Source organism: Methylomicrobium lacus (assembly GCF_041897535.1).
Lineage (GTDB): Bacteria > Pseudomonadota > Gammaproteobacteria > Methylococcales > Methylomonadaceae > Methylomicrobium > Methylomicrobium lacus_A.
The window spans coordinates 1680001-1736958 of sequence record NZ_CP169217.1 but is presented as its reverse complement, the minus strand read 5'-3'; the positions used below and the strand labels follow the sequence as shown (position 1 = coordinate 1736958).

Here is a 56958-nt window from a genome sequence, read left to right as displayed (position 1 = left end):
ATCCGGCTCGGCGACGTCCTGTCCTTCCATCTCAATTACGCGGCGCTGCTGGCGGCGATGACCTCGCCTTATGTCGAAAAGCGTTGTTTCAGCGGCCGCCTGTTCGATCACCGCATCATGTATGCCTAGCCGCAGGATGCGGCCTTGCCACGTAGCAGGTTAGAGCCAATATTTTCTCAGCCAGTGGGAGAGGATTGAAAATACCGCCACGGCAATCGAAATATAAAGCCAGCTATGAAGCGATATCACGGCCCAGATCGTATCCGCCAAATACAAGGGGCCGATAAATGCGATTTTATGCATAAAATGAGGTTTCTGCCTGAATGAAAGCCTTGGAACGTTTCAATTATTCACCTCAGACATTGCGATTGAAAGAAATGCTCATTGACAAGCCTTGATGCTGGCAGGGATTGCCGTCATCCTGGATGACTGGACATGGTGTGCTGGGTATCCATAAGGCTGATTCTGTAAGTTATTCTGTTTTTGCTTCCGATGGCCGAGAAGCGAACCTTGACCCCGGCAGTAGGGCAAGTGGCGCGCTTCCGCCAGGGTATGGCGATATTTTAATATAACGATAAAATTCAAGCGCCCGGTCTCTTCCTCAATAGGCGAAGGGAAAACCGCAGAGATTCAGTTATTTCATCTCGATTCGTATTGGCTCGATCGCCGTTTATCATAACGGCCTTTTGGCCAACCGAAACATGGAGTCTATCGAGTGAAAATCACGAACCTGAGTGCGATCATTGCGTCTTTGACAATATCGCTGATCGCTTGCGCAACGGCGCCGACGACAGCTCAAATCATGCGGCCTACGGCGATTCCTGCGATGGGGTCATTCCGGGGCGGTATCGGCGCCGGGGGAAATCTCCAGCAGTTGGACTACGAGGGCTTTACCGTTTGGCTGGATTGCGAGCGGAGAGGCCCTGTCAAGTTTAGGTACAACCCTCAGCGCGACAGCGGGAATAAGGCCAGGGCCTCTTCCTTCCGGATCGATCCGGAGGTACCGAAAGATTGTCAGCAGGTGAGTGCCAAGGCCTACGGTAACAACTATGACCGAGGCCATCTGGTGCCCGCCAATCATCTGGATTATTCGGAGACGGCGATCCGGCAGAGCAACTACATGACGAATATCCTGCCCCAGGCCGCGAACATGAATCGCGGCGCCTGGCTTCTGACCGAGGAAATCGTCGAATGCTACCGCGACATCGACGAACTCTTGGTGGTCGGCGGCGTGATCTGGGGCAACAATCCGGAGGATGACTATTTTATTCAGTCGCACGGCGTGGCGACGCCGGATGCCTTCTGGAAGGTGATTATTCGCGGGTCCGGACAAAACGAGCAGGCCATTGCCTGGGTGATGCCGAATTCGCCGGAGGCGACGAAGCGGAATCTGGACACTTATCTGGTGAGCATCGATGAAGTGGAGCGGCTGACCGGCGAGGTCATACCAGTGGCGGACTACGCGAAGCATGACAAACCGGTTTCATCCTGGGTGCTTCCGCGCGGCTGCGATAAAAGTTAAGCAAAAAAACGGAGTGAGACGTCATCTCACTCCGTTACCCTCGTATCGGCGCCGGCGCACATCCCTGAAATGCTGGTGATCCTGTCAACAACAGCGCTTGATGCCGTTCCATTTCTGCTCCTGCCATTGTTTGAAAAACTCGGCCCGGCTCAATGGGCCGGTGCATTGATGGTCCTCACTGTGCGCATGACGGCAAGCATAGTGTTCAAGATAGCGTTCGTAGGCGTCGTCGCCGCTGAGGCGGCGAACGGCTTTCCAGACGGTTTTCAGGTACTTGGTCATCAGTCCCGCGCCCAGTTTTCGACCAATTGGCTTGGGATATGCGGCGCTTCGGACAGTGGAAGCACCGGTTTGCCGGCCAGATGGCGGTAGATGACTCGAAGCATGTCCAGCACGATCAGCCAGAGCAGGATCACGAAGAACAGCGTGATCACCGCGTCCAGATGCAGATTGAAGATCAATTGCGGTGCAACTTGGGCCTTCTCGGGCGGCAACAGGCCGCCTTCCAGTTTGGCGCTCAAATCATTCGCGGCGGCGAAAAAGCCGATGCGGATATCCGCGCTGACGAGCTTTTCCCAGGCCGCCGTGCTGGTGATCGTGACCAGCCAGGCGAGCGGTACGCCGCTGATCCAGGCATAGTGGAGTTTGTTCGACTTGACCAGGATGCCGGTCGCGACCGAGAGCGCGATCGCGGCGAGCATCTGGTTCGCGATGCCGAACAAAGGCCAGAGGATGTTCACGCCGCCGTTCGGATCGATCACGCCGATGTATAAAAAGTATCCCCAGCCGGCGACGACGATGGCGCTGGTCAGAAGCACCGACGGCGTCCAGGAGGTTTCGCCGAGTTTCGGCCAGAAATTGCCGAGCATGTCCTGCAGCATGAAGCGGCCGACGCGGGTGCCGGCATCCAGCGTGGTCAGGATGAAGATCGCCTCGAACATGATCGCGAAGTGGTACCACAAGGCCAAGAGGCCGTCACCGAACGCGCTGCCGAAAATGCTGGCCATGCCGACCGCCAGTGACGGCGCGCCGCCGGTGCGCGCAAACAACGTCGTCTCGCCCATTTGCGCGGCCAAGGCCTGCATCTGCTCGACCGTGACCGGAAAACCCCAGGATGAAATCTTCGCGACCGCGGCGGCGGCCTCCGCGCCGACCACGCCGGCCGGGCTATTCACCGCGAAAAACACGCCGGGCTCAAGCACGGTCGCGGCGACCATCGCCATCATCGCAACGAACGATTCGAGCAGCATGCCGCCGTAGCCGATCATCCGGATATCGCGTTCGTTGGTCAAAAGTTTCGGGGTGGTGCCGGAGGAGATCAGCGCATGAAAGCCCGAGATCGCCCCGCAGGCGATCGTGATGAACACGAACGGAAACAGCTTGCCGCCGAAGATCGGGCCCGAGCCATCGATGAACGGGGTTAGCGCGGGCATCCTGACGTCCGGGCGCAGAATCACGATCGCGGTCGCCAGCAAGGTGATCGTGCCGAGTTTGACGAAGGTCGACAGATAATCGCGCGGCGCGAGCAGCAGCCAGACCGGCAGGACCGCGGCCGCGAAACCGTAGCCGATCACCCACCAGGCCAGGGTCAGGCCGTCGTGATCGAACACGACGCGCCAAGTTTCGCTGCGATCGACAAAGCCGCCGTAAACGACCGAGGCGAGTAACAGTGCCACGCCGAAGATGGAGGCTTCGAGCACGCGGCCGGGGCGGATGCTGCGCATGTAGAGCCCTATGATCATCGCGATCGGAATCGTCGCGGCGACGGTCGAGGTCGCCCAGGGGCTGTGTTTCATCGCATTCACGACGACCAGGCCGAGCACCGCGATCAGGATGATCATGATCGCGAAGGTGGCGATCAAGGCGGCTGTGCCGCCCAGGACGCCGAGTTCGTCGCGTGCCATTTGGCCGAGGCTGCGCGCATTGCGCCGGGTCGAGAAAAACAGGGTCACCATGTCCTGCACGCAGCCGCCGAGCACCGCGCCGATCAGGATCCACAGCGTGCCGGGCAGATAGCCGAATTGCGCCGCGAGCGTCGGCCCGACCAGGGGGCCGGGGCCTGCGATCGCCGCGAAGTGATGGCCGAACACGATCCATTTGTTGGTCGGCACGAAGTCGCGGCCGTTGTCGAGGCGTTCGGCCGGGGTTGCGCGAGTGGGGTCGATGGCCAGGACCTTGGCCGCAATCCAGGCCGCATAGAAGCGGTAGGCCAGCGCGTAAACGCAGAGCGCGGCGACGATGAACCAGAGCGAATTGATCGTTTCGCCGCGCTGCAGGGCGATGCCGCCGACGGCGGCGGCACCGAGGCCCCCGATCAGTATCCAGATGACAGTTTTAAGCATGAGATGCTCCGAATGGAATTGAAAATGACATTGTGCCGGCGCTCGGCGCCTACGCTGGAGTTATACGCTAAAAATCGGTGGCTCATGCCGAGGTCGGCTAAAAAGCCTGTTTCATTGCATGAACGCCATGATAAGCGGGATAAAATCGACAGATCGGCGCAGGGATAATCCAGAATACGACCAGCAATGTTCAGATTGCCGGACGGGATATACATCCCGTCCGTAATGGTTGACGGCCGTAGGGATGAAAAGTAGGTTTTTCTGCGCGTCGCACCGACCTTTTGCCGCAGCCATGGTGGGTTACGACGCGCGGAAAAGGTCAGAGACACATTAAAATTTGTTCATAAGCGCGTCGTAACCCACCCTAAGGTCCTGGCCGAAAATTACTGCCGGCTATACTGCACGATCAGATTTTGCAGCGCATCGGTATTCAATTGCCGTTTATCGACCTTCAGATAGGCCACCGTCTCTTTCGGGTGGAGGGTGACTTCCTCGACGCCGGCGATTTCCAGGATGTTTTTTTCAAACTCGTCGATTTTTTGCAACTCGATCTGGTCCAGAGACAACAGCATATTGGCCCAGTGGCGGGGCGCTTTCATGCCGAACGCCAGCAGCAGCCAGCTGCACGCCAGCGCCGCGCAGGCCATGAACACGCCGCTCGCGCCATAATGCCCGAAACACCAGCCGCCGGCCGCGCCGCCGATGCCGGCACCCATGAATTGGCAGGTCGAATAGACGCCCATCGCGGTACCGCGCAGATCGCCGGGGGCGGTCTTCGAAACCAGCGAGGGCAGGGTCGCTTCGAGCAGATTGAAACCGCTGAAAAACAATAGCAACAGGGCGACGATCTGTATTAGTACGCCATGGAGCAGCATCAGCCCGAGAAAGGCCAGGATCAATACCGCAATCGCGCCGATGAATACCGGCTTCATCTTCTGCTTCTTCTCGGCCAGGATGATAAACGGAATCATGAATGCGAGGGACAGCACGAAAACCGGCAGATACACCATCCAGTGCTGCGCCGGCATCAGTCCCGCATCGCGCATCAGGAGCGGCACGACCACGAAACTCGCGGTCATCACCAGATGCAGGATAAAAATGCCGTAGTTGAGCCTTAACAGTTCGACATTGGTCAGCGCGTCGCTGAAATGGCCGGGGATCACCTCCGCTTCGCGGTGTTTTTTCGGCTGCCTTGGATTCGGTACGAGCAGCAGGATGATCAGGATCGCCACCAGGGCCAGCGCCGAAATCAGCCAGAAAATGCCGTGTACGCCGATGTACGACGCAATCAGCGGGCCTGTCGTAATCGCGACGCCGAAGGAAACGCCGATGCTGGCGCCGATCAGGGCCATCGCCTTGGTGCGGTGCACTTCCTGGGTCAGGTCGGCGACCAGCGCCATTACCGCCGCGGCGATCGCGCCGGACCCCTGGATCGCCCGGCCGATGATGATGCCGTAAATGTTCGTCGAGAGCGCGGCAACCACGCTGCCGGCAAAAAACAGCAATAAACCGGCAACGATCACTTTCTTGCGGCCGAGGCGGTCGGAGATCAGGCCGAACGGGATTTGCAGCAGCGATTGCATGATCCCGTAAATGCCGATCGCCAGGCCGATCAACGCGGGCGTGGCGCCGTCGAGTTGTTCGGAAAACAGGGAAAGGACGGGCATGATCAAAAACAGGCCGAGCATCCGGAAGGCGTAAATGCTGGCCAGCGACCAGGTGGCGCGTTTTTCGGGCCGCGTCATCGGGCTGGCGATATCCTGTATTGGGGTCACAACCGAAATCTCCTATGCAATGATGATGTCTATGTTTGATGCCGGGCGTAATGTCTCGCCGCGGCTAAAATCGCCTTTGCGCCGAGGACCGCATCATGAATCGTCAACGCGGTCCGCCAGGGCGCTGAGTGTTTTCAGTTTGGCGGACAATTGCTCCTGCGATTCCGCCCGCAGCGTCGCATGCGCGACCTTGCGGCCTTTGCGCGGCGCCTTGTCATACAGATGCAGGTGCGCATGCTCGATCGCGAGCACCTCGGCCGTTTCCGGCAGGCCGCCGATGAAATTGACCATCGCGGCATGGCCGACAGGCTTTGTCGAGCCCAACGGTAGCGACAGAATCGCGCGCAAATGATTTTCGAACTGGCTGGTTTCCGCGCCTTCGATCGTCCAGTGGCCGGAATTGTGCACGCGCGGCGCAAATTCGTTCGCGACCAACTGGCCGTTCACCTGGAACAGTTCGAGCGCCAGCACGCCGACATAATCCAGCGCTTCGAGCAGGCGGGTCACATAGTCTTCCGCCTGTTGCTGCATCGGATCGCCGTCCAGGCATTCGGACACCCGCAGGATGCCGCCTTTGTGCAGATTTTCGGACAGCGGATAAAAAGCGATTTCGCCTTGCGGGTTGCGCGCCGCGATGATCGATACTTCGCGGTCGAACGGCACGAACGCTTCGACGACCGCAGGGACTCCGGCCATCGCTTCCCAGGCTCTCGGCAAATCGTCAGGCGTTCTGACCAAGGCTTGACCTTTGCCGTCATAGCCCATCCGCCGGCTCTTGACGATCGCGGGCCAGCCGATGGATTCCATCGCTTGGGTCAAGTCGGCCAGGCTGTCGATCGGCGCGAACTCGGGCGTCGGAATACCGACCGAATGGAAATAATTTTTTTCGACCAGACGGTCCTGTGCGACGGCGAGCGCATTCGGAGACGGATGCACTTCGGTATGCGTCGCCAGGAAGTGCGCGACATCGGCCGGCACGTTTTCGAATTCGTAGGTGACCACATCCGACAGCTCGGCGAGTCGGGCCAGCAAGGCCGGATCGTCATAAGCACCGTGCAGATGCGTGCCGAGCTTGTTCGCGCAGGCATCCTGGGCCGGATCGAGAAAGATGAAGTCGACGCCCAGCGGATAACCCGCCAAGGCGATCATGCGGGCCAGTTGTCCCGCGCCGAGCACACCGACCTTCATAACAGCCCGCCTTCGCCGCTGCCGCGCGGGTCCGATCCGGCCAGAACCGAGTCGGTTTGTTTTTGCCGGTAGCCGTTCAAGGCGGTGCGGTAGGACTCATGCTTGTTGCCGACGATCGAGGCGGCCAGCAGGGCGGCATTGATCGCGCCGGCCTTGCCGATCGCCAGGGTGCCGACCGGAATGCCGGCCGGCATTTGCACGATCGACAGCAACGAATCGAGACCATTCAGCGTTTTCGACTGCACCGGCACGCCCAGCACCGGGAGTGCGGTTTTCGCAGCGGTCATGCCCGGCAAATGCGCCGCGCCGCCTGCTCCCGCGATGATCACCTCCAGGCCCTTGGTCGCGGCGGTTTCAGCATAATGGAACAGTTTGTCCGGCGTTCTGTGCGCCGAGACCACCTCGACTTCGTGTGGAATGCCCAGCTCCTGCAGCGTTTCCGCGGCATAGCGCATCGTTTCCCAGTCAGAGGTCGAGCCCATTATGATGCCAACCAGTGCTGTCATGTTGTACTCCTAAAGATAAAAAACGGGCTGCGATCAACACACCCGGTGCGAGCGAAAATTTAAGGGGGAAAATTATCGCATAAATAGCCAAGCGATGTTTTGTTAAAGTGAAAAAGTCCGAGCGGTCGGAGCTCAAGAGAGTTCGGCGTTATCGCCGGGCAAGGCTGGCGTCCCCGGGGTGATTCGAACACCCAGTCGCCTTCTTAGGAGGAAGGTGCATTATCCAGCTTATGCTACGGGGACAGTAGAGCCATTCTAACAAGACTGACTCGATTAGAACAAGTGCTGGCTCCCGGAGCCGCCGGAAAAAGGCTGGGTTCTGCCATCGCGGTATAGGGAATGTTGATACTCGATAAGCCCCTTCGTTAATCCTGGTCGGGAAGGAAAGCGGCATGAACGCGCTCAAAAATGCGAAGGGGCACACTTCACTCAGTGCTATATTTATTTAAGATTTCCTTAAACATTTTGGATCGGTTGTGGTCTCAGTAATCATCCAACGGGAAGTGAGTTTTAAATTTTTGCAACTCATGCCGGGAAAAGGTCATCGTTTGAGCAAATAATGAGTGAGGCGGCGAGGTGAAGGCTGAGGGTAGACTGATCATGACTGGCGCAGAAAGCGAAGAGTTAGACCGAATCAAGATGGCAGCGCAAGCGATTTTAAAGAGCGAATCGCTGAATTTACAGCTAATGCCGGCAATCGCAGTCAAGCTGGTCAATTTGACCCGCGATGAGACTGTGCGTCTCGACGCATTGGCGAAAATCATCGAAACCGATCCTGCGCTGGCCATCAAGGTGCTACAAACGGTCAATTCCGCCGCCTATTGCCTGCCGAACAAGGTGACTTCGATTCGGCGCGCGGTGCATCTTTTAGGCACCGACGAAGTTCGCCGGCTGGCTTTGTCCATGCTGCTGTTCAGCCGCATGATTCGGCGCGAGTCGAAGGGCTTCGATTTTTTATTCTTTTGGCAACACTGTTTGTTTGTCGCCGAATTAAGCCGACAGGTCGCGATCGCCTTAAACCATGCCGATCCTGAAATGGTTTATACGGCAGGCTTACTGCATGACATCGGCAAGCTGGCGCTGGAAACCCACGGCAAGATGACCTACAGCCAATTTATCGCTTCCCTGCCTGACAGCGAGCATCCGTTGCTTGAGGAAGAAAGGCGTTTCTTCGGCATCACTCATGACGAAATGGGGTGGGTGTTGTGTCGGGAATGGCAACTACCTGCGCCGATTGTCGCGGTTGCTGCGTGCCATCATGCGCTGCCCGATTCCGGTTCGCCTTATTATCCGTGCCGAACGGAAATCGCGATTGTCGCGTTTGCGAATTATACCGCCTGGCTGCAGGGCATTTCCTCGATCAGCCATGCAGGACCGCCGCAATTGTCGCCTCTGGTGTTTGAGCTGCTGCCGATCGATGTGCTGGAGTTGGAGCTGGAGAGCCTGCTGCTGGAAACCGATAAAGCGATGCAGGCGGCGCGGGAGTTCTATAGCATCGCATTTCCGGACGTCAACAGTCTCAGGGCCAGATTGTTGCAGGCAAGCATTACGATGAGCCGGATTCACCATCACGCTGGCGAGTTCGGCTCCAGGTCGACGCGCAACATATCGGCCAGTCTGACCGCGCCGCACCAGAGCCTGGACCCTGCGTATTTTGTGCCTTGGACTTTGGAGATGATCATGCAGGATTTTGAATTCGACCGCGTGATCCTGTTTAGCGTCAATCCGCAGCGCCGCAGTCTGGCCGCTGCGCATGCTTACCCGGAAATTCACGAAAGGGCATTGGAAATCGATATCGGCTGCCTATCGGGCAAGTTATTGGACTGCCTGCGTGAAAAGAAAGCCGTGCTGATCGATGCCGCGCTCGAACCGAAAAACCCGCTGCTCCAAAAATTCAATACCGCGGAATTTATCGCGGTGCCGGTGCTGCGTCACCGCCGTCTGGCCGGCATGATTTATGCCGATTATGCGATCAAGCAAAAATCGATGGCCGGGCGTATCCTCGAAGAGATCGTGGCGGTGGCCGAGCAGTTAGGCATCGCGCTGATGAATGCGAAACATTACGAAATGCAGCGGCAGCAGGCGCAGTTGGACTCGCTGACGCAGCTCTATAACCGGCGGATGCTCGAGTGCTCGTTGAGCCAAATTTTTCAACGGCCCGCGTACGAACTGAAAGGCATCGCGCTGGGTTTTGTCGATATCGACCATTTCAAGTCCTTCAACGATCAGTGCGGGCATCAGAAAGGCGATGAAATCATCCGTTTGGTCGCGGACATGTTGAAGCGCCTGACCCGTCCGGGCGATCTGATCGGTCGTTTTGGCGGCGAAGAATTTTTATTTGTGCTGATGAATACCGACGAGGATGATGTGCGGGCTTACGCCGAACGTATCCGCCTCGAAATCGAGCGGCGCGGCGAGGTCTTGAAGCCCAGGTTTCAACAGCTGGGGTTGACGGTCAGCATCGGCGTGGCGTTGTACCAGTCGGATTTCGGGCACTACACCGATCTGATCGAAGCGGCTGATCAGACGATGTATCGCGCGAAGATGGCCGGCCGCAACCGTGTCATTTTATTCAGCGATCTGCCGCCCGGCTGCAAAACTTCTGCGCTCGGGCGGAATATCGGGAACTAGGCCGGCTAATCGGCGCTACTCTGCGCAGAGAGTGGCGGCCGCTCAAGCCGTCTCTATCGCCATGCAGGCTCTGTTAAAGCCTGTTTGATGCGCGCCACGGCTTCGGGGGCCACGCTCGCTGTTCTGGTATGCTGAAGGCATAAGGCGCCTCTGAAGCCGAGATAATCCGGCCGATAGCGTAACAGGGCAGGGATATCATTCAATCGCAGCGAGCCGGCGAGGCCGCAGAGCAGATTGTGGCTTTTGGCCGTATCGACGAAGCGTTCGATTGTCGTGAGCGGCATGACCTGCGTCAAGGAGCCCCGGCTTTTGTCCATCGTATCCAGCATCACGCCTTTAAATCCGGCTTCATGCAGGGTAAGGACGAAAGCCGGATCGGGCTGTGTATCCGCGAACAATACCGCAATCAAGGCGTACTCATTGTGCGTAAACCCTTCTAATTTCTGCACGACGCCGGGCCAGTCGCCGCCCGGAAAAAAGCCGATCTTGATGTAATCGACGCCGGTTGCGGCCATCGCCCGCACCGCAGCGCCGACCAACTCCGGTTGCATCGGCAGATCGCCGACCGTGGCGCTGACCGGGATTTTTCCCGCGCACCAGGCGCGGATCTTTGCGACCTCTTCCAGCGGCAGCGCGCCGAGCGCGCCCTCGGCCGGTTGTTTCAGGTCGATGATGTCGACGCCCGCCTGATAGACCAGTTGGGCTTCCTCTAGGCTGTTCACGCTGGCCAGCATCCGGGTCATGCGCGCTCTCCTTTCTTAAAAGCTTCGATGTGCGCGATCAGCCAGCCCCAGGCTTCCAGTTCCCTGGGACCTGCGGTTTTTTCGATGCCGATTCGCAAATAGGCCAACTCCCGGTCAATCCGTTCGATCGGCAGCCTGCTCAGGCGGCTGACCAGAATCGCGGCTTCGAGTACCGAATATTGGGCACGGTTGAAGCCCTTGAACGGAGCGTGATTGACCTCGTGCAGCGGGCGACAGAAAAATTTCGGTCGGACCGGGTCTTCTTCAATCCGTACGACTTCGACTTCGCTGTGCGCAAGCGCCGAAGCCAGCACATGGCCGGCAATCTTTTCGGCCGGCTTGAGCGGCCAGTCGCGCCGCCCGGTCAGGCAGCCCGCAAACACGCGCACGTCGTCGCAGTAGTTGATCACCGCGGTTCGGGTCGCGGCCAGGTTGTCGAGGGTGGCGGAAGGGTGAAAAGGCAGGATGACCAGTTCTTCGTCGTGGGAGTGAATGCCCATCGGGGCGATATGGGGACGTCCCGCGGAGTTTTGGGTGGTAACGATCGTTTCCAGAATCATGAAGTAAAAAAACGGTAAATGTCCGAATATCCTAGAGCAAGATGCGCTCCGAGTCATTTAAAATACGGCAAAAGCGCGCGGCATTCAGGCGAGTTGGCGTTGAATATCGTCCAACGCCTGCCGCAGCAGGCCGGATTGGCCGGTGTGATAGCGTAGCGCGTCGGTTTCCCGGCGCAGCCAGGTAAACTGGCGTTTGGCTAGCTGCCGGGTCGCGATGATGCCTCTTTCGATCATCGTGTCATAGTCGTACTCGCCGGCCAGATAGGCCCAGACCTGGCGGTAGCCGACCGCGCGGATGGCCGGTGTTTTTTCGCTCAGATCGCCGCGCCGGTACAGCGCGTCGACTTCCTCGATCAGACCGGCATTGAGCATTTGCCGGAAGCGCTCGGCGATGATCAGATGCAGCGTGGCGCGCTCTTCCGGGGCGATGATCAGCTTGATCAGGCGGCAGGGCAGCGCCGGCTCCTGCGTTCCGCCGAAAAAGGACGACAACGGCTTGCCGCTGACTTCGAAAACCTCCAGTGCGCGCTGGATGCGCTGCGGGTCGTTCGGATGAATTCTGGCGGCAGCATCGGGATCGACCGCTTGCAGGCGTTGATGCAGGGCGGCCGAACCGAGTCGGTGCAGGTCATGGTCAAGCCGGGCCCGGATGTCCGGATCGGCTTCCGGCAAGGTCGCGAGTCCTTGGGCCAAGGCATTGAAATACAACATCGTGCCGCCGGCCAATATCGGCAGTTTTCCCCGCCGGTTGATCGCATCGATCAGGTCCAGCGCCTGCGTTCTGAATTGGCCGGTCGAAAAGGATTCGGCCGGGTCGAGAATGTCGATCAGGTGGTGCGGAATGCCGCCGCGCTCCTCCAGGCTCGGCTTGGCGGTGCCGATATCCATGCCCCGGAATACCAGTGCCGAATCGACGCTGATGATTTCGCCGTTGAGCGCCGTTGCCAGCTGCACGGCGAGCGCGGATTTTCCCGAAGCGGTAGGGCCCATCAATGCTATCGCGGGCGGTAGGGATAAACAGTCTGACATCGGTGGTTTGCGTTTATTCGGGGAAAGGCGACGGAAAAAAGCGAAGACTGATTATTTAGGATCGGCTTGCAAATGATGCGGGAACGGGACGAGGCTTGCACACCGTCCGTTCAAGTCAGCTTCATGGCTTCAATAGACGTGCTGCGGGGGGATTTACAAAACCGCCCGGGCGTTGTTGAAAAAACGCTGTGCCGAGCGTCAGTAATGGGGCAGATAGGGGAAAGGGAGCGACCTCTCGCCCAACGGTCTGGTAAAAGTATACTCGGCCGGGGCGTTGACCAGAATATCAAACGCTTGCGGAAACGCATCATGGGGTCTGGGTATTGACGCTAGCCCGATTAAGGGCGACAGGCCCACGACCAGTCCCGCGCCGGCGATGGTCGTGGCCAGGCCGATCGGACGGTAAATTATAATGTCTAGCAGGGTAAAAAGCGGGTCCGTCTTAAAAGGTCGCGGCACGTAATTGGGCGGCGGAGGCGGCAAATAGCGGTGGGTTGGCGCGTAGTAGGGACCATAGAATTGACTTGGCGCGGACGGCGTGTAATAGGGAGTGGCGGATTGATTCGTCGCGGGTGGGGCGGCGTAAGGCGTAGCGATTTGATTCGTCGCCGGCGTCGTGTAGTAGTAAGGGTCTACGTTTTGATCCGCTGCGGGTGGCGGATAGCTTTTATTTGCTGTCTCATCGGCGCGGAGAGAGGTGCTAATTGCCAATGACATAACAAAAATAGCGCCATATAGAGGTTTCATAATGTTCCGGGCTCCGTCTTGCATCATGGCGTCGAAATTAGCCGAGTTCGGAGTCAAAGTCAAGCTCACCGTTCAGAGTCTTTTAATGTTGCAGGGACCGGTTGAAAAAATTCGCGCTGCGCCAGTTAAATTTTTATCGGCTGCTATACTTGGCGTATCAATCAGCCTATAACCATATAGTTACTATGGATTATGATGGGCTTGAGGCGGAGTCGGTTGCCGCCGGGTGTAGTGGACGCCGAGCGGCAAGCAAAGGCTGTAGAAGTCGGGCGCTTGCTATCGCCAATTTTTCAAACGAAAGTCGTGGTTGGAAAAAACATGATCAATGATATGAAGCCGGAAGATATTGTCGGCGAATTTAAGGAAGCCACGCTGAATTTGTTCGGCGGCATGCAGCGTAAAGTGTTATATACCGAGATCGAAACCCCCTATCCCGACGGCAAGCTGATCGTGTCGACGACCGATCCGAACGGCGTCATCACGCATGTGAATCAGTCTTTCATCGACATGTCCGGCTATACCGAGGCGGAATTGATCGGGGCGCCGCATTCGATATTGCGCCACCCCGACATGCCGTCCGCCGCCTTCAAGGACTTGTGGGATACGGTCAAGAAGGGCGAAAAATGGCAGGGCTTCGTCAAAAACCTGCGCAAGGACGGCGGCTACTATTGGGTCAAGGCGACCGTGATTCCGAATATCCGCAAAGGCGTGGTCGTCGGTTATACCTCGGTGCGCCGGAAACCCTCCCGCACGAAGGTGGAAGAATGCCGCAAGCTCTATCCGACATTATTTTGATCAGGAAAATTCATGTCCTTTCTGTTTACCGTTAGTCCCGATTTTACGCCGGATCATCTGTCCGGCTGGTATATCTTCAATACCTGGCTGCAGAAGCAGACCGGCGTGCCGATTCATCTGGAAATGTACAACGATTTCAACGCGCAACGCGAGGCGATCAGTCAAGACAAGGTTAACCTGATCTATGCGAACCCCTATGATGCGGCGATGCTGGTCAGGGAAAAAGGTTTTCTGCCGCTGGTCAAGCCGGTCGGCGTGGCCGACGAGGCGATCATCGCGGTCGGCGCGGCCAATCCGGTCGAGGATGTGGCGGAATTGTCGCCGGGCATCAAGCTGGCGTTTACCGACGATCCGGATGTCAAAATGATGGGCATGATCATGCTCGAACCGGGCGATCTGGATGCGAAAAACATGCAAAGCCTGCCGTGCGACACCTATGTGCAGGTCGCCAAGCATTTGCTGCGCGGCGATGCGGATGTCGGCATCTTCCTGGCCGAAGCCTACGACGGTCTCTCCGAGATGATCAAAAAGCAGCTCAAAATTTTGGTGCGCAGCCAGATCAGCGTGATCCATCATTCGTTGATGATCGGACCCGGATTGCTCGACAAGCGCGAGCAGTTTCAACAATGCCTGATCGGAATGGCGGGCGACGAGAAAGGCGCGGGCGTTTTGGAAAGCCTGAGGTTCAAGTCCTGGGAAAAGGTCGATGACGAAGAAATGGAATTCATGATCGATCTGATGGATACCTTGACTGTTTAATTTTCTGCTACGCGTTCCGGGCGCCTTTCTGTATTGAATTTCAATGCAAACCGGCAAGCGGTCTGCGTACCCCTGTAAAATGCTTGCGCCAGTAAGGATTGTTCAGACTCGAAACCAAAACCTTGCCGGTCCGGCTGCTGGAGGCGTGCACGAAGCGGTCGCCGTTCACGAACAGGCCGACATGCGAAAACGCGCCGCCGCCGGTGTTGAAAAACACCAGATCGCCCGAACGTAAATCATCCGCCGGAGGCAGGGCGCCGGCCATTTCCCATGCGGTGCGCGGCAACAGAATGCCCTGCCGCTGATAGACGTGCCGCACGAAGCCGCTGCAATCGAAGCCCTCTTCCCGCGACGCCGAGCCGTAGCGGTACGGCGCGCCGACCAGACTCAACGCATAATGAGTGACCGGCGGCAGGTGGGTTTGCACTTGCTGCGGTTGTATGGGCGTCATTTTCGGCGCGCTCGAACAGCCGGCCAAGAGGGCGATGATCGCCGCTGTTGCCAGCCGTGAAAAAACAGTCGGCCTATTACTTTTAATCAGAGATTTCAATGCATTGGCCTGGATTGTTGATAATATGGCTAAATCATAATCCAAAGCCGGGCCGTTTGTGAAGCTCGCCGCAACAAAAAGACGCTTTCTTTAGGCGGACGACTGCGCCAGTTCGGTGATTTTCTTCTGGATGTAGTTGATTTTGTTGTCGACGATTTTGATGGCGCCTTTCCGGCACAGTTCATCGAGTAGTTTTTCCGCATCGATTCCCGCGCCGTTGAATTTGCTTTTGATGTGGTTAAGTAAGGTTTCTTTTTTAACCGGACGATTCTTTTGATGCGTATTCAGATGCAAGCAGTATTCCTGTGCGGAGGACTGTGGATTAATCGCTGTAGGCGCCGCATCGTTTTGCTTTTTGGTGCGGATTCTTTTCGCACTGCGTTGCTGATCATTCAGTAAACTGACGACATGATCCAGGTCGGCATCGTCAGACACGATATCGAAATGCGCATCGGTATCCGTTTGTGCCATCAAAAGCCCTGCCCAGAAGGCAATGCCAAAGTCTGCCGCATTCTTGCCGCCGTTCGGCATCTTGACGATTTTCAAGCGACCCTGATTGACGACGGTTGTCAGCGGAATCAGCCAGTCCAACGGAACTCCGGTTCCGCTTTGCGCGTAACACACTACAACCTGGGCATATTGCTCCAAATTATTCATCAATTGCCGAATCTGATGGGGGCAATTTTCGAGATCGATCATTAAAATCCTGTAGGCAGTTTTTTCATCTTTGATCGGAAAGGCAGTGCTTGGCTCAGGCATATTTTGACGCATAAGAAATGAAGGTTTTGGGGCTCGATGAGCTAAATGTAGCTTTGAATAGAATAAATGCAAAGGTTAGGCTGTGCATTCGCTACTGCCTTCAGAAATCAGCGACGGGGTCGGCTCAAGATGGGGATATCAGTGTGGGGCTCAAATGCGGCGAGCTGTAGCCTATCTTTGCGGCTGGACTGATGACTTTGCCCGCTTAACTCTCAACGGCTAGCTAAGGGTAAAGGGGGCGGGACGTAATGGATTGAACGCTTGCTAGATTGGCTGAGGATGCCCGCTCCAGGCGGGTATGGCAGCATTAGGCCAGGAAGACGCAGCGCAAGAAGCCTTGCGCTGCTCATAAAGCGGATTGGCGAGTAGCCCGGTTTTACTTGACGGAGGCAGCTACGTTGGTGACTACGCCGAGTGTATTGCCGAGCAGATTTCCTGCCAGACCTTGACCGCCGGCCACTGTGCCGAGCGTATTGCCGACCAGGTTGCCTACTAGGCCTTGGCTGCCGGTCACAGTGCCGAGTGTATTGCCGAGCAGGTTTCCTACTACGCCTTGGCTGCCAGTTACAGAGCCGACCAGGTTTCCAACCAAGCCTTGGCCGCCGAGGAGAGGCGCGAGCGTGTTGCCAAGCAGGTTTCCTACCAGGCCTTGGCTGCCGGTCACAGTGCCGAGCGTGTTGCCGAGCAGATTGCCTACCAAGCCTTGAGGGCCGACTACGGTGCCGAGCAGGTTGCCTACCAGACCTTGACCTCCGAGTGTATTGCCGAGCAGGTTGCCCACCAAGCCTTGGCTGCCGGCTACGGCGCCGAGCGTATTGCCGAGCAGGTTGCCTACGAGGCCTTGTTGACCGGCTAACGCGCCGAGTCCATTGTTGCCAAGCAGTGGGATAGAGCCTATCACGATGCCAACCGTGCCGATGGGATTGACCAGTGCGCTGTTAACGTTGGCCAGAACATTGTGAACCGTGGTGCCAGCTGAGAGGGTAGTGTCTTCGGTCACGGCAAAAACGCCGGCCACTTGGGCGTTCAGTCCGTTGGTAACGGTAGGTACGAGGGTATTGACGGCATTGTTGGCATTGTTCGTTACGGTAGGTACGAGCGTATTGACCGCGCCGTTTACATTTTGGATCAGGTTGGGGATAAGGGGGGCGGTCGGCAATGTCACCACGGGTTGCGCAGACACGGAGGCTGTGGCGGTTACCGCGGCGTCGGCAGAAGCTGCTGTGCCGCTGTAGGCGACAGCGGAAGAAGCTAAAATGACCGTGGCTAGCAAACTCTTTTTATGTTGAGACAGCATGGTATTCTCCAATCGATTAAGATTAATATAAGTTATTGTAATTCTATGACGTTTTTCAGCCAGTAACCTTGTTGGCCGAAGACTCGATTGTAAGGGATAGGATCTTAAAAAGGAGTTAAATTGTCTCGATGGGGGTATGCCAATTAAGAGCATCCCGACGAATAATTTAATGCCTTGCTCTTCTTGTTTGCGGTCTTGTGTTTATAAGATTATGAAATAAAAGAAAAAACGATTGATTTTGTTATCGGCTGGCACGATGAGATGCGAAAATGATTTGGATAAAATTGTGATCTATTTCTCAGTAATTTTAGGCATTCAGTGATAATTGATTGCGGTGATTGGAGGGCAAGGCATGCTCTGGTATCCGTGTGATGGTAGAGGGTAGGTCTTGCCGTCATTTTCTGAACAATTCAATCAACAACGGGCGGATTTTGTTTTGGGTTCTGCCGATTGCTGCCGGGCCCAAGCCCGCCGTATAGGAGGCCATGCCGATCTGCTGATTGTTTTTGGTAACCGAAAATTCAGCTAGAGAAAGATAGACGCTGAAAGTCCAGAACCAGTCCCAAGACCATTGCGCATCATAGCTCATGACATATTCGCAGACGGCGTTGGGGGTAAGCAGTTCGGTTTTGATATTGCGTTCTTCGATTTGCTTGCGCACTTCGGGCAAAAAGTCATCCATGAACACTTTCGTATTCTCTTTGATGCAAATTTGTGAAATGTTTTCAGTGGCGGGAACGGGTTCAATGCGCGTTAACGGCGACGCGCAAGCGCCCAGCAACAAGGCTGAGGTTAATGCGGCTGTTTTTTTCATTGTCGGACTCCTTGCTGGAACACTAGAGCGATTAGGCTCTAGCATAATTCATTTTTTGACGGCCATCATCAACCTCTTCGGTTTAACCAAAAATTTCCTCCAAGAAGTTCTTCATCGCAATCCACGACCGCCGATCCGCATCGGCCTGATAGACATTGCCGACGCCCGGATTATTCGCAATCGGATTCGTGAATGCATGCATCGTGTTGCCGTAGACGTGCACCTGCCAGTCCGCGCCGGCCTTCGTCATTTCCTGCTCGAAGGCGAGAACTTGTTCCGGCGGCCCCAGCGGGTCGTCGTGGCCGTGTAGAGCCAGCACTTTCGCCTTGATCGGCTTGCCTTCGGTATTGCCGGGCGCGCCCAAAATACCGTGAAAGCTGACCACGCCCTTGATATCCACGCCGGTTCGGGCCAGATCGAGCACGCACAGGCCGCCGAAGCAGAAGCCGATCGCCGCACATTTTTTGTCATCGACCCAGGGCAGCAGTTTGACCGTGGCCAGCGCCGCGCCGATTCTTCTTTGCAGCAGCGCGCGGTCGTCGATGAACGGCTGCATCAGCTTCGCATTTTCCTCGGGGCCCGAGCCGAGCACGCCTTTGCCGTACATGTCGAGCGCAAAGCCGACATAGCCGAGTTCCGCGAGCTTGATCGCCTTGTTTGCGACAAAGTCGTCGCGTCCGCCCCAGGTGTGATTGATCAGCACGGCCGGCCGGCGGCCTACGATCGCGTCGTCGTAGGCGAAAAAGGCTTCCAATACGGTATCGCCGTCCACGTAGTTGACGGTGTTTGAGATGATCGCCATCACGTTCTCCTATGAGCCATTGCTTTGATCTTGCCCGTTTCGAGCAAGGCGTTCAAAAAGCCTTCGGAGGCTTCTTCGACCATGTCCAAGACCCGCTCGAAACCGTAGGAGCCGCCGTAATAAGGGTCCGGCACTTCGCGTTTGCCAAGATGCGGCGCATAGTCGAGGAAATAGTTGATTTTATGCCGATGGGAAGCCGGGCAGGCCGAGGACAGGATTGCGTAATTTTCGTCGTCCATCGCCAGGATGTAATCGTAATCTTCGAAATCGCCGAGCACGACTTTGCGGGCGCGCAAATGCGAAATGTCGACGCCGCGTTCGCCGGCCGCCTTTTCCGCGCGCAGGTCCGGCGGATTGCCGACGTGATAGGCATGGGTGCCGGCCGAGTCGATCTGGAAATGCGGCGCCAGATTGCGGTCATTCACCAATTTGGTGAACACGCCTTCCGCCGTCGGCGAGCGGCAGATGTTGCCCATGCAGACGAACAGAACTTTGATTTTTTCCATAAACGCTTGATGTTGTGAATTAAGTTGAGGGTATTGTAATGCGAAGCGGGGGAGTGGGGAAAGGTAAGGAGTACAAGACAAACCTTGCTTGGTGCGTTTTTGCTTGACAGGTCAAGACGACCGGTCGTATTATTTTTCGCATGAACACTAAATCGCAAAAGCAGTTCAACCGCGAGAATCTGTTAAGCCAGGGTGTGGCCTTGCTGATGCAGCAGGGTTATCACGGCACCGGGCTGAAGGAGATTCTCGATGCGGTGCAGATTCCAAAGGGGTCTTTTTACAATTATTTCGGCAGCAAGGAGCGTTTCGCGGCCGAAGTGATCCAACATTACATCGAGCCGTTCATCCGGCAACTGGACGGTCATTTGCAAAACCAGGAGGACGACGCGCTGGCCGCGATCAAGCGTTATTTCGACGAACTGATCGCCGCGCTCGAACAGGCCAATTTCCAAGGCGGCTGCCTGCTTGGCAATCTGATGGGCGAGGTCGGCGACACCAGCGACCTGTGCCGGGCGTCGCTGCAAGAGGCCGTGCACCGCTACCGTGATTTGTTGATGCGGGGGCTGTTGAACGCGCAGCGGCAGGGCACGGTCAGAACCGATAAATCGGCCGAAGCGATGGCCGACCTGTTGGTCAATGCCTGGCAGGGCGCTTTATTGCGCATGAAAATCGAACAGTCGTCCGAGCCGTTGCAGCAGTGCTGCAACGATTTGCTCGGCGATTATTTCAAGACCTGATCTTCCCGGCGTCAAACCGCCGGTCATCCACAACCACAAGGGGAATAGCAATGCCAAAATACATCATCGAACGCGACATTCCGAACGCCGGCGCCTTAACGGCCGAGCAACTGCAAGGCATCTCGCAAAAGTCGTGCAGCGTCTTGCAGGCGATGGGGCCCAAAATCCAGTGGCTGCAAAGCTATGTGACCGGCGACAAGGTGTATTGCGTGTATATCGCGCCCGACGAGGCCAGCATCAAGGAACATGCGGAGAAAGGCGGCTTTCCGGCGAATCGGATTTCCGAGGTCAAGACCATCATCGATCCGACCACGGCCGAAAGCCATTAATAAAATAAGAATAAAAGAGGCCAATCATGAAAAAGCATAAACACCCGCTGCGCGCCCTGGTTCGGGCCTGCGCCTTTGCGGCATCCACCCTTGCCCTGGCGGGTCTTGGCAGCCAAAGCGTCATTGCCGATGAAACCTGCCAGTCGCCGTACATGGCCAAGATCGTCGGCCAGGAAGATTTCGTCTATGTCTGGACGCTCGGCGCGGAAGGCGTCGGCGACGAACAGGACAAGCTGGTCACGGTCGATGTGAATCCGAAATCCAAGAATTACGGCAAGGTCGTCAGCACGCTGTCGGTCGGCGGCCGCAACGAGGCGCATCACTCCGGCTTTACCGACGATCGTCAGTTTTTATGGGCCGCATCGCTCGACACCAGCAAGATGTTCATCTTCGACGTGCACACCGATCCCGCCAAGCCGAAGCTGGTCAAGACGATCACCGATTTCGTCGCGAAAAGCGGCGGCGTGGTCGGCCCCCATACCACCTATGCGCTGCCGGGCCGGATGATCATCACCGGCCTGTCGAACAACAAGGACCACGGCGGCCGCACCGGCATCGTCGAATACACCAATGACGGCGACTACGTCACCACGCACTGGACTCCGACCGACAGCGATCTTCAAGGCGCGGTCAAGACCGGCAAATACGCGGACGGCTACGGCTACGACCTGCGCGTGCTGCCGCGGCGCAACCTGATGCTGACCTCGTCGTTTACCGGCTGGTCCAATTACATGATGGATTTCGGCAAGATGCTGAACGATCCGGAAGCGATGAAACGCTTCGGCAATACGGTCGTGCAGTGGAACCTGCACAGCAAGCAGCCGAAGAAAATCTTCGACGTGCCGGGCGCGCCGCTTGAAATCCGCTGCGCCTGGGGCGAGAACCACAATTACTGCTTCACCAGCACCGCCTTGACTTCCAAAATCTGGCTGATCTTCGAGGACGACAAGGGCGAATGGCAGGCGAAGGAAGTCGCCGATGTCGGCGATCCGGCCAAGGTGCCGCTGCCGGTCGACATCTCGATTTCGAGCGACGACAAGACGCTCTGGGTCAATACCTTCATGGACGGCAAGACGCGCGCGTTCGACATCAGCGATCCGTTCAAGCCGAAACAGGTTTTCGAGCAAAAGATCGGCGCGCAGGTGAACATGGTGTCGTCGAGCTGGGACGGCAAGCGCGTGTATTTTACCTCATCGCTCTTGGCAAACTGGGACAAGAAAGGCGCGGACAACGAGCAGTTTTTGAAAGGCTATACCTGGGACGGCAAGCAATTGACCGAGAAATTCGCGATCGACTTTACCAAGGAAAAGCTTGGGCGGGCGCATCAGATGGTGTTCAATGCTTATTCCTTGTATAGCGCGAATAAGCCGGATGCCGTTGAAAAATTGTTGGCGAAAAAGTAGCCGCAAAATAAAGCGCGTTCGCGGGAGCGACGCCTGCGTCGCGACTGGAAGGTATAATCGCGACGAGGGCGTCGCTCCCGCGGCGTTTCTGTCGATTTTTACGGTCATGCCGGCGACGGAGGCCGCGGAAACGGGAAGACGGGAAAAATGCTAAAATTGGCTTCCGATAAACCTTTTTAATTTAGGATACACATGCCGCAAATTACGATTGAACATAACCCGAGCGAAGAACGCCTGCAAGAACTGGGCGTTGCGGATTGGGCGATTTGGGAAAAAGAAGTCTCGAAGTTCCCGATCGACTTCGACGAGACCGAAACCGCGTACATTCTGGAAGGCGAGATTCTGGTCACGCCGGAAGGCGGCGAGCCGGTGCGCATCCTGCCGGGCGACCTGGTGGTTTTCCCGGAAGGCCTGAACAGCCATTGGGAAGTCGTCAAGCCTCTGCGCAAGCATTACAGCTACGATTAAGCGGGTTGAAAAAGGCATCTTCGGATGCCTTTTTTTTGGGCTTCTGGTTCCCGCTCGCGGCGGGACGTGGCGTAGCGCGTCTTAACGGCATTCCCACGGAGCCTGTGGGAACGAGAATATGGGAGATTGCGATGATCACTAGACGAGATTTTCTCAAACGCATTGCGGGTGGAGTTACCGCCTGTGCCGGTGGAGCTTTGGTTCCTCGTATCGTTCTAGCCGGCGCCGCCTCGAAAGGATTGCCCGAATTGCCTGCGGCGGTTCTGGAAGCCTTGCCCGGCAAGCAGGCGCTGATCAAAAGATCCTATCGGCCGCCAAACTTCGAGACGCCAGTCACCTACTTCAACACGCAGTTCACGCCGAATGATGCCTTCTTCGTGCGCTACCATCTGGCCAATATTCCGGAAGTGAATGTGCAGGATTGGAAGCTTCGGATCGGCGGCGAGTCTGTCGAAAAACCGCTCGAATTCACGCTTGAACAACTCAAAAGCCGATTTGAAGCGGTCGAAATCGCCGCCGTCTGTCAATGCGCCGGAAATCGCCGCGGCATGGTTCGGCCCCAGGTTCCCGGCATTCAGTGGGGGCATGGCGCGATGGGCAATGCGCGCTGGAAAGGTGTCAGGCTCAAGGATGTGCTGAACCGGGCCGGACTCAAAAAAGGCGTCTTGGAGGTCGTCTTCAATGCGGCCGATTCCGGAATGGTTGCCCAGACGCCTGATTTCGCCAAAAGCCTGCCGCTAGCGAAAGCGCTCGATGAAAACACGCTGATTGCGTTCGAGATGAACGGCGAACCCTTGCCTCATTGGAACGGTTTCCCGGCCCGCCTGGTCGTGCCGGGATGGACGGCGACTTACTGGGTCAAGCATCTGACTTCGATCGACGCGATCGCCAAGCCCTTCGAAGGCTATTGGGTAAAAACCGCCTATCGCCTGCCGAAGGAAGCGTTTCCGATGCAGGAAAGATTCCTGTCGCAGGAAAATCAGATGAATACGCCGATCACCGAAATGATGGTCAATTCATTGATCACGAATATCGAGAGCGGACAACGCTTCAGGCTGAGTCAATCGATTGATCTAAAAGGGATCGCCTGGGATGGCGGCTATGGGATTCAGCAGGTTGAGGTATCGATCGACGAAGGAAAGTCATGGCGGGAGGCCGTGATCGGAAATGATCATGGCCGCTTTTCCTGGCGACAATGGCATTTCCGCTTCAAGCCGCACAAAAAAGGAAGCTACCGCCTGATGGTCAAGGCGACGAACCGTAGCGGTGTGACGCAGCCTCTTCAGCTGATTCAAAACCCGGCGGGTTATCACCATAATCTGGTGCAGACCATCGATCTGCAAGTCATTTGACGGGAGGCGGCTATGAAAACAGGGTTTCTGTTCGTCAACATCTTATTGATGGCGTCAGCCGCGCTTGCCGATGAAAGCGAAAGCGGCATTCAATTGAAAGAAGGGCAGGGGAAGGCGCTGGTAGCAGCCAATTGCACGATGTGCCACAGTCTCGATTATATCCAGATGAATGGGGGGTTACTGGATAAGTCAGGCTGGCAAAAGACAGTCGATAAAATGATCAAGGTGATGGGCGCCCCGATCAAGCCTGAAGACGTAGACCCGATCGTGGCTTATCTGGCGAAGAATTACGGAAAGTAAGCGGAAATAGTGATGCAGGCCGGGTTGGCGCTTTGCAAAAACCCAGCGTCCCCTTTTTTCATTCGATAGGCTGAGTTGCGTTCCTAACAATATAAAACATCTATTAGACGCATCTTAGCGTATAGTGGTCACACTGACCTAAGCGATGGTAAACCAATATGTTATTTACTGCGCTTAGGTAAAGCAATTGACAAGCCTTCAACTATCCGAATCAGGAGTTGTTATGATTTCCTTCCCCAGACTTGAATCCTGGAATAATTTGACAAAAATGGCTACCGTTGTAGCGCAAGTTGATAGAAAACGGGTGCTCTGCCGTATCTCGTATGAGAGTCTGAGAGCTAAATTTGGCGCTTCGGATGATAAGTTCATGCAGTCGGTAGCCCAACATCGCACGGATATACAAGAGGCAGCGAGAAGGCTGATAGAGCAGGATGACTATGAGGCAGACGGTTCCGTTCTTATCCAAACTAGCGACCTCCAGTAGCAACTAAAACTGCCCCGCATCGATAAGCATGGTTGCGGGATACATGCTGTGGTGCTTTATTCGCTTTAAACTCTTTCTATGCACTCATCCCAAGACATAATTAATCAAACCAAAAAATGGATCGATGATGTCGTGGTGGCTTGTCATTTTTGTCCTTTTGCCGCTCAGGTAGTCAAGCAGAAAAAAGTCCATTACCAAGTTGAAACCAGTACAGATTCGGATGCCTGCATGGATGCCGTGTTACGTGAACTCATCCGGCTGGACAATGATGCCGACATTGAAACCAGTTTTCTGATATTTCCGCACACATTCACCCAATTTGATGATTTCCTTGACCTAGTAGCGCTTGCAGAGGCACTATTAAAACGAAACGGCTACGCCGGTATCTATCAATTGGCCAGCTTTCATCCCTTGTATCAGTTCTCCAACGCACCGGAAAATGATCCGGCAAATTATACCAACCGGTCCGTTTACCCGATGCTGCATTTGTTACGGGAAGCTGGCATTGACAGGGTTTTGGAAAATTATAAAAACCCGGAAAACATTCCGTCCGACAATATCAAGTTTTCCCGGAGAAAAGGGTTATCTTTCATGGAGAAACTAAGAGATACCTGTTTTTAGGGCTGGATTGCTCCGTTCTGGAGGGCGACCTGGTGTGGCTATCCGGATGGCCTAAATGGTCGTCAAGCCATTGCGCAAGCTTTGAACAGAGTATCTACGGGCTACATGGCTAAGGGGTCGTAAATCGGAAATAGTTAGCATCCGGAATCAATCTTTCTGAACATGAAATTGCTCCGGGTTTGCGTGAATAAGACCAGTTCGTTATCCTTTGCTGACCGTTCAACTTAAATCTGGCTCTCACGGTCCAAAAATAACGGTTTGAGGAAATCAAAGGTTGCTCAAGTTTGTGAAAGGGTGTCGATAACTTGCTTTTTTCATAGACTAAGTCCCCTGGGGAGTCAGTGATGACTGACCAAATCTGTAGGTCATATGTAACCTCACTAATTGGATTGGAGAAGCTTTTTATATCTATTTCACGAGGAAATGATTCCCATTTTAACGTAGGTTGTAAGGAGTCAATGGGATAATATTCCGGACCAGTTTCCAAGAGGCCGAATCCAAATTCTGGGTAAAGTGGACGAAGCATGCAATGATCGTCTGCAGACCACATTGGAGCAGGCAAATCAACTAATAGAAATGAATTTTCAAGGGTTTCTGTAGCGAACCTGTGGTAGCCCTCATCAAATTCGTTTTGTATCTGTTGAGAATCATTTGCAAGCCATTCGGATAACTTGTGCTTGGAGCTTATGTACGAAAGCGTTTTTGTAGACAACTCCGAATTATCTGCTAGATAGAGCAATCGATAATGCCCTTTCATTAAAAAAGCAATTGATGGATTGCCGCCTTCTCCCCCATCGAACCCAATCTCATCGATAGCCAATTCCAGTATCGAATCGAAGCCCTCTAGTTTCAGATTTTTATAAGACTGATTTTTTTCAGCTTCCGAGAATTTAGAATTCAAGAGTTCTAAATGATAGCCAGATAAATTGTTTACGCTCGTCTTGATAACATGGTTTGCAAAACTTTCTTGAACATTAAGCTTGCTTAAGATATTTGGAATGGCCTGCTCAATTTTTTTCGACTCTTTTTCTGGTACGGCTTTCATTGCCCCGAGTATAGGTGATGCCGGCAAATAGAGTGCACCATAGGTCATACCCAGAAGCGTTCCTAATCCGGCTGTTCCTCCTACGATATCTACCCCTAATCCTATTGCCGGTGCACCAACTAAAGTTTTAAGGCCTTTAAGTATCCCTCTGCCTGCTCCAGCCATACGTCCTTTTGCAAACGTATTGAAACTTGTTTTTGGAAGAAAATCAGACGGAATAACGGCCGTTTTAGTTAAACGTAACGATGAATTTTTATATGGCGATTCAAGTGGTAACGGGGGAGTAGTAGCACAGCCAAATTGGAGCCCGATTAAGATGAGAACGCAAAATATAATCAAGTGAATTGTCTTTATTTTCTGGAAACAATTCGGAAAAGCCGCCCGAAATAAATCCCGCGCTAGGCCGTTACCCAAAATCTGAGCCCGCCGCTCTGTGACCACGGTGAAAAAGTAGGAACCTCCAGGAACATAGTACCGCCGGTAATTCGACATGATTCCCCCGGGTGCGCACCGCGCACCATTTCAGAACGATAGGTAATCTAGATATTTTAAAGCATTCCGGCAGTCAGTCTATCCCGCTTGCCAAGGGTTCTGGCGTGGTTTGACATTGAAAAGCGGCGCAGTGCGCCCCCAAGGCTCTATCGAATTGCTGGGTTTCGTACCTCAATCCAGCATACGGGCTAGTTATTTATTTTTTGTGTGAATTAAAAATGGAATCAACCAGCCTACTACCTGCGCCAATTAACTTCGCTAATACAAGAATTTGATCTCTACATACTTCCATATCTGTCTTCTCTGGATAGTTAATAGCATGATCAACTTCTCCCCATATTTCTTCGAAGAGAGTTCTAATTTGTATTTCACAGCATATGTCAGATTTATCAAATTGTTTAACTAAATAATGAACACTTGTATAAAAACTATCTTTTTTATGAGTATCTAAGCCTAAACATTTAAAATAGTTTTCTGCTTCAGGATCCCATGTATACGCCTTCGGTGGTTCGACCAATATCCATTCACCTTTTTCAATTCTGCAGTCAATGGCTTCTTTGATTCCATCAAATTGCTTTTGATGTAGGAGCAGCACCCTGACACCTGCTAAATCAGTAATTTTTGAATATAAATTATCTACTGATATAGTATTTTCATTTTTCCATTTACGAACAATTTTTTCTGCCAAATGATTTGGATCCTTTAACCGTGACTTAACAGTGTGAACATATGGTTCGGCTTTAGGATGTAGAGTAAAGTAGTCGACAATGTGGCGACGTAAGAGATCAAAATCCTGATAATCAGATTGATATTTTTCAATCAAGAGTTGAAAGTCATTTATTTCGCTCATAAAAACTACTCACCAACTCTGCTTAAGAAGTCTTTTGCAAATTGCATATATTTAGAGCGAGTTAATTCATAAACTGTTCTATTTCCGGCGATTGTTGAAATGTCATCTGTCTCAAGAGAAGGATAAGTAGGAACTTTCCAAATCGGCACATGATATTTTTGAGCCATATTTGGGAGAGTATTATGAGTATGCATAACAGCCGTTCCGCCAATGGGCTGAGTAAGGGTTTCGTGAGCTACTTTATCCCAAATTTCCTGATCTATGTATTTCTCAATAGTTGAGGGTATTTTGGCGGCATAATTGTAATGCGAGACTGCTAAATCCCAAGTATTATTTTTGCCAGAATATTTTTTTGCATTGTATATGGTGTAGCCAAATAAATTAACATAATTAACTGGAAATAAAGATCGCTTTTCTGGAGTTAATACTTTATACAAAATATCAAACTCTCCTTTCCATTTTTTTAAAGAGTTACCGATATTTCTAATACCATAAAGTGAAAACATGTCTGGCATGCAAGGTATTACAAATCCATCAGTGGTTGAAATAATTAATTTATTCAATATCCCAAGGCTTGGGGATGTGTCAAATATTACAATGTCATAGCCGAACTTGTCTGCATACTGGGTTGCCAATGCTCGTATTTTTGTGAGCGTGCGAATGGCTAATGGAGCTCCTTTATAAGCATCTGACCACCTGTTTGAAATTGTTTCTTCGTACATGTGAAGTGTCAGCCTTCCTGGAATCAAATCCAGATTTTCGGCTAATTTATAGGGAGTGCTTATAGCTGAAAACTCAGAGACACCATCCTCGGTTGGTTTCAGAAGAAAGTGAATGGAGCGTGTATCATTAATTATTTTTTCAAAACTTGCAGATGAAACATTATTTTTTGCTGATTCGAAATCAGTAATAAAATTGTCTTCAATTTCCCATATTTTATGTAATTCCTCAGGATCCATGCTTAGTATGGTTAAATTGCATTGGGGATCCAAGTCAATGATTAGAGTTCTTTTTCCGACCTCCGAAAGCGCATATGCCAAATGAAATGTTAAAGTAGTTTTTCCAACTCCACCTTTGTTATTAAATATTGATATTGTTTTCACTTGTCTTACTCGGAAATATTTATAAATTTTATATTTTTAATATAATCACTATGCCAGCGAGTAGCCCGGATGCAACGCAGTGGAATCCGGGGGGGGGGGCGGTGCACAGTTCTCTCTGATTACGCAAAGCTTCATCCGGGCTACCCTCATCTAAAAGTATTCAACTAACCTTCCAAACCCTAAGCTTACGCCCCTTAATCGTCCCCTCCGCCAATTGCTTGACCGCCTGATTGGCCATGCCCCGCTCAATCGCGACGTAAGCGTGATTATCGGTAATATCGATTTTGCCGACATATTTGCCTTCAATCCCCGCCGCGCCGGTCAATGCGCCGAGTATATCGCCGGGCCGGATTTTGCTTTTGCGTCCGCCGTCGATGCAAAGGGTGATCATCGGCGCCGTGAGTTCTACCCTGGTGGCCGGTTGCAAGGTGGCGATGTCAACGAAAGTGACCGGATGCTGCTGATAATCCTCGATCGCGTTGACGCGATGAGCATCTCGGGAACTATACAGGCTCAGCGCCAGTCCTTCCTTGCCGGCTCTGCCGGTGCGGCCGATACGGTGGATATAGACCTCCGGTTCGTAGGGGATCTCGTAATTGATCACCGCCTCCAAGTCCTTGATATCCAGGCCGCGCGCGGCGACGTCGGTGGCGATCAACAGCGGGCAGCTTTTGTTGGTGAACAGCAATAACACCCGGTCGCGGTCTTTTTGTTCCAGATCGCCGTTCAATACCAAGGCATGCTGGCCGTGTTTTTCGAGTTCGTCCGCGACCTCTTGGCACTGGGCTTTGGTATTACAGAAAATCACCGCCGATTCGGGGCGGTAATGGGCCAGCAACGTGACTAAATGCTTGCTTCTTTCCGCATGGCTGATTTCAAAAAACAATTGCTCGATCGGATTGTCGCGGTGCGTGATTTCGACTTTGATTTCGACCGGATTTTTTTGGATGCCGGCGCTCATTTTCTTGATTTCGTCAGGATAGGTCGCCGAGAATAACAGTGTTTGCCGGTCTTTCGGCGTGGCCTTGATGATCTTGATGATGTCGTCGTAAAAACCCATGTCCAGCATGCGGTCGGCTTCATCCAGCACCAGCGTGTTGATCCGGTCAGGATTCAGGGTGCCTTTGTCCAGATGCTGTTGAATCCGCCCCGGCGTGCCGACCACGATATGCGGACTGTGCTGTTGCAGCGACTCGTATTGCGGGCGAATCGGCGTGCCGCCGCACAGGCTCAGTAATTTGATGTTGGGGATGAAGCGGGCCAGACGGCGGATTTCCTTGCTGACCTGATCGGCCAGCTCGCGGGTCGGGCAGAGGATCAGCGCCTGGACCTGGTAATCCTGCGGATCGAGCCGGGTTAACAGGCCGATGCCGAAAGCGACGGTTTTGCCGCTCCCGGTCTTGGCCTGGGCGATCAAATCCTGGCCTTTTAAGATGGCGGGCAGGCTGGCTTGTTGAATCGGCGTCATGTGCAGGTAGCCGAGCGAATCGAGATTGGCGCGCAGGGCGGTGCTTAATAAATCGGGGAAATTGGATGCGGACACTAATTAGAGGTCTCAAAGAATGGAAATAACGGCTATCATAACAGATAAGGCAGGTCTAAATTTTGGCCGCGACGAATTGACGCCTTTATTTTCAAGTCGATGGCCTGTCATTCCGGTACAAAACGAATGTGTTTTGCCGGTAGAGTATCTGCAAATATTGATCCCCAGACATTTATAAATGTAATGAAAACACCAAAAACTCTCGAACCCTTGGTGGAAGCCGGTCTGATCGACGAAGTGCTGCGGCCTTTGAAAAGCGGCAAGGAAGCGGCCGTCTATGTGGTGGCCTCCGAAGGTGAAATCCGTTGCGCCAAGGTGTACAAGGAAGCCGGCAAACGCGGCTTCCATAAACAGGCGGAGTACCGCGAAGGCCGCAAAACCCGCAACAGCCGCCAGGCGCGGGCGATGCAAAAAAACACCCGCTTCGGACGCGAGCAACAGGAAGCCCTGTGGCAGAACGCCGAAGTCGATGCGTTGTACCGGCTTGCGGGCGCCGGCATCCGCGTGCCGAAGCCGCACAACTTTATCGAAGGCGTCTTGCTGATGGAGCTGATCACCGACGCGGACGGCAACGCGGCGCCCCGGCTGAACGACCTGGAGTTAACTCACGAACAGGCGCTGGAGTTCCATCAAATCCTGATCCGGGAAGTCGTGAAGATGCTCTGCGCCGGCATCATCCACGGCGATCTTTCCGAATATAACATCCTGGTCGACGGTCAGGGCCCGGTCATCATCGATCTGCCCCAGGCGGTCGATGCCGCCGCCAACAACAACGCCGCGAGGATGTTGGAGCGGGACGTCAATAACCTCTCGACCTATTTCGGCCAGTTTGCGCCGGAACTGCTGAACACGCGTTACGGCAAGGAAATATGGAAGCTCTACGAAAGCGGCGGCCTGCATCCCGACGTACCGCTGACCGGACGCTTCAAAAGCAGCGACAAAAAGGCGGATCTCAAAGGCGTGATGAAGGTCATCAAGGATGCCAAAGAAGAAGCGACGCGGCGCAGGTTTGAGCGTGAGAATTAGCGGCGGGCGCGTAATCAGGCGCAAAAAGCCTCTATAAAAATTGCGTTAGTTATGATAAAGTAAACGGTTATTTAATTGCTTTTAGGTCCGGTTTATGCATATAGTTCAAGAAGCGCTCACATTTGATGACGTGTTATTGGTGCCTGCGCACTCGACCGTGTTGCCGCGTGAAGTCGAATTGAAGACGCGGCTGACGCGCGGGATTACGTTGAACATTCCGCTGGTTTCCGCGGCGATGGATACGGTGACCGAGGCCCGGTTGGCGATTGCGATGGCGCAGGAAGGCGGCATCGGCATCATTCACAAGAATATGACCGTCGAGCAGCAGGCGCGCGAAGTCAGCAGCGTCAAAAAATACGAAAGCGGCGTGATCAAAGACCCGATCACGGTAACGCCGGAGACCAGTATTCGCGATGTGATCCGCTTGACCCGCGCGAAAAACATTTCCGGCGTGCCGGTCGTGGACGGCGATGAACTGGTCGGTATTGTGACCAGCCGCGATATGCGCTTCGAGACCCGCTATGACGAGCCGGTCACCAAAATCATGACACCGAAGGATCGCCTGGTCACGGTCAGCGAGAATGCCGACCGCAAGGAAGCGATCGCGTTATTGCATAAGCACCGCATCGAAAAAGTGTTGGTCGTGAATGATGCGTTTCATTTGCGCGGCATGATCACGGTTAAGGACATTCAAAAAGCGAAGGACTACCCGCAGGCCTGCAAGGACGAGTTGGAAAGGTTGCGCGTCGGCGCGGCGGTCGGCACCGGTCACGGCACCGAAGAGCGCGTCGAGGCATTGGTCGCGGCCGGCGTCGATGTGATCGTGGTCGATACCGCCCACGGCCATTCGCAGGGCGTATTGGACCGGGTGCGCTGGGTCAAGCAGCATTATCCGGACGTGCAGGTGATCGGCGGCAATATTGCGACCGCCGAGGCGGCGCTGGCGCTGGTCGAAGCCGGCGCGGACGGCGTCAAGGTCGGCATCGGCCCGGGCTCGATCTGCACGACCCGTATCGTCGCCGGCGTCGGCGTGCCGCAGATCACCGCGATCAGCAATGTCGCGCTGGCGCTGAAAGGCACCGGCGTGCCGTTGATCGGCGACGGCGGCATCCGCTATTCCGGCGATGTCGCGAAAGCGCTGGCGGCTGGCGCCTATGCGGTGATGCTCGGCGGCCTGTTCGCCGGCACCGAGGAAGCGCCGGGCGAGACCGAATTGTTCCAGGGGCGCTCGTATAAATCCTATCGGGGCATGGGCTCATTGGGTGCGATGTCGCAGACGCAGGGTTCCAGCGACCGTTATTTCCAGGAAGAAACCGACTCGGCCGAAAAACTGGTGCCGGAAGGCATCGAAGGCCGCGTGCCGTATAAGGGTAGCCTGATTGCGGTGATCCATCAGTTGCTCGGCGGCATCCGCGCCAGCATGGGTTACACCGGCAGCCAGACGATCTCTATCATGCACGATAGGGCGCAGTTTGTGCGCGTAACCAGCGCCGGCATGCGCGAAAGCCATGTGCACGACGTGACGATCACGAAGGAAGCGCCGAATTACCGGCTGGATTGAGATAGCTTCATGTAGAGCGGATCAGCCTCGCGCATCCGCCGTGGGACAAAGGGCTCTTACCGAGCCCTTTGTTTTTTTATAGACCTGGTCAACGAGTTTTAGACATGCAACATACGCACGCGAACATCCATACCGACAAGATCCTGATCCTGGATTTCGGCTCGCAATACACCCAGCTGATCGCGCGCCGGATCCGCGAAATCGGCGTGTATTCGGAAATTTTTTCCTGCGAATGCAGCGCCGACGAAATCAAGCAATTCGCGCCGAACGGCATCATCCTGTCCGGGGGCCCCGAAACGGTCACCAGTGGCGATACGCCGCGCGCGCCGCAATATGTGTTCGAGGCCGGCGTGCCGGTGCTGGGCATCTGCTACGGCTTGCAGACGATGACCGAACAGCTCGGCGGCACGGTCGAGTCGTCCAGCCACCGCGAATTCGGCTACGCGCAAATCCGGGCGCGCGGGCATTCGAAACTGTTGCTCGATATCGAGGATCATGTGTCGCCGGAAGGTTATGGCCTTCTGGATGTCTGGATGAGCCACGGCGACCGGGTTACGCAATTGCCGGAAGGTTTCAAGCTGATCGCGAGCTCGGACGGCGCGCCGATCGCCGGCATCGCAAACGAAGACAAAGACTTTTACGGCTTGCAGTTTCATCCCGAAGTGACCCACACGAAACAGGGCGGCCGGATACTCGCGCGCTTCGTGCTGGAAATTTGCGGCTGCGAGGCGCTGTGGACCGCGGATAACATCATCGAGGACAGCATTGAATCGGTACGCGCGAAGGTCGGCCGCGATCAGGTGATCCTGGGTCTGTCCGGCGGCGTCGATTCGTCGGTGGTCGCGGCGCTCCTGCACAAGGCGATCGGCGATCAACTGACCTGCGTGTTCGTCGATACCGGTCTCTTGCGTCTGAACGAAGGCGATCAGGTGATGGCGATGTTCGCGGAGCACATGGGCATCAAGGTGATCCGGGTCGATGCGGAGCCGCGTTACATGGCCGCCTTGGCGGGAGTCACCGATCCCGAGCAAAAACGCAAGATCATCGGCAACTTGTTCGTCGAAATTTTCGACGAGGAAGCCGCCAAATTGACCGACGCGCTTTGGCTGGCGCAGGGTACGATCTATCCGGATGTGATCGAATCGGCCGGCGCGAAAAGCGGCAAGGCGCATCTGATCAAGTCGCATCACAATGTCGGCGGCCTGCCCGAAAACATGAAATTGAAGCTGGTCGAGCCGCTGCGCGAACTGTTCAAGGATGAAGTCAGAAAGCTAGGGCTGGAGCTGGGCCTGCCGGCCGACATGATCCATCGGCATCCTTTTCCGGGACCGGGTCTGGGCGTGCGCATTCTGGGCGAGGTCAAGAAGGACTATGCCGATCTGCTGCGCCAGGCCGACGCGATTTTCATCGAGGAACTGTACCGGCACGATTTATATTCCAAGGTCAGCCAGGCCTTCGCGGTGTTCCTGCCGGTCAAGTCGGTCGGCGTGATGGGCGACGGCCGCCGCTACGATTACGTGGTCGCGCTTAGGGCGGTCGAAACGATCGACTTCATGACCGCGCGCTGGGCGCATCTGCCTTACGATTTTCTCGATCTGGTGTCGCGGCGGATCATCAACGAGGTGTCGGGCATCTCGCGGGTCACCTACGACATTTCCGGCAAGCCGCCCGCGACGATTGAATGGGAATAAGCGAGACCGACGACGCGGCCTGGATGCGCCATGCATTCAGGCTCGCCGAGCGCGCCGAGGCGCTCGGCGAAGTGCCGATCGGAGCGGTCGTGGTCAGGGATGATCGCTGCCTGGCCGAAGGCTGGAACCGTCCGATCGGCATGAGCGATCCGACCGCGCATGCGGAAATCATCGCGCTGCGCGAGGCGGGCAGGGCGGTCGGCAATTACCGCCTGATCGATGCAACCTTGTATGTGACCCTGGAGCCCTGCGTGATGTGCATGGGGGCGATCAGTCACGCGCGGATCAAGAGGCTGGTGTTCGGTGCCTACGATCCGAAGCGCGGGGCGGTTTGTCATGCCTTGAGTCTGACCGATGCACCGTTTTTGAATCATCGCGTGGCCTGGCAAGGCGGGGTGCTGGAGGCCGAATGCTCGGCATTGTTAAAAAACTTTTTTAAGTCCCGGCGCTGAGCGTCGCGTGGCCTCGATTTCGCAGCGCTCATCGAGGCGACTTCCGTTCGGCATCAAGCTTCCCGATAGTGTTTATACGCATTGATCAGCGCATTCGTCGAGCAGTCATGGCTGGCGACGGACTCGTTGCTCTTCAGTTCCGGCAAAATCACCTTCGCGAGCACCTTGCCGAGCTCGACGCCCATCTGGTCAAACGAATTGATGTTCCAGATCACGCCCTGGGTGAAAATCTTATGCTCGTAAAACGCGATCAGCGAGCCCAGGGTGCGCGGCGTCATCTTTTTGAACAGAAACGAATTCGACGGTTTGTTGCCGTCGAACACTTTCGATGCGACCAGGACCGGATCGGCACGGTCTTCGGGTGACAAGCGGGCCTTGACTTCGTCCTCGGTCAGGCCGTTCATCAGGGCTTCGGGCTGGGCGAGGAAATTCGAGATCAGGATGTCGTGGTGTTCGGGCAAGTCGTAATGGCTGTTCGCGGGGGCCATGAAGTCGCACGGGATCAGCTTGGTGCCTTGGTGAATCAACTGGAAGAAGGCATGCTGGCCGTTGGTGCCGGGTTGTCCCCAGATGATCGGGCCGGTGCTGTAATCGACGCGGTTGCCGTCCAGGTCGATACTCTTGCCGTTGCTTTCCATGTCGCCCTGCTGCATGTAATCGGAAAAAAAGCGCATCGACTGGTCGTAGGGAATCACCGCATGCGAGTCGGCGTCGAAGAAGTTGTTGTACCAGACGCCGAGCAGGGCCATGATGACAGGAATGTTGTTCGCGAACGGCGTATGGCGGAAATGCAGGTCGGCTTCATGCGCGCCTTGCAGTAATTCCTCGAAATTGTCCATGCCGATTTGCAGCGCGATCGAAAGGCCGACCGACGACCACAGCGAATAGCGTCCGCCGACCCAGTCCCAGAATTCGAACATGTTGTCGGTATCGATGCCGAAATTCGCGACATTCTCCGCGTGCGTCGAGATCGCGACGAAGTGTTTCGCGATCGCGTCTTCGGATTGGGCTTGCTTGAGAAACCAGTTTTTTGCCGATTTGGCGTTCATCATGGTTTCCTGGGTGTTGAAAACTTTCGACGCGACCACGAACAAGGTCGTTTCGGCATTCAGCGGTTTCAGCACTTCCACCAGATCGGTCTGGTCGACATTCGACACGTAATGGACTTTCAATGTGTCCGAGCCGTAGGGGTTCAGCGCCGCCGAAACCATCTTGGGGCCGAGGCCGGAGCCGCCGATGCCGATACTGACGATGTCGGTGATGGCCTTGCCGGTGTGTCCCTTCCAGGCGCCGGACCTGACCTGATCGCAAAAGACGCGCATTTTGGCCAGGACGCGGTTCACATCCGGCATCACGTCCTTGCCGGCAAAATAAACCGGGTCATTGCTGCGGTTGCGCAGAGCCGTATGTAAAACCGCGCGGCGCTCGGTCGTGTTGATCATTTCGCCGCTGAACATCGCCTCGATTTTTTGCTTCAGGCCTTGGCTTTCCGCCAACTCGACGAGCAGGGCGACGGTTTCCTCGTTGATGCGGTTTTTGGAGTAATCGAAAATGATGTCGTTGAGCTGGAGAGAGAACTTTTTGAAACGGTCCGGGTCTCTCCTGAAAGCATCCCGCATCGAATCGTTTTGAATGTGCTGAAAGTGGGTTTTGAGTGCGGTCCAAGCTTTAGAATTAGTCAATGACGACATTTTTTAGGGACTCCAGTTTGAATAATCCGAATAATGTGGCGTAAGTCTACGGAAATGAGGGTTCCATGGCAATAGAACATTGGCAGGGGGGTGTGCGTTTGTTTTTTTGCGGAAGAGCGTGATCATCATTGCCTTGAATTTAAGGGTTTTGATGTGCTAGAGTGGGCTGCTGGCAATTGGCTTTATTCGAAATAGGGTTATTTTGAGGAGTTCAAGCGCTGATTAGAGCTTGTTGTTTAAATTATAATAATCTATCAAAACTGGAAGGCATTATGAACAGAGCACATTTTTTTGCAAAGGGTTTTCTAGGGCTTTCGGCTTTGCTGTTGTCGGCTTCTGTCTGGGCGCACGGCGGCGCGGCGGGCACCGATACCGACCAATGTAAATTCGAACTGGAACCCAGCCATTGGATTCATTACACCGCTTATCAGCCTAAATCCTATCCGGCCGAGGAGTTCTGCGGCAAGCTGCCAGGCACAGCGACTCCGACACAGTTGGTGTTCGACTACCAGGACATGAGATACCGGAAAATGTCGATCGAGTTTGAAGTGACCAAGGAGCCGGAAGGCACCCGGGTGTTCTTCCTGCCTGCCAGCAAGCATTCATCCGGCACAGTCAACCTGGAATTGCCGAATGGCGTGCCAGATCCGGGCAAATATCTGATTCACATCACGCTGGTGCCCGATCAAGGCGAACGTCTTGATGCGCATATGAGCTTCACCGCAGGCACCGGGGCTCCGGCCGGCAAATACAGTACCTACCTGTATCTGTTGTTCGCGGCAGCCGGCCTGTATGGCGTGTATCTGTTCAGCGCCGGGTTCAGAGACAAGGTCGATGCGTTGATCGGTAAGAAGAAAGCGTAGTTTTTGGGCTCAATAGGGCCGGTTTTGTTCGCGTTAGCGCTCCCCTATGTGTGGGCGTTAACGCGGAATCGTCGAAAAGTCATTTGAGGTAAGGTAATGGTGAAATTATTGTTGGCCGGAGCGCTGATTTTGGGAGCTGCTGCGCCGCTCGCGGCACAGGAATATGAAGACCATAACAAGACGCTGATGGATCACGGCGCCGGCCACTTGATGGACATGGGCGGCGGCATGGTGATGGGGCAAAATACCGACACGCTGCCGGGCGGTTGCGACAAGATTTCCGAAACGAAAGAAATCACCGTGCACGCGGGCCATAAATATGCCGAGAAATTCCCGGGCAGAATGTTTGCGTTCGATACCCAGGAATATCAGTTCAAGCCTTGCACCAAATTGACAGTCCACTTCATCAACGAGGACAACATCCGGCATCAATGGATGATGCACGGTTTGCCGAAATATCTCTATCCGAAAGGGATGTTTCATCTGGAAGTCTCAGGTCCCGCGAAGATTTCCGGCACTTTGATTTTGCCTCCGGGCGATAGAACCTATCTGGTGCATTGCGACATTGCCCAGCACATGGAAAAAGGCATGAAGGGCCAGTTGAAAGTCGGCGCAGGCAGCGGCGATTTGCCGAGCATTCCCGGCGTCACGGCCTATGAAATCCAGGACGATTATCAAGGCAGCGGCATTCCGGTGATCACGAAACCGGCCGCCAAGTCTGCCGCCGCGCCCGCCGATGCTTCGGCGCCTGCGGCTTCGGCACCGGCAGGCTCGGCTCCGGCGGCTCCACAGGAAGATTCTTTCGTGTCCGGCATTACCGTGATCGGGCTCGCGCTCGGCTTTTTGTTGGCACCGGTCTTGGCCCGCACCTTCAAGGGCATGACCTTTTCCGAGGCGGTCACGCATGCGTTCGTGTTGCTGCGTCACTTGATCGAGTGGGTTCTGGGAGCCATCGCCAAGCTGGTCAAAAAGCTCACGTCGAATAAATCGAAAATGTTGCCGGGCGGTTAAGCCTTTGAGTTATCCCATAAAACCCCTGCTGCATTTGCGCACGCAGGGGTTTTTTATTATGAATAAAAAATGACAGAAGCCTGGTTAGAAATCGGCGGCCTGTTCGTCAGCGCCTTCGTGTCGTCCACGATCGCGCCGGGCGGTTCCGAAGCGGTGTTGGCCTACCTGATCGCGGAAGGCCGTCATCCGGCCCTGCAATTGGTCGGTGTCGCGACGCTCGGCAATACGCTCGGCGCGATGACGACCTGGGGGCTCGGCCTGCTGGCCGCGAAGCGCTATCCGGCCGCCGCCTTGCTGCCGGCGAAATCCCAAAGAGCGTTGGAACTAGTCCAAAAACGCGGCGTCTGGGCCTTGTTTTTCTCCTGGCTGCCGGTGATCGGCGATGCGCTGTGTTTCGCGGGCGGCTGGTTGAAATTGCCGCTGTTGTCCGGCGTCCTGATCATCCTGCTCGGCAAGCTCGGCCGCTACGGCGCGATTGCTTGGGTATTCGATTAAACAATCCATCGAGGTACGTGTGTTACGCCATTTTCCGAAGGCAGGAGTTGCCTACAGCCATCGAAAACGCGATTATTTCATTGCCGGCTTTACCTTTTTTTGTGTCGCGGTCTGTCTGCTCAGCGACGCGACTGCGGGCATCGAAAAACAGAATGCGCTGGGCGTTTGCGGCTGGGTGTTTTTGATCGGCCTCTTGCTCGGCGAAAACAAGGAAATTCGGGTGCAGGTCGCGATCGCGGTGGCGTTCGCGACGATCGGCGAGCATTTCGCCTCGCCGTTCATGGGCGGCTATACCTACCGCTATCATAACGTGCCTGCCTATGTGCCGCCCGGCCACGGCATGGTCTATCTGACCGCCGTCGCCTTGGCGCGTTCCGGCTTGTTCCAGACCTATGCGCGCGAAATCGCCGCTTTCGTGGTACTGGTCTGCGGCGCCTGGTCGTTCTGGGGCATCAGCGGCCTCAGCGAACAGGGCGATTGGGTCGGTGCGCTGCTGTTCGTGGTGTTTCTGATTTATCTGTTCAAAGGCCGCTCGCCGATGGTGTATCTGGCGGCGTTTTTCATCACTACCTGGCTCGAGTTGATCGGCACCGCGGTCGGCACCTGGAAATGGGCCTCAATCGATCCGGTTTTGCATTTGCCGCAAGGCAATCCGCCGAGCGGCGTCGCCGCCTGGTATTGCCTGGTCGATGCGGTCGCATTGGGGGGCGCGCCGCGCGTGTTGGCGTTTGCCAAAACGCTGGGCGGACGCTTGCGTGCGAGAGCGGATAAACGTGCCTGGCAAGGCGCGAGCAGCGAATAGACCGATCGCAAGCGATGGCTAACCGAATAGTCTTCAAGCGTCCTCCGGCGAGGATTTTATTGATCGCCTTGCGCTATCTCGGTGACGCCTTGCTGACGACGCCGCTGCTGCATTCGCTCAAACAGGCCTATCCCGAGGCAAGGATCGACATGCTGATCTTCCGGAGTACGGCCGGGATGTTCGAAGGCAATGCCGATATCGATCAGATCATCACGACGCCGAATCGTCCGACATTCGCGGAACTCGGCCGCCTGGTCGGGCGCATATTCAGGCGCTACGATCTGGCCGTTGCGGTGCAGGCGGGCGATCGTCCGTTCCTGTACAGTCTGCTGGCCGCGCCCAAGCGTGCCGCGATCGTACCGCCTAAAGGCGCGACGGGCTGGTGGAAACGCTATTTTCTGCAAGGCTATGTCGAGCATGACAACGAAAATACGCATACCGTTTTACAAAACCTGAAACTGGCGGATGTGCTGGCGATTCCTCGGAGCTATGCGCTGGTTCCGCCGCGGAGCGAAGCGGCGGCACCAGAAGCTTTGATTGCCGAGGATCGCGCCTATGCGGCGCTGCATCCTTATCCGCAATGGACCTACAAACAGTGGACCCTAGACGGCTGGGTGGACATCGGCCGCTATCTGGCCGAGGCAGGTTTGCAACTGGTGTTGTCGGGAGGGCCGGCGGAGCAGGAGATCCGGTTCGTCGCCGAGCTGCAAAAGCGCCTGCCCGAAGACACGGTCAACCTGGCCGGGCAGCTGACATTGGCGCAATTGGCGCACGTCATCGCGGGCGCTCGCTGTTTCATCGGCCCCGACACCGGCATCACCCATCTGGCTGCCGCAACGCGGGTTCCGGTCATTGCGCTGTTCGGGCCGACCAATCCTGTCAAATGGGCGCCCTGGCCTTGCGATTACCGCCAAGACCGCAATCCGTTCGAAAAAGTCGGCGATCAGCAGGTGAGCAATGTGTATCTGATCCAAGGCCAGGGCGATTGTGTGCCTTGCGATTTGGAAGGCTGTGACAGGCACAGGCAAAGCCGGAGCCGGTGCTTGGATACTCTCACCCCTGCAACCGTTAAAAACGTAGTCAGGCAAGTGCTGGGCCGATAAAATGATCAGCGTCCTGCCCGGCCAGGGAAACGTTCAGTCAGCCAATTGATAGCCAAAAATAATGCGCACAGAAACCCCGAAGCAACTCGATCATGTCTATGTCCTGAACGTGAAGGCATTCGCCGAACGCCGCGCGTTTATGGAAAAGCAGCTTGCGGAAGCGGGCCTTAACGCGGAGTTCATTTTTGATTGGGATGCCGATGAGTTGAGCGATGACATCGTCGACCGCTATTTCACGAAAGGGAACAATTTGTCTGCGGCGCAAAAATCCTGCGCTTTGAAGCATATTGTGGTTTTGCAGAAAGTGGTCGAAAACGACAGTCAGTTTAATCTGATCCTGGAAGACGATGCGGTTTTCGCGAAAGATTTTCATGTCGGGTTGGCGCGGGCATTGGCACAAAGCGGGCAGTTTCCGGGCGAAAAAGTCATCTACATCGGCTCGGGCGGTAATTTCTTTACGCCGAAGAGCCAACGCAAGCCGGGGCAATATCTCTATCTCGGTGCGCGCGGCCGTTTTACCGATTCCTTCATCATTGATTCGGCCACCGCGCGTAAAAGGCTGAACTGGATCACGACTCACAAGATCAGCGCCCCCATCGATAATCAATTTGATAGAATCGACAGAGAGCTCGGCATCCAAATCGTTTGGCTGGAGGCCCCGGTGGTTGAGCAAGGCAGTAAAAATGGATTGTTTGCCAGCGCCGTCGAAGCGGCGCCGCCGACGTGGCTGCAAAAATGGCTGTTTAGCTTCGAAAAGTTAAAGCGCAAATATATTTACCAATTATGGAGATAATTCAAAAACCCATGTTTTCTTACTCCGCTGTGGCCGAGAAATCTCTCCAAACCTGCCGCTATCTGGCGATCATCGCCGCGATTGCCGCGCCCATGTCGACCGCCGTGACCAGCGTGGCTTGCGTTTTGATGATTTTGACCTGGCTGGTGGCCGGACAGGTTTGGCAGGGACTCAAACTTTCCGCCGCACAGCCCGCCGGAAAAATGCTGCTGTTGTTTTTTGCCTGGCTGATTATCGGCAGTTTATATGCGGAGACGTCGTGGGCAGAAAAAATCACCACGCTCACGAGTTGGAAAAAATTGGTTTACACCTTCGTGCTATTCGGGGTGTTTTATCAAACGCCATGGAAAAAACGCTTTGTTGAGTTCTATTTAGCCGTGATGGCATTCGGCGCGGTGATTGCGATCCCTTTGTGGTTGCTGGATATTCCGATCAAGGGGCGGGGAGAAGCCGGCATCTTTATGACCAACCATTCTTCGCAGAGTATGGCCTTCGTGGTCGCCGCCTTATGTTGTATTTTCCTGCTCAAAGAAGCCAGCCTGCAAAAGAAGCGCGTATTGCTCGGGTTGTTGGCTTTGTTTTTACTGAATGTTTTCTTTATCAGCCCTTCGAGGAGTGGCTATCTCGCTTTACCTGTCGCGGCGGTTTTCGCGTTTATCAACCTTTACGGCTATAAAAAAATCCCGCACATATTGGGCGTTACCACTCTTGCCCTTGCTCTGGTCCTATTGACTTCGAGCACCCTGCAACAGCGTATCCGGCTCGGCGTGGAAGAAATCACCCATTATCAAACCAGCGAAAAAGTGACTTCGATGGGGGTCAGAGTCGTTTTTTATCAAAACGCCTGGGAATTGATACAAAACAAACCGCTGCTCGGTTACGGGACTTCGTCTTTCAAGAGCGTTTATAGTGCACATGTCGCCCCCAAATATCGGGATTGGCGCGGCGAGCCCGCCACCGATCCGCATAATCAGTTCTTATTCGTCTGGGTCGAAAATGGCCTGATCGGGTTGCTGCTGTTTTTGGCTTATATTTTTACGGCGGTCAGACAGGGCGCGGCCCTGCAACCCTACGGAGCGATAGCCGCGAGCGTGTTGGTCGCGATTGCCGCCAGCAGTCTGTTTAATTCAAACTTCAAGACCTTTCCGGAAGGCAATTTATTGGCCTTTTTTGTCGGCTGTTTGCTGGCGCAACAGTCCACCCATGAGGCGAAGACAGACCGTGCTTAGCGTGATCGTGATCACCAAAAACGAGGCCGCGCACATCGGGCGCTGCCTGGAATCGGTCGCCTGGGCCGACGAGATCATCGTGCTTGATTCCGGCAGCAGCGACGAGACGGTGGCGATTTGCCGCCGCTTTACCGACAAGGTTTTCGAAACCGATTGGCCGGGCTTCGGCATACAGAAGCAGCGCGCGCTCGACAAGGCGCAAGGCGATTGGGTCTTGTCGATCGATGCGGACGAGGTGGTCAGCCCTGAATTGCGGCACGAAATCGAGCAGGCCATCGCAGCGGAACCGATGAGCGGCTTCGAAATTCCGCGTCTGTCCGATTACTGCGGCAGGGCGATTCGCCATGGCGGCTGGTGGCCGGATTATGTGCTGCGGCTGTTCCGCCGCGAGGCGGGACGCTTCACCGATGCGGTCGTGCATGAGCGCGTCATCGTCGAAGGCGAAATCGGCCGCTTCAAAGCGCCGCTCCTGCACGAGGCCTTCGTCGATCTCGGGGAAGTCCTGCACAAGGTCAATACGTATTCGACCCTGGGCGCGGAGATGCTGCAGCGAAAAGGCGTGCGTTCGTCGCTGAGCAAGGCGGTATTGAAGGCCTTGTGGACGTTTATCCGCACCTATTGCCTCAAGGCGTCTATCCTGGACGGACGCCAAGGCTTCATGCTGGCCGTTTCGAATGCGGAAGGCGCTTATTACAAGTACCTGAAACTTTGGGAACTGCAAAACCGCGACCTAGGGCCGAAATGAAGCGGATCAGCGTGATCGTGACCACCTATAACTGGCCGGAGGCGCTGAAGCTCTGCCTGGACAGTTTATACGCGCAAACCGACCGTGATTTTGAGATCATCATCGCCGATGACGGCTCGCGTTCCGAGAATCTCGAAAAAGCGCGGCGCTATTGCGCAGACGCGCCGGTTCCGGTCGACTATGTCCACCATGAAGACAACGGTTTCCGCGCCGGCACGATTCGGAACAAGGCTGCCGCGCTTAGCCGCGGTGATTATTTGCTCTTCGTCGACGGGGATTGCCTGATGCTGCCCGATTTTATTTCCAAGCATCGCCAATTGGCGGAAGCCGGCCATTTCGTGCCCGGCAACCGGATCCTCTTGAGCCAGGCTTTTACCGCCGAAGTATTGGGCAAAGCATTGCCGCTATATTTGCGGAACTGGCTGTATTTTGGCCGGCTCAGGCTTCAGGGCAATATCAATCGGGTTCTCCCGCTGCTGCAATTGCCGCTCGGACGTTTGCGCCTTTTGCAGCCGCAGAAATGGGAAAAGGCGATGACCTGCAACCTGGCCGTCTGGAAAAACGATTTTATCGCGGTGAATGGCTTCGACGAGCTGTTCGAAGGCTGGGGTTATGAAGATTCCGACCTGGTGATCCGGCTGATCCATGCCGGCATCCGGCGCAAGGAAGGCCGCTTTGCGGCGCCGGTCCTGCACCTGTGGCATGCGCAGCATGACAAAAGCCGCCAGGACATCAACTATCAGCGGCTGATGGAGCGGCTGGCGCGGCAGGAGTTGACGGTTGCCGAGCGCGGCGTCTCTCAATATTTGCCTTCCGTACCGGCGCTATAAAAAATGAAAACCAACAAGAAAACCCAAGAAAAAGGCGGCGCCCAAGTCTACAGGCGGCTATTGCGCTACGTGATCCCGCACCGGGGGCTGTTTTTTATCAGCATCCTGGGCTTCATGCTGTATTCGGGGACGCAGACGTTGTTTGCGGCGCTGGTCAAACACATCATCGATACCCTGCAAACCGAAGCGCGCGAAGGCATGTTTTATCTGCCGCTGCTGTTCAGCGGCCTGATCGTGATTCACGGCATCGGCGCCTTTATCGGCAATTATTTTCTCGCGAAAGTGTCGGCCAATGTCGTGCATGCGCTGCGCTGCCAGATTTTCAATAAATATACCGAACTGCCGACCAGTTACTTCGATTCGAACAACAGCGGCTACATGATCGCCAGGATCACGAACAATGTCGGCGAAGTCACCCGGGCGACCACCGACTCGGTGCGCACCTTCGTGCGCGAAGGGATGACCTCCTTGGGCCTGGTCATTTATCTGTTTTACACGAACTGGCAGATGTCGCTGGTGTTCGTCGCGATCACGCCGATCATTGCGGTGTCGGTCACCTATGTCAGCAAACGCCTGCGTATGATCAGCAAGCGCATCCAGGAGTCGGTCGGCGACATGACCCATATCACCTCCGAATTGGTTGGCGGCCACCGGGTCGTGCGCAGCTATGGCGGCGAAGCCTACGAGAAACGGCGTTTTCTCGAAAGCAGCCAGTATAACCGCCGGCAATCGATGAAGCTCGCGACCACGATGGCGATTCATAATCCCCTGATGCAGTTCATCATCGCGATCGCGCTGTCGGGCTTGATGTATCTGGCGCTGTTATTCATGCAGAAGGCCAGCGTCGGCGAATTCGTCGGTTATCTGACCGCGGCGTTCCTGTTGCCGCGGCCGATCCGTCAACTCAGCGACGCGAACAGCGAAATCCAGAAAGGCATCGCTGCGGCCGAATCGCTGTTCGAGATTCTGGACGAAGAGGCGGAGCCGGACCACGGCGACTATCAAACAGACCGCAGTCAGGGCGCTCTGGAATTCAAAAACCTGTCGTTCCGTTATGAGGGCGCCAATGACTGGGCGCTGAAGGATATTAGCGTCAGGATCGAGCCGGGCCAGACGGTCGCTCTGGTCGGCGCCTCCGGCGGCGGCAAGAGCACCTTCGCGAACCTGATCTCGCGCTTCTATCCGCATGAACAGGGCGAGATCTTGCTCGATGGGATCGAGATCAACCGCTATAAACTGGCCAATTTGCGCCGGCAGATCGCGCTGGTTACCCAGCAGGTGATCCTGTTCAACGATACGATCGCGAACAATATCGCCTATGGCGCGATGGCCGGCAGCGAGCGGGAAAAAATCGAGGCGGCCGCGCGCGATGCCTATGCGCTGGAGTTCGTCGACAAGCTCGATTTGGGGCTCGATACCGAAATCGGCGAGAACGGCGTCAAGCTGTCCGGCGGGCAAAGGCAGCGGCTGGCGCTGGCCCGCGCGCTGTTGAAGGATGCGCCGATCCTGATTCTGGATGAGGCGACCTCGGCGCTCGATACCGAATCGGAGCGTTACATTCAGGCGGCGCTGCAAAAAGTGATGAGTAACAGGACCACACTGGTGATCGCACACCGGTTATCGACGATCGAAAATGCTGATATGATTCTGGTCATGGAACACGGCCGCATCGTCGAGAGCGGCTCGCACCAGGAGTTGCTCACGCGGAACGGTGCTTATGCGAGACTGCACCAGTTGCAGTTCAAAGAACCCGCCGAAGACGATATCACCTGATTGACCTGTCTTAAAAGTATTGAGAGGACGTTATTTTGAAAACATTTATGGCCGAGCTGGAACAGCATCAGGCGATGATAGAAAAGCTCAGGACCCGCAGCGACGTGATCGAGTCGGCGGGGGAGCTCTTGATCGATACGCTCAAGCAGGGCGGCAAAATCCTGTTGTGCGGCAACGGCGGCAGTGCAGCCGACTGCCAGCATATCGCGGCCGAGTTTGTGGTCCGCTATGAAAAGCACCGGCGACCTTTGGCGGCGATCGCGTTGACGACCGATACCTCGATTCTGACCGCGCATTCGAACGACTACCATTTCGACAGCGTTTTCGCGCGTCAGGTCGAGGCGCTCGGCAGCGAAAACGATTGCCTGATCGCGGTTTCGACCTCGGGATGCAGCAAGAACGTGCTGAACGCGGCCGAGGCGGCGATCGACAAAGGCATGGCGGTGATCGGCCTGACCGGCTGTGGCGGCGGCATGCTGGCCGGCATCGCGACGATGTCGGTGGTGGTGCCGGAACAGGTCACGGCAAGGATTCAGGAAGCGCACATTTTAATCGGGCACTGGTGGTGCGGTCTGGTCGAGGAGGCGTTCAGTGATCGCGACAACGCCTGATTTCAGCCGCGCCCGGATCATCGTCGTCGGCGACGTGATGCTGGACCGCTACTGGTCCGGCCAGGCCGCGCGCATCTCGCCGGAAGCGCCGGTGCCGGTCGTCAGGGTCAAGGGCAGCGAGGAGCGCATCGGCGGCGCCGGCAACGTGGCGCTGAACATCGCCAAACTCGGCGGCAAGGTGACCCTGGTCGCGGTGGTCGGCGATGACGCGGAAGGCCGGACGATCAAGCAATTGCTCGAAGCCGAGGGCGTCGTTTGCGATTTCGTGGTCGCGAAAGGCGCGCGCAGCATCTGTAAACTGCGCATCATGGCGCAGCACCAGCAATTGCTCCGCCTCGATTTCGAAGATACGCCGATCGCTTTCGACCGCGAGGCGATGACGACCAAACTCAAAAAGCATCTGCCGAACCATCAGGCGATCGTGTTTTCGGACTACGGCAAGGGCACGCTCACCGACGTGACGCATCATATTGCGATGGCGAAGCAGGCCGGGTTGAAAGTCTTGGTCGATCCGAAGGGCGTCGATTACCTGCGTTACCGGCTTGCCGACGTGATCACGCCGAACCTGTCCGAATTTCTCGCGGTGGCCGGCGCCTGCGCGGGTGAGAGGGACATTCTCGACAAGGGGCGGGAACTGTTGCAGCGCTGCATGGTGCAGAGCCTGCTGCTGACGCGCGGTGAAGCCGGCATGACCCTGATTCAGGAGACCGAAACGCATTCCTTGCCCGCACAGGCGAAGGACGTGTTCGACGTGACCGGCGCCGGCGATACGGTGATCGCGGTGATGGCGCTCGGCGTGGCGCTGGAACTGCCGCTGCGCGAGGCGATGTGTATGGCCAATCTGGCCGGCGGCATCGTGGTCGGCAAGCTCGGCACCTCGACCGTATCGGTCGAGGAACTGAGCCGGGGGCTGCACGGCGACCGCGGCGCGTTGTACGGCATCGTCTCGGAAGACGAATTGATGCACATCGTTGCGCGCGCGAAAGCGTACAACGAAAAGATCATCATGACCAACGGCTGTTTCGACCTCCTGCATGCGGGTCATGTGACCTATCTGGAGCAGGCGAGGGCGCTTGGCGACCGCCTGGTCGTCGCGGTGAATTCCGATGCGTCGGTCAAACAATTGAAAGGCGAGTCGCGCCCGATCAACGGCCTGAAGGAGAGGATGACGGTGCTGTCGGCGCTGGCCTGCGTCGATTGGGTCGTCGCCTTCGAGGAAGAAACGCCGGAGCGCCTGTACTGCCGCCTGCTGCCCGACGTGCTGGTCAAGGGCGGAGATTACGCGCCCGATCAGGTCGCCGGCGGCGACTGCGTGATCAAGGCGGGCGGCGAAGTCAAAATTTTGCAGTTCGTCGACGGGCAATCGACGACATCGATGATCAACAAGGCGAGGGGAACAGCATGATCGTAGTCACGGGCGGCGCCGGCTTTATCGGCAGCAATCTGATCAAGGCATTGAACGAACGCGGCGAGCGCAACATCCTGCTGGTCGACAATCTGCTGAACGGCCGCAAGATGCACAATCTGGCCGATCTCGACATCGCCGATTATCTGGACAAGGAGCAGTTCATCAAGAAGCTCGATTCGCCGTGCTTCCTGAACCAGGTGCGCGGCGTCTTCCATCAGGGCGCCTGTTCGGCGACGACCGAATGGGACGGCCGCTTCGTGATGGAGAACAATTACGATTACTCGAAGCGCATCCTGCACTGGTGCATCGCAAAAAATACGCCCTTCCTTTACGCCTCGTCCGCCTCGGTGTACGGCAGCGGTGAGCACGGATTTAGGGTCGAGCGCGCCTGCGAAAAGCCGATCAACATGTACGCCTATTCGAAGTTTCAGTTCGACCAATATGTGCGGAAGATCTTGCCCGAAACCAGGATTCAAATCGCCGGCTTCCGTTATTTTAACGTCTACGGGCCGAGGGAACAGCACAAGGGTGCGATGAGCAGCACCGCGTTCCATTTCAACCGCCAGCTGATCGAGCAGAAGAAAGCCCGTCTGTTCGAGGGGATTGACGGCTTCGCAAACGGCGAGCAGAAGCGCGATTTCGTCTATGTCGGCGACGTGGTCGACGTGAATCTCTGGTTTTTCGATCACCCCGAACAGCGCGGCATTTTCAACGTCGGCACCGGCAGGGCCGAGACCTTCAATCAGGTCGCCGAGGCGGTGATCGACTGGCACGGCGAGGGCGAGATCGAATACATTCCGTTCCCGGATCATTTGAAAGGCGCTTATCAGAGCTATACCCAGGCCGATATTTCAGGCCTTAGGCAGGCCGGTTATCAGAAAGAATTCCTGACCGTCAAACAGGGCGTCGCCAAATATCTGGATTGGCTGAACGGTGCTGCCGGCAATTAATCCGGCAAAGCACTTATCGGTCAAAAACTAAAAAAAAGTGAAATATTCCGCAAGCTTCAATCCCGAAACGGCGCTGACGGCGGTCAAAAGCGCCTGAACCGCAGGCTGTTCGGACAATGGCGCAAAGGCCCCTTCGCGGATATGGGTGACGCGTTCGATGATCATCCGTAATTGCGCGATGATTTGATCATGCGCTTCGCCTGGCTTGCCGAGCATTTTCAACAGATTTTTATTCAGCCGCCTGAGGCCGCCGCTGCGCATTTCTTCGGCCATGTGACGCAGATGCCAGGCGTTGTAGAATGCGATCGCCAGTGTTACTGTGATGCCGATGATCAAGGCAGGCGGGAAGCCCCAGTTATCGAACAGCGGGCTGCGCGCTGTATAAAGCAGTAGCAGCGGCCATATCGGATAAAAAATGATGCGCCCGACCGGTTCGGTGACGCGGGCAATCAACAACACGTCCAGCCAGTCGTCGGAGTAATGCCGGCCAAACGACGATACTCCGTGCGCCTCCATGACTTCGCTTGGCCAGCGCGTTTTGCCGGATAAATTCTTCGCCAGCACGGTCGTCAGAAACGTGATGCGAACGACGCTGAAAAGCAGCAGCAAGGACGCGCTTACGCTGAATGCCGTGAGTATCAAATCGAATTCGAATTCCCAATCTCCGCGCACCGGCACTTTCGGAAAGCCGAATTCGAGCATCAGAACGACGCTCAGAAAGAACATGCCGAGCGCCTGCGGGATCGCGGTTTTGATCGTTTTTTGCCAGCAAACGTTTTCTACGTAATCGATCAGAAACACATAAGACAAGGGCCGCCTTAGTCTGGAACGCGGGACATAACGTCCGGAAGGATAAAATGTAGCCGTAAGTTCCGCCTTGCACTGCCGGAGATCGAAAAAGATTTTAACCAATAGATAGGTCGACAAGAAGAGCGAAATCAGCCGTAACAATTCGCTCGGCCAGATGCTGACGCCTTCGAACCACAGCAGCGGTTCAAGCGATTGATTCTTGATCCAGTAAATCAGGAAGACGATCGACATAACTGCCGCTGCCACAAATGCCGCTGCTATTTGTAATTTGAGCCAAAGGGTACGATCGCCAAAAAAACTCCACGAAACCAATAAAATAAAACCAATGATGGCTAGAAACAGCGGGGCATGCCGCAAGATCGGCAAGGTAGTCACGCCGGGCACTTTGTCGCCGAGCGTGATCGCCGCAGTGCGGCCGATCTCGAACAAGAGCGGCTTCAGAAATTTCGAATACTGGGTCATTTGCTCGATTTTATCGCAGGCGTCTGCCTGAGAATTATGATAATCGGGAGACTCACAGAGCGCCAATTGGACGCTGTAAAAAACCGCGGTTTGATAGCTGTTTCGAAACGGCGGAATCTCGCCTTGCAGCAACGCGTGATCTGGATTGTCGGTACTTGTCAGCGTTAGATCGTATCCCGAAGCAACGATCAGATTACGAGTATCAGCGTTGTCCTGGGGATGCAGCATCGCAGCTTCCAGATCGGTGGTAAAAAATAGCGTATCGGGAAACTTTTTCCGAAGCGCCTGCAGCGTCAGCAATTTGTCATAATAATCATTGCCGAGTATGCCGATAGCGCGAATGCCGCAAGCCCGTTGAATGCGTTGTTCGACCGAGCATTGGGAAAACAACTCGGCTTCTTGTTGCTGCAGTTCCTCGACGATACGGCGCAGATAATCCATCTGCTGGTCGCCTTCGGGGCGCTCGATCGCGTCGGGCGCATTGCCCTGCGCACCCGTTTGCGAGGAGTCTTTCGTTTTCTGCTCTTTTTGAACCGAGTCGTTCGGCAGGCGTCCATCGACGCCGCGCAAATAATTGTGCGCTAACAGCTTGCCATGCCATTGGGTTTTAAATTGCTCGATCAGGTCGCGCGAATATTCGGTATCCCACTGCCCGATCAACGCCAGCGTTTGAGGAGGGGCGATCTTTCGTTGCTTCAGTTCGGCAATCAATTCTTTCGCAAAAAGATCATTCGAGGCTATCGTTCGGGTCAGGTGCCAGTTGTCCTGGAAGGGTGGCTTGAATGTGGGAAGATCCTCTGTTAGCGCGGCTGTCGCAAACGGAGAATACACTCTGAAACTGGCGCGGAAATCAGGTTTTTGAGAGGTTGATTGTGGCTTCGTGGAGGATTTTTGGCCCAGTCGTCTCAACGTCGCCGAGTCGGCGGGACCAATCAGGATAGGCGAGACTTCGAGCTGGTCGAAAATCGCCTGCAGGCAGTCTTTGGGATCGGCGGGATAGGATGCCCGTTGCTTTTCGTCGTAGCTCTCGGCTTCGAAAACATCATTGGTCAGCCACAGCAGCAATATGTTTCGAGGTGTTTCAGGACGCTGATTCCCGGCAGTCTGTTTGTCGAGTTCGAAGCGTTCGAACGCCATCGGCGGAAATGATTGGGGGCAGGCCTTGGGTGGAGTGCCTACCTTTATGTAACCGATGTGCTCCGGGTCACTCGGAACATAGCGGTGTTTGTTCAGCGCGGCCAGCACCGCATAGCGGGTTCGGCGGCGGTTTTCCATTTGTTCGGGAGAGGCTCCGCCATGCACCATAGCGCCGATCACCAGTTGCGTGTTCCCGGCGATCACCACCTTTTTCAGCCAGGAGAGATCACGTTTGCCGTGTCCACGAATTTTGTCGTTCGACGTTTGCGTAACTGCCGCGAGCGGATCCTGCCACAAACGCGCATCCACGTCCTGAATGAAGTGGTGTTCGATCGTCTCCATGCGGGCAGAGGGGCGATTACTGTGTAAAACCGGTTCGACCCACCAAGCGCCTAAGGCCAGCGATAACATCGCCAAAAACTTTGTCCAATCGCCGATCGAGGTGTTTGACTGTTGCGGGGGCATCGGACGCTCCTGTTATCGTTGCGGATTTTTCAAGCAGCATCGATATTGCCCGCACGCTCGAAAATTGTGGACATGAAAGCCCTAACAGATATTACCCCGTTTTGATCAATGTGAAACGGTAGTTTTTCACACGTGCAGGCGCTAAGAAGCCCGTCGCGTGGGACTCTTTTTTAACGTGCGAAGATCGTCTTATTTCCCGGACAATTCGATCAAATCGCCGGTTTTATTTTCGCGCAAACGCTGCCAATGAAAAGCCACCAGGGAATCGCCTGGATAATTGGCCGCCAATTGCCTAAATGCCGCGATGGCGCCGGGTTGTTCCTCGCGCATCAATCGGTACGCCTCCAAATAATCTTCTAATGCGGCTTGGCCGGATAGTACCGCATCCAGCGGTTCGAAAACCTGCAAGGGGATGGTTTTTCCCTTGACCCGCAAGCGCCCGATCGGGCGGGCGGGGAGATCGGGGCAGCCGGCCAGAGTCGCTTCCGACACGCAAATCGATGTTCCGAGATATTTATTCGCGCCTTCGAGCCTTGATGCGGTATTGACCGGGTCGCCGAGCGCCCGGTAATCGAAAATGGTATTGCCGCCGAAATTGCCGACAATCACTTCGCCGGTATGGACGCCGATGCGGGTCTGTCCGAAGCGGATGCCCTTTGCGTTCAAATCCTGGCTGTATCGGCGGGCGAAACGCTGCATGTCGATCGCGCATTCCAGCGCCCGGCGTTGATGGTCTTTTTGTTCCAAAGGCGCCGAAAACATGATCGCGACTGCATCGCCGACGATGCGGTCCAGCGTGCCGTGATGCAGAAAGGCGATCGCGATCATCTCGTCCAGATAATGATTCAGCAAGGCGACCGCTTCGCCGGGGTCCATGCATTCCATCAGGCCGGTGAAGTCGGCGAGGTCGCTGAACACGAAGCTGCAAACCTGGCGACGGCCGCCGAGTTCGAGCGCTTCGGGATGTTCGATCAGATGTTCGACCCGGTTCGGCGAGATGTAGCGCGCAAAGGCTTCCTTGACCCAGCGCTGCCGGCGCTCGCTGTAGAGGTGCCGGAATACGCTGGCGACCAGAAAAACCAGCCCCAGGCCGGCGCTCGGAACCATCGGATCGACGAGCAGATAGTGGCTTTGATAGGCCTGCCAGGCGCCAAGCCATAAGGATGCCAGGGCCAGCAGGAAAACGCCGAATGAGGCCAGGGCGCCGGCATTCAAGGTAATCAGGCCGACCGCTAAGCCGCCCAGCGCAACGATCAGTAATTCGAGTGAGTTCGACCAGGAAGGGCGGAGCAAATGGCTGCCGCTCAGCATTTGTTCGAGCGCCTGGGCGTGAATTTCGATGCCCGGAATGATGTCGCCGAGCGGGCTGAAGCGCAGGTCCATCAGGCCCTGAGCCGAAGCGCCGACCAGCAGGATGCCGCCTTGCAATGAGGCCGCGGGGATATTTCCGGAAAGGATCTGCCAGGCCGGAATAAAACGCCTGGCTTCCGGCCGGGTGTAATGAATCCAGATTTCGCCCTGCGCCGTCGTCGGCACGGTCATCTTACCGATACGGATTTCGCCGATGCCGGCGCCGTTTTCGGTGCCGGACACGATCGTGTAATTCTTGGCCTGCTGCGCGATACGCAAGGCTTCGGCGGCCAGCGCGGGTACGAGCGTGCCGCGATAGTTCAGCAGCAGCGGGATTTTTCGGATGATGCCGTCCGCATCGGGGATGAAGGTGAGGGCGCCGATGCCTTCGGCGGCCGTTTCGAAAGGCGGCAATGGCGCAACGAAGTCCTGAATGGACGGCAGATAGGGCTTCGGCGATCCGCCGATTTCGACGAAGCGCGCCTTCGCGGGTGGTAGTTGGCGTTCGGCGGGGCTTGGGTCATTGGGGGAGAAGCCCAGGATCACATGGCTGCCGGTCATTTCCTCGGCAAAAATCTGGTCGTGATCGGGCAACTTGGCGAGCAGGCGGCGCAGATCCTCGGAGACAGGCCATAGATTCAGCATCGCCTGCGGCGACGTGCGGTCGGCTTCCGCGAAGAGTATATCGAAGGCAATCGCTTTGGGTTCCGCCTGCTTCAAGACGGCAAGCAACTTGGCCAGGCGTGTGCGCGGCCATGGCCATTGCCCCAGGCGCTTGAGACTTTCGTCGTCGATATCGATGATCCTGACCGGCTCATCGTGGTAGTTGCGCGGCTGGAAGCGTTGGAACTGGTCGAAAGTCGTGTTGCGCAGGATTTGCACCGGTACCGGATTGGACAGTTGCAGAAATGCGGCACAGGCAATCGTCAGCAGGGTGAGTCCAAGGCCTGTGCGCGACTTAACCGGTTTTTCGTGCATCGTGTTGAGTCTCAAGCTGATCCATTAAATAGGCTTTGAGACGAAGAATGTTCGGCGCAAAAAAATCGCATATCGCAAAAATCGGCAGGGTGTTGTCGATAAAGCGCAATTTGTCTTCGATGCCTAAATCCGTTCCCCATTCTTTAGCCAGTTTTTCCTGCAACGCTTGGGCATAAGCTATCGTCAGGCCGATCGACGGCAATATGTCCGCAGCGCACAGGATCAAGGCTTGGTCGGCGGCGGGGCGGCTGCGGAGTGCGTTCAATTCGGGTGCTGTGACGGGGATTTCCGGCAGTGGCGCGCGATGATGATGGTGATCGTAGCTGGCATGGGCGATCGGCAGGCCTATGTTCGGATTGGTCGCCAGCACCAGCGCCGCCAGCTTGCGGCGTTGGGCCGATGTGACGCCGGCGCCAAGCAAATAAGGTTCGGCCAGGACGACCGAATTGCGCTCTAAGCGGAAAGGTAAGCCGCCATTGCTTGTGCCGTCGTGCCGGAAGTCGTGGAATAGCGAGGCCAACAGGATTTCGAGCGTTTCTCGCTGATCCAGGTTCAGGCGCCGAGCCAGATAATGGCAACACAGCATCACCTCGCAAACATGCTGCCGGTTATGATAGGGAAGATCGAGGTGGGGATCGTCATGGTCGATGGTCCAGGCCAGGCGATGGCCGGCAACGGCGAGCGAATCATCAGGCGCAGCATTGAGGCAGCTTAGCAGAGCCGCAAAAACCCGGCTGACTTTTTCGGGTAGATTTTCGATCGCTAAAAAGGCCTGCACGATTTCGACGCCGGCCTCTTCGGCCGTTTGGGCGGAATCGACTCGAAAAGGTGGACGTACAATGTTCAAATAACCTCCGGTTTAATGGCTGGGGGAACTTAAAAAGGCAGTAATGTCGACATCGTCGATCTGCCCTGGCTCCAAAAACAGTTCGGCAAACTTCCGGTAAGTTCCCGAGGTTAAAAAAAGATCGAATAAGTCAGGATCAATATGCCGCTTGAGTTTCATGTCGTGCAGAATTTTGAGCGCCTTGGACAGCTTGTAGGGCTGTTTATAGGGTCGGTCGGCTGAGGTCAGCGCTTCAAAAATATCGGCAATCGCCATGATCCGGGCAGGAACCGACAAGTCGGATGCGGATAGCCGGCGCGGATAACCCTGTCCGTCAAGCGTTTCATGATGCGTGGTGGCATACTCCGGAACACGCCTCAACGAATCCGGAAACGGCAATTGTTCGAGCATTTTGATCGTTTCGATGATATGTTCGTTGATCTTATAGCGTTCTTCAAGAGTCAGCGTGCCTTTTTGCACGGTCAAGTTATAGAGTTCGCCGTAATTATAAAGATTTTCGGGAACGGTCATTTTGATGCCGAGTTCGGCTCGGGGTTTTTGTTGATTCTTGCGCGGGATGATGTGGCAGGCTTTGTCGCTCAACAGGCGTTCTTCAGCCGGCAGCGGTGTTTGGGTTTCGCCGTGTCGGCGATGCATCTCGTCGCGCGACAAGCCGAGCCTGTCGTCGAAGTGGCGCAGCCATTGCTTTTGCGCAATCGTTTTGATGCGCTCGATATCGGCTGGATTCATCGCTTCCTTGCCCAAATTGCATGAGGCGATGAAGGCGAAATCATCCATGAGTTCGGCCTTCTGTTGTTCAAAATGGGCGTTGGCAGTCGCCTCGTCCTGACCTTGCAGCCGCGCTTGCAGGCAGGCAATCTCGGCGTCCCGCAGCAGGACTTCAAAGCGCATCCGAATTTCGTGAATGCGATTGTAGATCGTATCCAGCTTGGTCGCTTTTTCAATCACATGCTCGGGCGTCGTGACCTTGCCGCAGTCGTGCAGCCAGGCGCCGACGCGAAACTCGAACCATTCATCCTCGGATGCAAAATTGAAATCGGCCAAAGGTCCGTGGGTTTCTTTGCAGGCGGCTTCGGCCAGCATGAACGCCAGTTCCGGTACCCGCACGCAATGGTGGCCGGTATGCGGGCTTTTGCTGTCCAGGGCCTCCGCCATGATCCGGATAATGTTTTCGGTCGTGTCTTTTTGGTTTTGCACCAGTTGCAGGTTGTCCAGAGCCACCGCGGCTTGCGCGGCCAGCGCGCCGACCAGATCGATGATGTCGGGAGGGAATGAAATAATCTTCTCGGTCGCGGGATCCTTGGCATTAAAAAACTGTAGTATGCCGATCACCTTGCCGCCGCGCGGCGCCATCGGTACGGTCAGCAGGGACACGGTGCGATAGCCAGTCAGGGCGTCAAACTTGCGGGTGCCGCTGCAGTCGAAGCGGATTTCCTGATGCGCGTCATCGATGATGACCGTTTCATTATGCAGCGCCGCATAAGTGGAGGCATACATCGCATTGGCCTGGCCTGTGGTCCTATCGTAAAGCGCGATTTCTTCGAAGGGTAAATGATCGCCGCGGGTCCGTTCGGCAAAACGCAGCGTATTTCCCTCGGTAACGAGGTACATCGTGCCGCCGTCGCAGTTTAGCAGGCGCTGGCCCTCCACCAGAATATGTTTCAGCAACTTGGACCGGCTTTTTTCCATCGACATCATCAGGCCGCTGTCGATCAGCATGTCGAGTTTTGCGGTTCGGGTTTTTATCTCTTCTTCGAGTTGGTTCTGGATGGCTTTGTTGGCGCGGTATAAAGCACCCAAAGTCAGGCAATTGTTGATCCTTA

The 56958-nt window shown here is 55.5% G+C and carries 55 protein-coding genes and 1 tRNA gene (2 of these 56 cut by a window edge); 31 read left to right on the top strand and 25 right to left on the bottom strand.

The window, feature by feature from the left end; all coding sequences use genetic code 11:
- On the top strand, positions 1-129 hold the 3' end of the coding sequence (locus ACEPPP_RS07620; RefSeq protein ID WP_374090436.1) for an alanine/ornithine racemase family PLP-dependent enzyme. The gene continues 972 nt to the left of window position 1, outside the view; the window shows 129 of its 1101 coding nt (coding positions 973-1101); its start codon lies off the left edge, out of view; it ends in the stop codon at positions 127-129.
- A gap of 586 nt (positions 130-715) precedes the next feature.
- On the top strand, positions 716-1522 hold the full coding sequence (locus ACEPPP_RS07615) for a DNA/RNA non-specific endonuclease (RefSeq protein WP_374090434.1): 807 nt from the start codon (positions 716-718) through the stop codon (positions 1520-1522).
- A gap of 84 nt (positions 1523-1606) precedes the next feature.
- Here ACEPPP_RS07615 and ACEPPP_RS07610 read toward each other — a convergent pair whose 3' ends face one another.
- From ACEPPP_RS07610 to ACEPPP_RS07585, 6 genes are all read right to left on the bottom strand, one after another.
- A complete protein-coding gene (locus ACEPPP_RS07610; protein WP_374090433.1) occupies positions 1607-1804 on the bottom strand; it encodes a CstA-like transporter-associated (seleno)protein in 198 nt (65 codons plus the stop codon).
- A complete protein-coding gene (locus tag ACEPPP_RS07605; protein ID WP_374090431.1) occupies positions 1804-3864 on the bottom strand; it encodes a carbon starvation CstA family protein in 2061 nt (686 codons plus the stop codon). Before ACEPPP_RS07605 ends, ACEPPP_RS07610 begins: the two co-directional genes overlap by 1 nt.
- 383 nt (positions 3865-4247) lie before the next feature.
- Positions 4248-5639, bottom strand: coding sequence for an MFS transporter (locus ACEPPP_RS07600; protein WP_374090430.1), 1392 nt, complete (start codon positions 5637-5639; stop codon positions 4248-4250).
- 93 nt (positions 5640-5732) lie between these two features.
- Positions 5733-6827, bottom strand: a complete 1095-nt coding sequence (locus tag ACEPPP_RS07595; protein ID WP_374090428.1) for a 5-(carboxyamino)imidazole ribonucleotide synthase — start codon at positions 6825-6827, stop codon at positions 5733-5735.
- Positions 6824-7333 carry a 5-(carboxyamino)imidazole ribonucleotide mutase gene (gene purE / locus ACEPPP_RS07590; RefSeq protein ID WP_374090426.1) on the bottom strand — a complete coding sequence of 170 codons (510 nt, stop codon included), beginning with the start codon at positions 7331-7333 and terminating at the stop codon, positions 6824-6826. Before purE ends, ACEPPP_RS07595 begins: the two co-directional genes overlap by 4 nt.
- 165 nt (positions 7334-7498) lie before the next feature.
- Positions 7499-7576, bottom strand: a tRNA-Arg gene (locus tag ACEPPP_RS07585).
- A 357-nt stretch (positions 7577-7933) separates the two neighbouring features.
- Here ACEPPP_RS07585 and ACEPPP_RS07580 point away from each other — a divergent pair.
- Positions 7934-9964, top strand: coding sequence for an HDOD domain-containing protein (locus ACEPPP_RS07580; protein ID WP_374090425.1), 2031 nt, complete (start codon positions 7934-7936; stop codon positions 9962-9964).
- A gap of 53 nt (positions 9965-10017) precedes the next feature.
- On the opposite strand, the gene ACEPPP_RS07575 is transcribed toward ACEPPP_RS07580, so the two are convergent.
- The 4 genes from ACEPPP_RS07575 to ACEPPP_RS07560 form a co-directional block, all read right to left on the bottom strand.
- The gene (locus ACEPPP_RS07575) at positions 10018-10707 is read right to left on the bottom strand and encodes a (5-formylfuran-3-yl)methyl phosphate synthase (protein WP_374090424.1); all 690 of its coding nucleotides are present in this window, start codon (positions 10705-10707) and stop codon (positions 10018-10020) included.
- A complete protein-coding gene (locus tag ACEPPP_RS07570) occupies positions 10704-11267 on the bottom strand; it encodes a DUF447 domain-containing protein (RefSeq protein ID WP_374090423.1) in 564 nt (187 codons plus the stop codon). Before ACEPPP_RS07570 ends, ACEPPP_RS07575 begins: the two co-directional genes overlap by 4 nt.
- An 84-nt stretch (positions 11268-11351) precedes the next feature.
- A complete protein-coding gene (gene miaA, locus ACEPPP_RS07565) occupies positions 11352-12296 on the bottom strand; it encodes a tRNA (adenosine(37)-N6)-dimethylallyltransferase MiaA (RefSeq protein ID WP_374090422.1) in 945 nt (314 codons plus the stop codon).
- A 198-nt stretch (positions 12297-12494) separates the two neighbouring features.
- Positions 12495-13013 carry a hypothetical protein gene (locus tag ACEPPP_RS07560; RefSeq protein WP_374090421.1) on the bottom strand — a complete coding sequence of 173 codons (519 nt, stop codon included), beginning with the start codon at positions 13011-13013 and terminating at the stop codon, positions 12495-12497.
- Positions 13014-13361: 348 nt separating this feature from the next.
- Here ACEPPP_RS07560 and ACEPPP_RS07555 point away from each other — a divergent pair, with 348 nt between their 5' ends.
- Together ACEPPP_RS07555 and ACEPPP_RS07550 are read left to right on the top strand one after the other, a co-directional pair.
- Entirely contained in the window at positions 13362-13838 is a 477-nt protein-coding gene (locus ACEPPP_RS07555) for a PAS domain-containing protein (RefSeq protein ID WP_374090420.1), read from the top strand.
- 12 nt (positions 13839-13850) lie between these two features.
- Positions 13851-14597: a phosphate/phosphite/phosphonate ABC transporter substrate-binding protein gene (locus ACEPPP_RS07550; RefSeq protein ID WP_374090419.1), complete on the top strand. Its 747-nt coding sequence runs from the start codon at positions 13851-13853 to the stop codon at positions 14595-14597.
- Positions 14598-14637: 40 nt separating this feature from the next.
- Here ACEPPP_RS07550 and ACEPPP_RS07545 read toward each other — a convergent pair whose 3' ends face one another.
- Positions 14638-15048 carry a C40 family peptidase gene (locus tag ACEPPP_RS07545; protein WP_374090418.1) on the bottom strand — a complete coding sequence of 137 codons (411 nt, stop codon included), beginning with the start codon at positions 15046-15048 and terminating at the stop codon, positions 14638-14640.
- Between ACEPPP_RS07545 and ACEPPP_RS07540 the strand changes: the two genes are divergently transcribed.
- Entirely contained in the window at positions 15038-15187 is a 150-nt protein-coding gene (locus ACEPPP_RS07540) for a hypothetical protein (RefSeq protein WP_374090417.1), read from the top strand. The genes ACEPPP_RS07545 and ACEPPP_RS07540 overlap by 11 nt on opposite strands.
- A 50-nt stretch (positions 15188-15237) precedes the next feature.
- On the opposite strand, the gene ACEPPP_RS07535 is transcribed toward ACEPPP_RS07540, so the two are convergent.
- The 5 genes from ACEPPP_RS07535 to ACEPPP_RS07515 all read right to left on the bottom strand — a co-directional run bounded on the left by ACEPPP_RS07535 (position 15238) and on the right by ACEPPP_RS07515 (position 19325).
- Positions 15238-15978, bottom strand: a complete 741-nt coding sequence (locus ACEPPP_RS07535) for a PIN domain-containing protein (protein ID WP_374090416.1) — start codon at positions 15976-15978, stop codon at positions 15238-15240.
- Between the two features lie 304 nt (positions 15979-16282).
- On the bottom strand, positions 16283-17089 hold the full coding sequence (locus ACEPPP_RS07530) for a hypothetical protein (RefSeq protein ID WP_374090415.1): 807 nt from the start codon (positions 17087-17089) through the stop codon (positions 16283-16285).
- A 508-nt stretch (positions 17090-17597) separates the two neighbouring features.
- A complete protein-coding gene (locus ACEPPP_RS07525) occupies positions 17598-18017 on the bottom strand; it encodes an Sbal_3080 family lipoprotein (RefSeq protein ID WP_374090414.1) in 420 nt (139 codons plus the stop codon).
- Positions 18018-18099: 82 nt separating this feature from the next.
- A complete protein-coding gene (locus ACEPPP_RS07520; protein WP_374090413.1) occupies positions 18100-18819 on the bottom strand; it encodes a dienelactone hydrolase family protein in 720 nt (239 codons plus the stop codon).
- Positions 18819-19325 (bottom strand): low molecular weight protein-tyrosine-phosphatase, encoded by a 507-nt coding sequence (locus tag ACEPPP_RS07515; protein WP_374090412.1) that lies wholly within the window; start codon positions 19323-19325, stop codon positions 18819-18821. The genes ACEPPP_RS07520 and ACEPPP_RS07515 overlap by 1 nt, the downstream gene beginning before the upstream one ends.
- A 140-nt stretch (positions 19326-19465) precedes the next feature.
- Here ACEPPP_RS07515 and ACEPPP_RS07510 point away from each other — a divergent pair, with 140 nt between their 5' ends.
- The 8 genes from ACEPPP_RS07510 to ACEPPP_RS07475 all read left to right on the top strand — a co-directional run bounded on the left by ACEPPP_RS07510 (position 19466) and on the right by ACEPPP_RS07475 (position 25019).
- Positions 19466-20062 carry a TetR family transcriptional regulator C-terminal domain-containing protein gene (locus tag ACEPPP_RS07510; RefSeq protein WP_374090411.1) on the top strand — a complete coding sequence of 199 codons (597 nt, stop codon included), beginning with the start codon at positions 19466-19468 and terminating at the stop codon, positions 20060-20062.
- 50 nt (positions 20063-20112) lie between these two features.
- A complete protein-coding gene (locus tag ACEPPP_RS07505; RefSeq protein ID WP_374090410.1) occupies positions 20113-20391 on the top strand; it encodes a DUF4242 domain-containing protein in 279 nt (92 codons plus the stop codon).
- 26 nt (positions 20392-20417) lie between these two features.
- Positions 20418-21794: a selenium-binding protein SBP56-related protein gene (locus ACEPPP_RS07500; protein ID WP_374090409.1), complete on the top strand. Its 1377-nt coding sequence runs from the start codon at positions 20418-20420 to the stop codon at positions 21792-21794.
- Between the two features lie 192 nt (positions 21795-21986).
- Complete coding sequence (locus ACEPPP_RS07495; protein WP_374090408.1) at positions 21987-22262, top strand: cupin domain-containing protein; 276 nt, start codon at positions 21987-21989, stop codon at positions 22260-22262.
- A 131-nt stretch (positions 22263-22393) separates the two neighbouring features.
- Entirely contained in the window at positions 22394-23614 is a 1221-nt protein-coding gene (locus ACEPPP_RS07490; RefSeq protein WP_374090407.1) for a molybdopterin-dependent oxidoreductase, read from the top strand.
- A gap of 12 nt (positions 23615-23626) precedes the next feature.
- Complete coding sequence (locus ACEPPP_RS07485) at positions 23627-23914, top strand: cytochrome c (RefSeq protein ID WP_374090406.1); 288 nt, start codon at positions 23627-23629, stop codon at positions 23912-23914.
- A gap of 223 nt (positions 23915-24137) precedes the next feature.
- Positions 24138-24398, top strand: coding sequence for a DUF1488 domain-containing protein (locus ACEPPP_RS07480; RefSeq protein ID WP_374090405.1), 261 nt, complete (start codon positions 24138-24140; stop codon positions 24396-24398).
- A 78-nt stretch (positions 24399-24476) separates the two neighbouring features.
- Positions 24477-25019, top strand: a complete 543-nt coding sequence (locus tag ACEPPP_RS07475) for a DUF1415 domain-containing protein (RefSeq protein ID WP_374090404.1) — start codon at positions 24477-24479, stop codon at positions 25017-25019.
- A gap of 109 nt (positions 25020-25128) precedes the next feature.
- On the opposite strand, the gene ACEPPP_RS07470 is transcribed toward ACEPPP_RS07475, so the two are convergent.
- The 4 genes from ACEPPP_RS07470 to dbpA form a co-directional block, all read right to left on the bottom strand.
- The gene (locus ACEPPP_RS07470; RefSeq protein ID WP_374090403.1) at positions 25129-26556 is read right to left on the bottom strand and encodes a hypothetical protein; all 1428 of its coding nucleotides are present in this window, start codon (positions 26554-26556) and stop codon (positions 25129-25131) included.
- 196 nt (positions 26557-26752) lie between these two features.
- On the bottom strand, positions 26753-27406 hold the full coding sequence (locus ACEPPP_RS07465) for a RelA/SpoT domain-containing protein (RefSeq protein WP_374090402.1): 654 nt from the start codon (positions 27404-27406) through the stop codon (positions 26753-26755).
- 5 nt (positions 27407-27411) lie between these two features.
- Positions 27412-28509: a ParA family protein gene (locus tag ACEPPP_RS07460; protein ID WP_374090400.1), complete on the bottom strand. Its 1098-nt coding sequence runs from the start codon at positions 28507-28509 to the stop codon at positions 27412-27414.
- Between the two features lie 160 nt (positions 28510-28669).
- Complete coding sequence (gene dbpA / locus ACEPPP_RS07455) at positions 28670-30052, bottom strand: ATP-dependent RNA helicase DbpA (RefSeq protein ID WP_374090399.1); 1383 nt, start codon at positions 30050-30052, stop codon at positions 28670-28672.
- Between the two features lie 183 nt (positions 30053-30235).
- Here dbpA and ACEPPP_RS07450 point away from each other — a divergent pair, with 183 nt between their 5' ends.
- The 4 genes from ACEPPP_RS07450 to tadA all read left to right on the top strand — a co-directional run bounded on the left by ACEPPP_RS07450 (position 30236) and on the right by tadA (position 34782).
- The gene (locus tag ACEPPP_RS07450) at positions 30236-31078 is read left to right on the top strand and encodes a PA4780 family RIO1-like protein kinase (protein ID WP_374090398.1); all 843 of its coding nucleotides are present in this window, start codon (positions 30236-30238) and stop codon (positions 31076-31078) included.
- 94 nt (positions 31079-31172) lie between these two features.
- Entirely contained in the window at positions 31173-32639 is a 1467-nt protein-coding gene (gene guaB / locus ACEPPP_RS07445) for an IMP dehydrogenase (RefSeq protein ID WP_374090397.1), read from the top strand.
- A gap of 104 nt (positions 32640-32743) precedes the next feature.
- Complete coding sequence (guaA, locus tag ACEPPP_RS07440) at positions 32744-34330, top strand: glutamine-hydrolyzing GMP synthase (RefSeq protein WP_374090396.1); 1587 nt, start codon at positions 32744-32746, stop codon at positions 34328-34330.
- Positions 34321-34782, top strand: a complete 462-nt coding sequence (gene tadA, locus ACEPPP_RS07435; RefSeq protein ID WP_374090395.1) for a tRNA adenosine(34) deaminase TadA — start codon at positions 34321-34323, stop codon at positions 34780-34782. Before guaA ends, tadA begins: the two co-directional genes overlap by 10 nt.
- A gap of 53 nt (positions 34783-34835) precedes the next feature.
- Here tadA and pgi read toward each other — a convergent pair whose 3' ends face one another.
- The gene (gene pgi / locus ACEPPP_RS07430; RefSeq protein WP_374090394.1) at positions 34836-36473 is read right to left on the bottom strand and encodes a glucose-6-phosphate isomerase; all 1638 of its coding nucleotides are present in this window, start codon (positions 36471-36473) and stop codon (positions 34836-34838) included.
- Positions 36474-36745: 272 nt separating this feature from the next.
- Between pgi and ACEPPP_RS07425 the strand changes: the two genes are divergently transcribed.
- From ACEPPP_RS07425 to rfaD, 13 genes are all read left to right on the top strand, one after another.
- On the top strand, positions 36746-37336 hold the full coding sequence (locus ACEPPP_RS07425) for a hypothetical protein (protein ID WP_374090392.1): 591 nt from the start codon (positions 36746-36748) through the stop codon (positions 37334-37336).
- Between the two features lie 96 nt (positions 37337-37432).
- Complete coding sequence (locus tag ACEPPP_RS07420) at positions 37433-38347, top strand: copper oxidase (RefSeq protein WP_374090390.1); 915 nt, start codon at positions 37433-37435, stop codon at positions 38345-38347.
- Positions 38348-38416: 69 nt separating this feature from the next.
- The gene (locus ACEPPP_RS07415; protein ID WP_374090389.1) at positions 38417-38842 is read left to right on the top strand and encodes a YqaA family protein; all 426 of its coding nucleotides are present in this window, start codon (positions 38417-38419) and stop codon (positions 38840-38842) included.
- A 19-nt stretch (positions 38843-38861) separates the two neighbouring features.
- A complete protein-coding gene (locus tag ACEPPP_RS07410; RefSeq protein WP_374090388.1) occupies positions 38862-39644 on the top strand; it encodes a hypothetical protein in 783 nt (260 codons plus the stop codon).
- A gap of 14 nt (positions 39645-39658) precedes the next feature.
- Positions 39659-40747, top strand: a complete 1089-nt coding sequence (locus ACEPPP_RS07405; protein ID WP_374090387.1) for a glycosyltransferase family 9 protein — start codon at positions 39659-39661, stop codon at positions 40745-40747.
- A gap of 61 nt (positions 40748-40808) precedes the next feature.
- The gene (locus tag ACEPPP_RS07400; protein WP_374090386.1) at positions 40809-41540 is read left to right on the top strand and encodes a glycosyltransferase family 25 protein; all 732 of its coding nucleotides are present in this window, start codon (positions 40809-40811) and stop codon (positions 41538-41540) included.
- An 11-nt stretch (positions 41541-41551) separates the two neighbouring features.
- Positions 41552-42769: an O-antigen ligase family protein gene (locus tag ACEPPP_RS07395; protein WP_374090385.1), complete on the top strand. Its 1218-nt coding sequence runs from the start codon at positions 41552-41554 to the stop codon at positions 42767-42769.
- Complete coding sequence (locus ACEPPP_RS07390) at positions 42762-43514, top strand: glycosyltransferase family 2 protein (protein WP_374090908.1); 753 nt, start codon at positions 42762-42764, stop codon at positions 43512-43514. Before ACEPPP_RS07395 ends, ACEPPP_RS07390 begins: the two co-directional genes overlap by 8 nt.
- Complete coding sequence (locus ACEPPP_RS07385; protein ID WP_374090384.1) at positions 43511-44344, top strand: glycosyltransferase family 2 protein; 834 nt, start codon at positions 43511-43513, stop codon at positions 44342-44344. Before ACEPPP_RS07390 ends, ACEPPP_RS07385 begins: the two co-directional genes overlap by 4 nt.
- Before the next feature lie 3 nt (positions 44345-44347).
- The gene (msbA, locus tag ACEPPP_RS07380; protein ID WP_374090383.1) at positions 44348-46117 is read left to right on the top strand and encodes a lipid A export permease/ATP-binding protein MsbA; all 1770 of its coding nucleotides are present in this window, start codon (positions 44348-44350) and stop codon (positions 46115-46117) included.
- A gap of 74 nt (positions 46118-46191) precedes the next feature.
- On the top strand, positions 46192-46728 hold the full coding sequence (locus tag ACEPPP_RS07375; RefSeq protein ID WP_374090906.1) for an SIS domain-containing protein: 537 nt from the start codon (positions 46192-46194) through the stop codon (positions 46726-46728).
- 37 nt (positions 46729-46765) lie between these two features.
- On the top strand, positions 46766-48133 hold the full coding sequence (gene hldE / locus ACEPPP_RS07370; RefSeq protein WP_374090905.1) for a bifunctional D-glycero-beta-D-manno-heptose-7-phosphate kinase/D-glycero-beta-D-manno-heptose 1-phosphate adenylyltransferase HldE: 1368 nt from the start codon (positions 46766-46768) through the stop codon (positions 48131-48133).
- Positions 48130-49086 carry an ADP-glyceromanno-heptose 6-epimerase gene (gene rfaD / locus ACEPPP_RS07365; RefSeq protein ID WP_374090382.1) on the top strand — a complete coding sequence of 319 codons (957 nt, stop codon included), beginning with the start codon at positions 48130-48132 and terminating at the stop codon, positions 49084-49086. The genes hldE and rfaD overlap by 4 nt, the downstream gene beginning before the upstream one ends.
- Before the next feature lie 27 nt (positions 49087-49113).
- Here the strand turns inward: rfaD and ACEPPP_RS07360 are convergent, their stop codons facing one another.
- The 4 genes from ACEPPP_RS07360 to ACEPPP_RS07345 form a co-directional block, all read right to left on the bottom strand.
- The gene (locus ACEPPP_RS07360) at positions 49114-51960 is read right to left on the bottom strand and encodes a hypothetical protein (RefSeq protein ID WP_374090381.1); all 2847 of its coding nucleotides are present in this window, start codon (positions 51958-51960) and stop codon (positions 49114-49116) included.
- A 189-nt stretch (positions 51961-52149) separates the two neighbouring features.
- Entirely contained in the window at positions 52150-54288 is a 2139-nt protein-coding gene (locus tag ACEPPP_RS07355) for a CHASE2 domain-containing protein (RefSeq protein ID WP_374090380.1), read from the bottom strand.
- Positions 54269-55135, bottom strand: coding sequence for a hypothetical protein (locus ACEPPP_RS07350; protein WP_374090379.1), 867 nt, complete (start codon positions 55133-55135; stop codon positions 54269-54271). Before ACEPPP_RS07350 ends, ACEPPP_RS07355 begins: the two co-directional genes overlap by 20 nt.
- A 12-nt stretch (positions 55136-55147) precedes the next feature.
- On the bottom strand, positions 55148-56958 hold the 3' portion of the coding sequence (locus ACEPPP_RS07345) for an HD domain-containing phosphohydrolase (RefSeq protein WP_374090378.1). Its footprint extends 364 nt past the window's final position; the window shows 1811 of its 2175 coding nt (coding positions 365-2175); its start codon lies beyond the right edge, outside the window; the stop codon is at positions 55148-55150.

Excerpts from the sequence above, each read along its gene's own strand:
- ACEPPP_RS07610 (WP_374090433.1), bottom strand. The coding sequence starts at position 1,804 with ATGACCAAGTACCTGAAAACCGTCTGGAAAGCCGTTCGCCGCCTCAGC.
- ACEPPP_RS07605 (WP_374090431.1), bottom strand. The coding sequence starts at position 3,864 with ATGCTTAAAACTGTCATCTGGATACTGATCGGGGGCCTCGGTGCCGCC.
- ACEPPP_RS07595 (WP_374090428.1), bottom strand. The coding sequence starts at position 6,827 with ATGAAGGTCGGTGTGCTCGGCGCGGGACAACTGGCCCGCATGATCGCC.
- purE (WP_374090426.1), bottom strand. The coding sequence starts at position 7,333 with ATGACAGCACTGGTTGGCATCATAATGGGCTCGACCTCTGACTGGGAA.
- ACEPPP_RS07580 (WP_374090425.1), top strand. The coding sequence starts at position 7,934 with ATGACTGGCGCAGAAAGCGAAGAGTTAGACCGAATCAAGATGGCAGCG.
- ACEPPP_RS07575 (WP_374090424.1), bottom strand. The coding sequence starts at position 10,707 with ATGACCCGGATGCTGGCCAGCGTGAACAGCCTAGAGGAAGCCCAACTG.
- ACEPPP_RS07570 (WP_374090423.1), bottom strand. The coding sequence starts at position 11,267 with ATGATTCTGGAAACGATCGTTACCACCCAAAACTCCGCGGGACGTCCC.
- miaA (WP_374090422.1), bottom strand. The coding sequence starts at position 12,296 with ATGTCAGACTGTTTATCCCTACCGCCCGCGATAGCATTGATGGGCCCT.
- ACEPPP_RS07560 (WP_374090421.1), bottom strand. The coding sequence starts at position 13,013 with ATGTCATTGGCAATTAGCACCTCTCTCCGCGCCGATGAGACAGCAAAT.
- ACEPPP_RS07555 (WP_374090420.1), top strand. The coding sequence starts at position 13,362 with ATGATCAATGATATGAAGCCGGAAGATATTGTCGGCGAATTTAAGGAA.
- ACEPPP_RS07550 (WP_374090419.1), top strand. The coding sequence starts at position 13,851 with ATGTCCTTTCTGTTTACCGTTAGTCCCGATTTTACGCCGGATCATCTG.
- ACEPPP_RS07540 (WP_374090417.1), top strand. The coding sequence starts at position 15,038 with ATGGGCGTCATTTTCGGCGCGCTCGAACAGCCGGCCAAGAGGGCGATG.
- ACEPPP_RS07545 (WP_374090418.1), bottom strand. The coding sequence starts at position 15,048 with ATGACGCCCATACAACCGCAGCAAGTGCAAACCCACCTGCCGCCGGTC.
- ACEPPP_RS07525 (WP_374090414.1), bottom strand. The coding sequence starts at position 18,017 with ATGAAAAAAACAGCCGCATTAACCTCAGCCTTGTTGCTGGGCGCTTGC.
- ACEPPP_RS07520 (WP_374090413.1), bottom strand. The coding sequence starts at position 18,819 with ATGGCGATCATCTCAAACACCGTCAACTACGTGGACGGCGATACCGTA.
- ACEPPP_RS07515 (WP_374090412.1), bottom strand. The coding sequence starts at position 19,325 with ATGGAAAAAATCAAAGTTCTGTTCGTCTGCATGGGCAACATCTGCCGC.
- ACEPPP_RS07510 (WP_374090411.1), top strand. The coding sequence starts at position 19,466 with ATGAACACTAAATCGCAAAAGCAGTTCAACCGCGAGAATCTGTTAAGC.
- ACEPPP_RS07505 (WP_374090410.1), top strand. The coding sequence starts at position 20,113 with ATGCCAAAATACATCATCGAACGCGACATTCCGAACGCCGGCGCCTTA.
- ACEPPP_RS07500 (WP_374090409.1), top strand. The coding sequence starts at position 20,418 with ATGAAAAAGCATAAACACCCGCTGCGCGCCCTGGTTCGGGCCTGCGCC.
- ACEPPP_RS07495 (WP_374090408.1), top strand. The coding sequence starts at position 21,987 with ATGCCGCAAATTACGATTGAACATAACCCGAGCGAAGAACGCCTGCAA.
- ACEPPP_RS07490 (WP_374090407.1), top strand. The coding sequence starts at position 22,394 with ATGATCACTAGACGAGATTTTCTCAAACGCATTGCGGGTGGAGTTACC.
- ACEPPP_RS07485 (WP_374090406.1), top strand. The coding sequence starts at position 23,627 with ATGAAAACAGGGTTTCTGTTCGTCAACATCTTATTGATGGCGTCAGCC.
- ACEPPP_RS07480 (WP_374090405.1), top strand. The coding sequence starts at position 24,138 with ATGATTTCCTTCCCCAGACTTGAATCCTGGAATAATTTGACAAAAATG.
- ACEPPP_RS07475 (WP_374090404.1), top strand. The coding sequence starts at position 24,477 with ATGCACTCATCCCAAGACATAATTAATCAAACCAAAAAATGGATCGAT.
- ACEPPP_RS07470 (WP_374090403.1), bottom strand. The coding sequence starts at position 26,556 with ATGTCGAATTACCGGCGGTACTATGTTCCTGGAGGTTCCTACTTTTTC.
- ACEPPP_RS07465 (WP_374090402.1), bottom strand. The coding sequence starts at position 27,406 with ATGAGCGAAATAAATGACTTTCAACTCTTGATTGAAAAATATCAATCT.
- ACEPPP_RS07450 (WP_374090398.1), top strand. The coding sequence starts at position 30,236 with ATGAAAACACCAAAAACTCTCGAACCCTTGGTGGAAGCCGGTCTGATC.
- guaB (WP_374090397.1), top strand. The coding sequence starts at position 31,173 with ATGCATATAGTTCAAGAAGCGCTCACATTTGATGACGTGTTATTGGTG.
- guaA (WP_374090396.1), top strand. The coding sequence starts at position 32,744 with ATGCAACATACGCACGCGAACATCCATACCGACAAGATCCTGATCCTG.
- tadA (WP_374090395.1), top strand. The coding sequence starts at position 34,321 with ATGGGAATAAGCGAGACCGACGACGCGGCCTGGATGCGCCATGCATTC.
- pgi (WP_374090394.1), bottom strand. The coding sequence starts at position 36,473 with ATGTCGTCATTGACTAATTCTAAAGCTTGGACCGCACTCAAAACCCAC.
- ACEPPP_RS07425 (WP_374090392.1), top strand. The coding sequence starts at position 36,746 with ATGAACAGAGCACATTTTTTTGCAAAGGGTTTTCTAGGGCTTTCGGCT.
- ACEPPP_RS07420 (WP_374090390.1), top strand. The coding sequence starts at position 37,433 with ATGGTGAAATTATTGTTGGCCGGAGCGCTGATTTTGGGAGCTGCTGCG.
- ACEPPP_RS07415 (WP_374090389.1), top strand. The coding sequence starts at position 38,417 with ATGACAGAAGCCTGGTTAGAAATCGGCGGCCTGTTCGTCAGCGCCTTC.
- ACEPPP_RS07405 (WP_374090387.1), top strand. The coding sequence starts at position 39,659 with ATGGCTAACCGAATAGTCTTCAAGCGTCCTCCGGCGAGGATTTTATTG.
- ACEPPP_RS07400 (WP_374090386.1), top strand. The coding sequence starts at position 40,809 with ATGCGCACAGAAACCCCGAAGCAACTCGATCATGTCTATGTCCTGAAC.
- ACEPPP_RS07395 (WP_374090385.1), top strand. The coding sequence starts at position 41,552 with ATGTTTTCTTACTCCGCTGTGGCCGAGAAATCTCTCCAAACCTGCCGC.
- ACEPPP_RS07385 (WP_374090384.1), top strand. The coding sequence starts at position 43,511 with ATGAAGCGGATCAGCGTGATCGTGACCACCTATAACTGGCCGGAGGCG.
- msbA (WP_374090383.1), top strand. The coding sequence starts at position 44,348 with ATGAAAACCAACAAGAAAACCCAAGAAAAAGGCGGCGCCCAAGTCTAC.
- ACEPPP_RS07375 (WP_374090906.1), top strand. The coding sequence starts at position 46,192 with ATGATAGAAAAGCTCAGGACCCGCAGCGACGTGATCGAGTCGGCGGGG.
- hldE (WP_374090905.1), top strand. The coding sequence starts at position 46,766 with ATGCTGGACCGCTACTGGTCCGGCCAGGCCGCGCGCATCTCGCCGGAA.
- rfaD (WP_374090382.1), top strand. The coding sequence starts at position 48,130 with ATGATCGTAGTCACGGGCGGCGCCGGCTTTATCGGCAGCAATCTGATC.
- ACEPPP_RS07360 (WP_374090381.1), bottom strand. The coding sequence starts at position 51,960 with ATGCCCCCGCAACAGTCAAACACCTCGATCGGCGATTGGACAAAGTTT.
- ACEPPP_RS07355 (WP_374090380.1), bottom strand. The coding sequence starts at position 54,288 with ATGCACGAAAAACCGGTTAAGTCGCGCACAGGCCTTGGACTCACCCTG.